The organism is Winogradskyella aurantiaca (assembly GCF_003362725.1).
Taxonomy (GTDB): Bacteria; Bacteroidota; Bacteroidia; order Flavobacteriales; family Flavobacteriaceae; genus Winogradskyella_A; species Winogradskyella_A aurantiaca.
Genome location: NZ_QKTV01000006.1, coordinates 1 through 57,671 on the forward strand (window position 1 = coordinate 1; position 57,671 = coordinate 57,671).

At 38.4% G+C, this 57,671-nt stretch carries 45 protein-coding genes and 1 tRNA gene (1 of these 46 running past the window's edge); 5 read left to right on the plus strand and 41 right to left on the minus strand.

The features are described 5' to 3' along the window. A partial coding sequence (locus DN064_RS10570; RefSeq protein WP_115462628.1) for a choice-of-anchor L domain-containing protein occupies positions 1–2,238 on the minus strand: 2,238 nt, incomplete at its 3' end. A 93-nt stretch (positions 2,239–2,331) separates the two neighbouring features. Between DN064_RS10570 and DN064_RS10575 the strand changes: the two genes are divergently transcribed. Then, on the plus strand, positions 2,332–3,234 hold the full coding sequence (locus DN064_RS10575) for a NifU family protein (protein WP_115462810.1): 903 nt from the start codon (positions 2,332–2,334) through the stop codon (positions 3,232–3,234). Between the two features lie 16 nt (positions 3,235–3,250). Beyond that, positions 3,251–4,063, plus strand: a complete 813-nt coding sequence (locus tag DN064_RS10580; RefSeq protein WP_115462629.1) for a mechanosensitive ion channel family protein — start codon at positions 3,251–3,253, stop codon at positions 4,061–4,063. Here DN064_RS10580 and tsaB read toward each other — a convergent pair. The 34 genes from tsaB to DN064_RS10750 all read right to left on the minus strand — a co-directional run bounded on the left by tsaB (position 4,060) and on the right by DN064_RS10750 (position 47,143). Beyond that, positions 4,060–4,743, minus strand: coding sequence for a tRNA (adenosine(37)-N6)-threonylcarbamoyltransferase complex dimerization subunit type 1 TsaB (gene tsaB / locus DN064_RS10585; protein ID WP_115462630.1), 684 nt, complete (start codon positions 4,741–4,743; stop codon positions 4,060–4,062). The two genes, DN064_RS10580 and tsaB, sit on opposite strands and share 4 nt — an antisense overlap. A gap of 8 nt (positions 4,744–4,751) precedes the next feature. After that, complete coding sequence (locus DN064_RS10590; protein WP_115462631.1) at positions 4,752–6,056, minus strand: efflux RND transporter periplasmic adaptor subunit; 1,305 nt, start codon at positions 6,054–6,056, stop codon at positions 4,752–4,754. Between the two features lie 2 nt (positions 6,057–6,058). Continuing rightward, a complete protein-coding gene (locus DN064_RS10595; RefSeq protein ID WP_115462632.1) occupies positions 6,059–7,498 on the minus strand; it encodes a TolC family protein in 1,440 nt (479 codons plus the stop codon). Positions 7,499–7,549: 51 nt separating this feature from the next. After that, entirely contained in the window at positions 7,550–8,710 is a 1,161-nt protein-coding gene (locus DN064_RS10600; RefSeq protein ID WP_115462633.1) for an efflux RND transporter periplasmic adaptor subunit, read from the minus strand. Positions 8,711–8,727: 17 nt separating this feature from the next. Beyond that, the gene (locus DN064_RS10605) at positions 8,728–9,987 is read right to left on the minus strand and encodes an ABC transporter permease (protein WP_115462634.1); all 1,260 of its coding nucleotides are present in this window, start codon (positions 9,985–9,987) and stop codon (positions 8,728–8,730) included. Between the two features lie 2 nt (positions 9,988–9,989). Beyond that, on the minus strand, positions 9,990–11,234 hold the full coding sequence (locus DN064_RS10610) for an ABC transporter permease (RefSeq protein WP_115462635.1): 1,245 nt from the start codon (positions 11,232–11,234) through the stop codon (positions 9,990–9,992). Beyond that, positions 11,227–11,928 (minus strand): ABC transporter ATP-binding protein, encoded by a 702-nt coding sequence (locus tag DN064_RS10615; RefSeq protein WP_115462636.1) that lies wholly within the window; start codon positions 11,926–11,928, stop codon positions 11,227–11,229. The genes DN064_RS10610 and DN064_RS10615 overlap by 8 nt, the downstream gene beginning before the upstream one ends. A 146-nt stretch (positions 11,929–12,074) precedes the next feature. Beyond that, positions 12,075–12,290 (minus strand): hypothetical protein, encoded by a 216-nt coding sequence (locus DN064_RS10620; RefSeq protein WP_115462637.1) that lies wholly within the window; start codon positions 12,288–12,290, stop codon positions 12,075–12,077. A gap of 4 nt (positions 12,291–12,294) precedes the next feature. After that, positions 12,295–12,810 carry a DUF420 domain-containing protein gene (locus DN064_RS10625; RefSeq protein WP_115462638.1) on the minus strand — a complete coding sequence of 172 codons (516 nt, stop codon included), beginning with the start codon at positions 12,808–12,810 and terminating at the stop codon, positions 12,295–12,297. A 1-nt stretch (position 12,811) separates the two neighbouring features. After that, positions 12,812–13,567, minus strand: coding sequence for an SCO family protein (locus DN064_RS10630; protein ID WP_115462639.1), 756 nt, complete (start codon positions 13,565–13,567; stop codon positions 12,812–12,814). After that, the gene (locus tag DN064_RS10635) at positions 13,560–14,276 is read right to left on the minus strand and encodes a hypothetical protein (protein ID WP_115462640.1); all 717 of its coding nucleotides are present in this window, start codon (positions 14,274–14,276) and stop codon (positions 13,560–13,562) included. The genes DN064_RS10630 and DN064_RS10635 overlap by 8 nt, the downstream gene beginning before the upstream one ends. Positions 14,277–14,343: 67 nt before the next feature. Then, positions 14,344–14,724, minus strand: a complete 381-nt coding sequence (locus DN064_RS10640; protein ID WP_115462641.1) for a cytochrome C oxidase subunit IV family protein — start codon at positions 14,722–14,724, stop codon at positions 14,344–14,346. A 21-nt stretch (positions 14,725–14,745) separates the two neighbouring features. Continuing rightward, on the minus strand, positions 14,746–15,744 hold the full coding sequence (locus DN064_RS10645; protein WP_115462642.1) for a cytochrome c oxidase subunit 3: 999 nt from the start codon (positions 15,742–15,744) through the stop codon (positions 14,746–14,748). A 41-nt stretch (positions 15,745–15,785) separates the two neighbouring features. Next, on the minus strand, positions 15,786–16,376 hold the full coding sequence (locus DN064_RS10650) for a cytochrome c oxidase subunit 3 (protein ID WP_115462643.1): 591 nt from the start codon (positions 16,374–16,376) through the stop codon (positions 15,786–15,788). Further along, positions 16,377–17,270 carry a heme o synthase gene (gene cyoE, locus DN064_RS10655; RefSeq protein ID WP_115462644.1) on the minus strand — a complete coding sequence of 298 codons (894 nt, stop codon included), beginning with the start codon at positions 17,268–17,270 and terminating at the stop codon, positions 16,377–16,379. Between the two features lie 79 nt (positions 17,271–17,349). Beyond that, entirely contained in the window at positions 17,350–19,464 is a 2,115-nt protein-coding gene (locus DN064_RS10660; protein ID WP_115462645.1) for an energy transducer TonB, read from the minus strand. An 85-nt stretch (positions 19,465–19,549) separates the two neighbouring features. Continuing rightward, positions 19,550–20,329, minus strand: coding sequence for an energy transducer TonB (locus DN064_RS10665; protein WP_115462646.1), 780 nt, complete (start codon positions 20,327–20,329; stop codon positions 19,550–19,552). A gap of 113 nt (positions 20,330–20,442) precedes the next feature. Then, a complete protein-coding gene (locus DN064_RS10670; RefSeq protein ID WP_115462647.1) occupies positions 20,443–21,168 on the minus strand; it encodes an energy transducer TonB in 726 nt (241 codons plus the stop codon). A 59-nt stretch (positions 21,169–21,227) separates the two neighbouring features. Further along, complete coding sequence (locus tag DN064_RS10675; RefSeq protein WP_157962294.1) at positions 21,228–21,581, minus strand: VanZ family protein; 354 nt, start codon at positions 21,579–21,581, stop codon at positions 21,228–21,230. Between the two features lie 7 nt (positions 21,582–21,588). Next, on the minus strand, positions 21,589–21,969 hold the full coding sequence (gcvH, locus tag DN064_RS10680) for a glycine cleavage system protein GcvH (RefSeq protein WP_115462649.1): 381 nt from the start codon (positions 21,967–21,969) through the stop codon (positions 21,589–21,591). A gap of 60 nt (positions 21,970–22,029) precedes the next feature. Further along, positions 22,030–29,238, minus strand: coding sequence for a T9SS outer membrane translocon Sov/SprA (gene sov, locus DN064_RS10685; RefSeq protein ID WP_115462650.1), 7,209 nt, complete (start codon positions 29,236–29,238; stop codon positions 22,030–22,032). A gap of 4 nt (positions 29,239–29,242) precedes the next feature. Continuing rightward, the gene (ruvA, locus tag DN064_RS10690; protein ID WP_115462651.1) at positions 29,243–29,824 is read right to left on the minus strand and encodes a Holliday junction branch migration protein RuvA; all 582 of its coding nucleotides are present in this window, start codon (positions 29,822–29,824) and stop codon (positions 29,243–29,245) included. 81 nt (positions 29,825–29,905) lie between these two features. Further along, positions 29,906–32,185, minus strand: a complete 2,280-nt coding sequence (locus DN064_RS10695; protein ID WP_115462652.1) for an NADP-dependent malic enzyme — start codon at positions 32,183–32,185, stop codon at positions 29,906–29,908. 39 nt (positions 32,186–32,224) lie between these two features. Beyond that, positions 32,225–33,154: a tRNA epoxyqueuosine(34) reductase QueG gene (gene queG / locus DN064_RS10700; protein ID WP_115462653.1), complete on the minus strand. Its 930-nt coding sequence runs from the start codon at positions 33,152–33,154 to the stop codon at positions 32,225–32,227. Between the two features lie 50 nt (positions 33,155–33,204). After that, entirely contained in the window at positions 33,205–34,548 is a 1,344-nt protein-coding gene (locus DN064_RS10705; protein ID WP_115462654.1) for a cytochrome-c peroxidase, read from the minus strand. A 110-nt stretch (positions 34,549–34,658) separates the two neighbouring features. Further along, positions 34,659–35,681 (minus strand): Holliday junction branch migration DNA helicase RuvB, encoded by a 1,023-nt coding sequence (ruvB, locus tag DN064_RS10710; protein ID WP_115462655.1) that lies wholly within the window; start codon positions 35,679–35,681, stop codon positions 34,659–34,661. A gap of 91 nt (positions 35,682–35,772) precedes the next feature. Continuing rightward, on the minus strand, positions 35,773–37,569 hold the full coding sequence (locus tag DN064_RS10715; RefSeq protein WP_115462656.1) for a cytochrome c oxidase subunit I: 1,797 nt from the start codon (positions 37,567–37,569) through the stop codon (positions 35,773–35,775). 30 nt (positions 37,570–37,599) lie between these two features. Next, positions 37,600–38,667, minus strand: coding sequence for a cytochrome c oxidase subunit II (locus DN064_RS10720; RefSeq protein ID WP_115462657.1), 1,068 nt, complete (start codon positions 38,665–38,667; stop codon positions 37,600–37,602). A gap of 23 nt (positions 38,668–38,690) precedes the next feature. After that, positions 38,691–40,037 carry a quinol:cytochrome C oxidoreductase gene (locus DN064_RS10725; protein ID WP_232827473.1) on the minus strand — a complete coding sequence of 449 codons (1,347 nt, stop codon included), beginning with the start codon at positions 40,035–40,037 and terminating at the stop codon, positions 38,691–38,693. Between the two features lie 52 nt (positions 40,038–40,089). Then, positions 40,090–40,647, minus strand: coding sequence for a c-type cytochrome (locus DN064_RS10730; RefSeq protein ID WP_198659440.1), 558 nt, complete (start codon positions 40,645–40,647; stop codon positions 40,090–40,092). A gap of 1 nt (position 40,648) precedes the next feature. After that, complete coding sequence (locus DN064_RS10735) at positions 40,649–41,185, minus strand: DUF3341 domain-containing protein (protein WP_115462659.1); 537 nt, start codon at positions 41,183–41,185, stop codon at positions 40,649–40,651. Between the two features lie 3 nt (positions 41,186–41,188). Next, the gene (gene nrfD / locus DN064_RS10740) at positions 41,189–42,658 is read right to left on the minus strand and encodes an NrfD/PsrC family molybdoenzyme membrane anchor subunit (protein WP_115462660.1); all 1,470 of its coding nucleotides are present in this window, start codon (positions 42,656–42,658) and stop codon (positions 41,189–41,191) included. Positions 42,659–42,685: 27 nt separating this feature from the next. Next, on the minus strand, positions 42,686–45,790 hold the full coding sequence (locus DN064_RS10745; protein ID WP_115462661.1) for a TAT-variant-translocated molybdopterin oxidoreductase: 3,105 nt from the start codon (positions 45,788–45,790) through the stop codon (positions 42,686–42,688). Between the two features lie 42 nt (positions 45,791–45,832). Beyond that, positions 45,833–47,143: a c-type cytochrome gene (locus DN064_RS10750; RefSeq protein ID WP_115462662.1), complete on the minus strand. Its 1,311-nt coding sequence runs from the start codon at positions 47,141–47,143 to the stop codon at positions 45,833–45,835. Between the two features lie 301 nt (positions 47,144–47,444). Here DN064_RS10750 and DN064_RS10755 point away from each other — a divergent pair, with 301 nt between their 5' ends. After that, a complete protein-coding gene (locus tag DN064_RS10755; protein ID WP_115462663.1) occupies positions 47,445–47,837 on the plus strand; it encodes an SPOR domain-containing protein in 393 nt (130 codons plus the stop codon). 32 nt (positions 47,838–47,869) lie between these two features. Here the strand turns inward: DN064_RS10755 and infB are convergent, their stop codons facing one another. The 4 genes from infB to DN064_RS10775 all read right to left on the minus strand — a co-directional run bounded on the left by infB (position 47,870) and on the right by DN064_RS10775 (position 52,736). After that, complete coding sequence (infB, locus tag DN064_RS10760; protein ID WP_115462664.1) at positions 47,870–50,602, minus strand: translation initiation factor IF-2; 2,733 nt, start codon at positions 50,600–50,602, stop codon at positions 47,870–47,872. A gap of 29 nt (positions 50,603–50,631) precedes the next feature. Continuing rightward, complete coding sequence (gene nusA / locus DN064_RS10765; RefSeq protein ID WP_115462665.1) at positions 50,632–51,864, minus strand: transcription termination factor NusA; 1,233 nt, start codon at positions 51,862–51,864, stop codon at positions 50,632–50,634. 12 nt (positions 51,865–51,876) lie between these two features. Next, the gene (gene rimP / locus DN064_RS10770; RefSeq protein WP_115462666.1) at positions 51,877–52,341 is read right to left on the minus strand and encodes a ribosome assembly cofactor RimP; all 465 of its coding nucleotides are present in this window, start codon (positions 52,339–52,341) and stop codon (positions 51,877–51,879) included. Between the two features lie 322 nt (positions 52,342–52,663). Beyond that, positions 52,664–52,736, minus strand: a tRNA-Gln gene (locus tag DN064_RS10775). A 152-nt stretch (positions 52,737–52,888) separates the two neighbouring features. Here DN064_RS10775 and DN064_RS10780 point away from each other — a divergent pair. Further along, entirely contained in the window at positions 52,889–56,206 is a 3,318-nt protein-coding gene (locus DN064_RS10780; RefSeq protein WP_115462667.1) for a glycosyltransferase family 117 protein, read from the plus strand. A gap of 8 nt (positions 56,207–56,214) precedes the next feature. Further along, on the plus strand, positions 56,215–56,853 hold the full coding sequence (locus tag DN064_RS10785; protein WP_115462668.1) for a polysaccharide deacetylase family protein: 639 nt from the start codon (positions 56,215–56,217) through the stop codon (positions 56,851–56,853). Between the two features lie 62 nt (positions 56,854–56,915). Here DN064_RS10785 and DN064_RS10790 read toward each other — a convergent pair whose 3' ends face one another. Next, entirely contained in the window at positions 56,916–57,212 is a 297-nt protein-coding gene (locus DN064_RS10790; protein ID WP_115462669.1) for a thioredoxin family protein, read from the minus strand. A gap of 100 nt (positions 57,213–57,312) precedes the next feature. Next, positions 57,313–57,671, minus strand: the final stretch of a protein-coding gene (locus tag DN064_RS10795; protein ID WP_115462670.1) for a metallophosphoesterase. Its footprint extends 871 nt past the window's final position; 359 of the gene's 1,230 nt are visible here — the last part of the coding sequence; its start codon lies off the right edge, out of view — the gene reads right to left on this strand; its stop codon occupies positions 57,313–57,315.

The window sequence follows — 57,671 nt, forward strand, 5'->3', positions numbered from 1 at the left end:
ATAATCCGTAGGGTCAAGACCCCCTAATACCACTGGGTCCATTACCGTTAAATCAAACTCTACAAAACCATTAGTGTCATCCCCATCCAAACTATTGTCGCACTGGGCAAATACACCAGGGGTGGCGGTGACCTCTGTAAATACCTCAAGAGTGAAATCCTCTAATACAAAGCAAATTCCAGAATCAGTATCAACAATTCTTACATGAATCACCTCGCCATTGGCTCCATCATAACTACTTGAATTGGTTATGGGATTGAGCCCATCACGGGCCTCATTTAAGGAGTTGTGATAAGTCACTAAAAAATCAGCAGGATCCTGCCCTCCTAACACTAGTGATGTATTGGATTCGAGATTAAAAACTGCTGTTACACCGGTACTACAATTACTTAAATCCTGAGGTTCACCCTCAACAACAGGACTTTCTCTAAACTCTACAACTATAGAATCAGTCGTAGTACAACCTCCACCAAAATCAACATCAACACTGTAGGTCCCGGCTTCTACAACGGTTAGGGTCGACCCAGTTTCCCCTGGAATTTCAACCCCATCTTTAAACCACACATGTGTGGCGCCAGGGGCTCTAGTATCAAGTTCCACATCGTTACCGCCACAACGGGCATTACCATTGGCAATGGTGATGTCATCTCCAAGATCACCCCCTAAATTAAAACTACCCGCTTCAATAAACACGGCAGAATCAAAGGCCTGATCAGACAAACCATCCAATCCCAAATCACTCACAACCAATTTGATTTCATAGGTTACTCCTGGAGTCACTGGTGAGCTTGCTGTCAGCACTTTGGTTCTCCCATTAAAATTAGTATCTGTTACTGTTCCTGGGGCACCCCCAATGGAAATATTGGAATTATAACCTTCGAAAAACTCTGGGTTATTAGCACAAGTCGGATTGTTGTTAATATTAGGTATCGTGATTTCGTCTCCATTGGGTAAGACCGCTAGATTCGTGTACGATGTACTCCCTAATCGACGAAGTAGGAAAGCAAACCCATCAGAATAATCACATTCAAAATTTGTTCCTGTCCCTGAATACTCCTCAGAAGCCATGATAAATCGGAAGCTTATGGACTCTGCTGTTGGGGTGAAATTAAATTTTATGAAGGTCCCATCTCTACTGTTTACAACACCTAAAGCGTCCTCCAAATCAATATCTCCAGGAATACCCAAAGGACGTGACATAGTTAAATTGGGTGATGACGCGTTACCAGCTTCGGAAACCCAGCCAGTACTTAAAACAATTCCTTCTTCAAATGGAAAGTCAGACGCCCCTCCTCTGGTAAAATATCCATAGCTCTTTTCAACTAAGTTATCCGAAGTGCCATTAAATGCATACTCAAAATTATCGACCTCAGCGCAACCACCAGTAACTAGAACTTGACTTATCAATTCTTCTGGAGTAAAAGACGATTCTGGAAATGCCGGGCTATTAGCAGTGATTATTGAATCTTCAACTATAACGGTAATAGAAACACTTTCACTACAGCCTATTGGATTACTATCTGTAACTGTAAGTATCACATTATAAGAGCCCCCATTATTAAACTGATGCCCAGTAATTTGACCAAATCCCGTATTACCGTCCCCCCAGTCCCAGGTATAAATAGCCCCAGCAGAGGACTCCGAGAAATTCGCTGTGGCATTAAAATCTACGAAGGTACCTGCAGAAACTACAATAATACCTTCGGCATTAGCAGAAGGATTGGTACTGTCAATAATAGGCTCTATATCCTGACAGTTGGGTGTACATTCCAATTGAGCCTCCCAACCAATAGTCTCAGCAGATGGTGAGGATGAAAAATGCAAGGTCAAGCAGCCCGTAGCATTATTCCCAATGACTAGAACTGGACTACTGTTTCCACTGTATTCACCAACTAAAGGAGCCGATGTACTGTCGCCATCATATATTTTTAATACATCCTGTCCCTCTTGAGTACTAAATTCTGTAAAATCAAGTACTATTAATTCATCCGCCACGTCAGGGCAAATAGTCATCGTAAAATCCTCACCTGGAGCATAATCATTGGCCGCTCCGCCCGAATCTGTGAATGTTCTGGGACCACAAGTGTTAAACATACCATTTTGCATTGGCAATTCTTGTGCTAAAAGACTTAGGCCCGCAACAAAGGCAAGTAATATTAAGGCTAAATTCTTGTTCATCATTGTACCCAGAAGCTCATAAACTGATACTTTTCTGGGGTCGGCGCGAAAATTACACAATTTATGTGATTTGACCTCTTAAAGTTCCTACAATTCTTATGCATTGGAACGGCATTAAAGTGGACATATTTTGTAATTTTGCAAAAAAAAGAAATGGCTATTTCCCTAGAAATAAAAGAAACTTCCAGTCCTACTATATTAAAATTTGAAGCTGACAGCTTTCTTACCAAGCATAGTAGTTTCGAATTCAATAATATTGATGAAGCTGAAAAATCACCTCTTGCACAGCAACTTTTCCATTTACCCTTTGTTAAGAAAGTGTACATAGCTTCGAATTTTGTGGCTATAGAACGTTTTAATATCGTGGAATGGGCAGATGTTCAAGAAGAGGTTAGAACCGTTTTAGAAACTTATATCAATGGAGACCAACCCATTTTCATTGTCGAGGAAGAAACAGAGTCTAGATCTCCAATTACTATTTACGCCGAGAGCACACCTAACCCAGCAGTTTTAAAATTTGTATGCAATAAAGCTTTAACGGCAAAAGTCCTTGAATTTAATTCTATAGACGAAGCTAAGCCATCACCTTTGGCGATTGCGTTGTTCCAATTTCCGTTCATAAAAAGTGTTTTCATTGACCGAAATTATGTGTCGCTTACCAAATACGATATTGCCGAATGGGATGATATCACCTTGGAACTGCGCACTTTTTTAAAAACCTATTTGGAAGAGGACAAACCAGTTCTAGACGAAAGCATCAGTATGCAAAAAGTAAAGGTAGAATCTGAAAAGGAAACGAACTTTGAGAAACTTGATGATATCTCAAAGCAAATAGTCAATATCCTAGAAGAGTATGTGAGACCTGCCGTAGCAAGCGACGGTGGAAACATAGAGTTTAAGTCGTTTGATGAGTCTTCCAAAAAAGTTGAAGTAATTCTTCAAGGTGCATGCAGCGGATGCCCGTCCTCCACATTTACCCTTAAAAATGGCATTGAAAACATGCTCAAACAAATGCTTAACGACGAGCAGATTTACGTAGAAGCTATTAATCAATAATCAAAATAATCTAATTATGAACTTACAAGAATGGTTAACCAAAGGCTACGACCTGGTGTTGGACTACACGCCAAAATTAATTGCTGCGATTCTAATCTGGATCGTTGGATCCTGGCTAATTAAAATGATCCTGAAAGGGATTAAAAAGGCTATGAAAAAACGAGATTATGATGAGAGTTTGCAGAAATTCTTAGCAGATCTTATTGGTTGGGGCTTAAAAATACTTTTAATAGTTATTGTTTTAAGTACAGTTGGTATTGAAACAACTTCTTTTGCCGCTATATTGGCAGCAGCAGGTTTGGCAGTTGGTTTGGCTCTTCAAGGATCGCTTTCTAATTTTGCTGGTGGGGTTTTAATAATGATTTTTAAGCCCTTTAAAATTGGTGATCTGATAGAAGCTCAGGGAGAAATTGGGGCCGTTGCAGAAATTTCAATTTTTACTACAAAACTAACTGGACTATCCAACAAAGAAATTATCATTCCAAACGGAATTTTATCAAACGGCAACATTGTCAATTACACGTCCCTAGGTACCAGAAGAGTAGATTTGGTTATTGGTGTGAGTTATGATTCTGACATTAAACAAACCAAGTCTGTATTGATGGATATCCTTGAAAAGCATGATTTGATTTTAAGTGATCCGGAACCAAGCGTTACGGTCTTAGAACTAGCTGATAGCTCTGTTAATTTTGCAGTTCGCCCATGGTGTAAGTCAGAAGACTACTGGACTGTCTATTTTGATGTCATGGAGGAAACTAAGGAACAACTAGATGCAGCTGGAATTGAAATTCCATATCCACATCAGGTAGAAATACGGAAGAATGCCTAAAACAAGGGTTTTGGCTTAATGGCTATAAAATCCTTAAGGTAATAAGGTTCAAAATAAGCGACGTCCTCAACGTCGCTTTTTTTGTATTTCATCTCGGAAATCTGTGCCATCTCTTTGGCAGATGGTAAAGCTTCCACATACCTTACCCCTGTCTTATGGTCAACCAATACGGCTTTAGTTTTTTGAACAGAGTTACCTATAAACACTATTTCTGAACCACCTTCAATATAAGCATCATAAATGTTTGGCTCTAAAATCTCAGCCTTGACATCTCTCTCGAGTTCATAGTTAGCCCCAAAAACTGCAGCATATACTTCCATTCTTCTGGCATCGAGCATAGAAATAATCTTACCATCTTTAATGGCTATCTGTCTTGCTAGAGCTTCTAAAGTTTCGGTGGCTATTAGCGGTTTATCCAAGGCATAACATAGCCCCTTCGCTGCTGAAACACCTATTCTTAATCCGGTATACGAACCAGGACCTTTACTAACTGCTATAGCATCGAGAGAATTGGGTTCAACATTGGTTTCATTAAAAACGTCTTTAATAAATCCGTGAAGTTTTTCACCGTGAGAATATCCTTCTTCAGCGGTTTCTTTAAGAAACAAAACTTCCCCACCTTTTGCCAGGGATACTGAACAATTGGTAGTGGAAGTTTCTATATTAAGAATCAAGGCCATTATTGGCTTTATTCGGTAGATTCTGAAGTCTCTTCAGTTGTTTTTTTGTCCGCACCTTCAACTTCAACAGCATCACCAGATTTCAGTGTTTTAGATACAACGTTATAAGGACCTGTAATGATTTCATCACCTTCTTCAAGTCCTTCTGTCACCTCTATGTTAGTGTCATCCTGAATTCCAGTTTTAACCACTTTTAATTTGGCCTTACCGTTATCATTTACAAAAACACATTCAAACTTTTCTTCAGAAAATGAGGAACTTGCTGCACCCTTGGTTTTATTTGTTTTCTTAACTGTAGAGGTATCGGTCTTAATTACAATAGCACTAATTGGAGCAGACACTGCATTTGGTCTTCGTTCAGTTATAATATCAACTGTTGCCGTCATTCCAGGTCTAAATGGTGAATACGAATCTGGCTTCCCTTCTGTTAAATCACTGTAAGACTCATCAAGAATACGCACTTTTACCTTAAAGTTGGTCACCTGATCTGCCGCTAGATTTGATGCCGCAGAATTAGCTATCTCGGTAACAATACCACTAAATTCCTTTTTTAAATATGCATCAACTTCAACAATAGCAGTATCACCAATCTCCACCTTTACAATATCATTCTCATTAACATCAACCTCAACCTCCATATTACTTAGATTAGCAACTCTCAAGATCTCAGTTCCCGCCATTTGGGCTGTTCCAACAACACGCTCTCCAAGTTCTGCTTGAAGAAGTGAAATAGTACCATCCATAGGTGCATAAATGGTTGTACGCATGAGATTATCACGTGACTCGTTAACAGTGGCTGCCGCACTCTTTACGCTATAATAGGCGGAGTTTCGTGAAGCAACTGCAGTTTCATAATTAGCAATAGACTGATCCCAATCTGCACGAGAAATTACTCCTTTTTCAAAAAGGTTCTCATTTCGCTCGTAATTAGCCTTCGCTTGCTTTAAATTGGCTTCTGCCTGTTCTAGCCCAGCTTGTGCATTTTGATAGGCTGCTTCAGCTCGGTTAAGACCAGATTCAATTAAGTCTGGGTTGATCTTTACTAAAAGATCTCCTTTTTTAACTTGATTCCCTTCTCTGATAGGCAATTCGATGATCTCTCCTGAAACTTCAGATGAAATACTCACCTCTACTTCAGGATAAATCTTTCCAGTCGCTGAAACAGTTTCGATAATTTCTTTTAGTTGAACTTTTTCGGTAGCTACGGTCTTAAAGTTTCCTTTTTTACCAAACCATCCCATCTTACTTCCTGCAATAAGAAGTATGACTACTACTGCAACTAGTGCTAGAATTATCTTTAAATTTTTACTCATGATTAGAACTTTAGTTCAACAGCTGGTATTCCAAAATACAACTCCAACACTTTTAATTTAAAAATGTAGTCGTACTTTGCTCGGTTGGCTGTTATTATTGCTGCGTCTAAATTAAACTTAGACTGACTATATTCAAAAGAATTTATGATACCTACATTGTAGCGCTCCTCTGCATAATTAAAGGCTAATTGTTGTGATTCTAAAGCAGATAAAGCCGCATCATAGGATTTAAGTGCCCCCTCAGCATCAACAAAAGCTTGGTATACAGTAGATTCCAAATCCAACTCCGTCTGATCCAATTGGTTTTGGGTTCTCTCTAAATTAATTTTATTCCTTATCACATTAGACCTTGAAGATAGTCCATTTAGAATAGGGATACTTAGACTTAGTCCATATGAAATACCATCGTTTCTCCATAACTGCTCAAAGTAAGGTAGGGCTGGTTCCTCTACAAAAAACGTATTAGGCACATCAGCGACAACAGCTTCCCCTGTACTTTCTACACGACCAATCTGTTCTGTAACAATTGGATTATCTGGGTCTACTCTTAAATCAAAACTAGTTGTGCTTGTAAATCTAGTGTTGTAACCAAAGAATGCTGTAAGCCTTGGATAGTATGACGATCTCGCTATTTGAAGATCTTTCATCGCTAATTCCACATTCTGTTGGGCTATTTTAACTTCACTTCTAACCTCTTTTGCGGCGTCAATAATTTCATCAACAGATTTACCTGCTATGTCTTCATTAACCAAATTGTATCCTTCTTCTTGTATGTCGAAGTTTTCATAATCTTTGATTAATAATAACTGAGCTAAACTTATTAATGAGATCCTAATACTATTCTCAGCAGTTACAATTGTTTGCTGTTCATTAGCATCAGTAGCTTTAATTTCAAGTAAGTCACCTTCGGGTAATACCCCAGCATTCACTAATTCCTGGGTTCGTTCTATTTGCTCCTTAGTAACCTCGTTTTGACGCATAAGGGATTTTAAATTTTCTTTATCGAGTATAGCCCTTAAATAACTATTAGCTACCAAAAGCGAAATATCGTCCTTCATTTTAGCGAGGCGGTACTGGGCTGCCAACTCTGATATTTCAGCACGTTGTGAAGCTCTAATGTTTCGCAAACCGTCAAACAAAGTATATCCGGCATTTATCCCTGGAGTTGAAGATAGAAATGTTGTAGTCTCCGCTCTATTGGTCGTTGGATTAAAGTTAAGACCCGAACTCTCAACAACATTTGTAGAAGCATTTAATGAAGGCAACCAGTTTCCAATAGATTCTAATTTTTCTGCATCAACTGCCTGTAAATCTAACTCACTTTGCTTAATATCTATATTGTTCTCTAAAGCGTATTCAACGCATTCTTTAAGAGTCCATTTTCTTTGTGCTTGCGTAATTCCTACAGTCAAAAGAATTACTATTAAGATTGATTTTTTCATAATGTTGCTTATATGTCTATTGACATGTAAAAGTGTTACAGAAATATTTAATTATCCTCTGGAGAATTGAGGAGGTCCTTGAACTTGATTCCAAACTTTGATTTTGTCGTCCTTAGTAATACCACTTTTAACCTCAACATAAATGCCGTTACTAACTCCTAATTCAACATCGCGTTTTTCATATTTCTGATCTGAAATCTCAATTTCAACAAAAGGCTTTTTAGTTTCAGGGTCATATTGAACCAAGGCCTCCTTGATTGCTAAAACTTCTTCAGCCTTTTCTAAAATAATTGAAGCATTTGCACTTAGTCCTGCTCTTATAAAGGTGGAATCTATTTGTTTAAGTGTTCCTTTGATCTCGAATTGAATAGCACCATTTTCCTCAACTCCCTTTGGTGCGATATAATCTAATACCGCCTCAAACTTTTGGTTTTCTATAGCACCTACTGTTATTTCCAATGGTAGACCTTCCTTGATCTTACCTACTTCACTTTCATCAACTTTACCTTCGAAGATCATCTTCTTAATATCTGCTAGAGAAGCAATAGAGGTTCCTTCATTAAAGTTATTCGCCTCGATCACCTGATTACCTGCCTTAACTGGTACATCTAGAACCATTCCTGAAACAGTTGCTCTTACCTGAGTCTGCGCAATATTACCAAGCCCCTGAGTTGTACCAGTTTTGATAATATCATAGTTCTGCTTAGACTGTGTTAAATTGATTCGCGCCTGCTCCACACTTTGTTTGGCCTGTAAATAAGTATTGTTAATACCATCAAAATCATTTGCTGAAATAACACCCTTATCAAACAGTGATTTCTGTCGGTCATAAATAGCCTTCTGCGTCTTGTAATTAATTTCAGCTGTTTGAAGGGCTGTCTCGTTTAAAGCAATGGAATTTTGGGCACTTGCTAAAGAGGATACGTTTGGAATAACGCGAATTTTAGCAATTAAGTCCCCAGCTTGCACATACTCGCCAGCCTCAATATATACCTCTTCAATAACTCCCGAAATATTGGGTTTAATTAAAACCTCTTCCTCAGGGACAATACTTCCTGTTGCGACAGTATTAACTACAATAGTTTCATTACTAGGTCCATCAGTTGTATACTTAATTGGATCTTCTTGATTCTTTTGCCATAAGTAACCAAGGGCTACTACAAATACAACAACAATTGTTATAAGTATGATGACAGTTTTTGTTCTTTTCATTTTATGATGATGATTAATTATTCTATTCTTAAAGCGTCAACAGGTTTCATTTTTGTAGCACTATTTGCCGGTATCATCCCTGCTAATAATCCGGATACGACTAGTATAAATAGCGCTGTGAAAACAACTTGCATTCCAACACTTGGGTTCGCAAAATTCTCAACAGGCCCAACATTATCTAATACAGCATTCATAATCCAAATCATAAATGCTGCAAACGATATTCCAACCATCCCAGAAAGAATTGTTAGAATTAAACTTTCTTGTAAAATCTGACCTTTTATAGTCCAAGGTGACGCTCCTAAAGCTCGTCTTACCCCTATTTCCTTTGTACGTTCTTTAACCACAATTAGCATAATATTGGATATTCCTATAATGCCTGACATTAACACAAGAGCACCGACGAAGTAACCCACAATGGTAAGGATGGCAAAAAGACCACTCACTCGTTCAAATTGCTCAGACAAGTCAAAATGCCCAATGGCTCTATCATCTTCTGGGTGAATTTTATGTCTGGATTTCATTAAGTCAAATACTTGCTGCTTAATGCTGGTAATAGGAATACCGTCAACCGCTGTTATAGCCATCCAACCAACACGGTCACCGCGATTAAATGCCTGACCAAATGTTGTAAATGGAATGTAAATTGTACTAGCATCTTGTTCCCCATCTCCTTGACTATTACTCATCTTGAAGGTTCCCACCACTTTAAAGTTGACGCCGTTAATCTTAATGTAAGTTCCTATAATTTCCTCTCCAACGTCATATAACCCTTTGACGACTCCAGTGCCAATTACACATATTTTCCGTTTGGCTTCAATATCTGAGTAACTCAAAAAGCGTCCTGAGAGAATATCCATGGGTTGCTGTTTGATGTATTCAGGGTAATCTCCGTAAATCTCAAAAGCACCAGTCTTTGTCCCTCTAATAACATTATTTGCCCCTCGGAATCCACCTAATTGGTTTCGGGGGGACACATATTTTATATTTGGGATTTCAGCTTTAATGGCTGCTACGTCATCTATCTTATAATTGAAATATCTATTCTTAGGAAGTCCCTTGTATGGCTTGGATGTACCTTGTGTCCACATGAACATTGAATTGGTGGCAAAGTCTCCAAAATCTGCAGTTACACCATTCTTAAGCCCATTAGTAAGGGCCAATAGCAATACCAAAATTGTTATACCCCAAAAGACACCAAAAGCAGTTAAGAAGGTTCTTATCTTATTAGCATTCAGCGCTTCTAGTATTTCTGACCATCGATCTTTGTTAAACATAACTATTCGTCTCTTAAGGCTACTATAGGTTTAATTTTAGCTGCTCTGTATGCTGGTATAAATCCGGCTAAAGCACCTGCAAATACAAGAATGAACACTGTAGTTAGTGCAATGTTAAAGTTTACCTGTGGGTATTTTAAAAAGTCACTTTCAATTTGTGGCCCAACTAATTCAAGTAGTCCTAAACCAAATACTAAACCAAAAAGACCAGCAAACATTGTAACAAAAATGGCCTCCTGTAAAATCATACCAATAATTGAGTTGGGTTGCGCTCCTAAGGCCTTTCTAATGCCAATCTCCTTCGTGCGTTCTTTTACAATAATGATCATAATATTACCCACACCGACCACTCCTGCAACTATAGTTCCAATTCCGATGAACCAAAAGACTGCCTGAATGGTGGCAATTAAGGAATATATTTTTCTTGCCTCATCCAGCCTATTAAATACACGTACTGCACTCTGATCATCAGGCGCTACAGTATGAATAGTTTTAAGTTCATTCTCAATAGCCAAAGCCATTTGATTACTTAATTGGGTAGCTTCTTCAAAATTATCGGACATCTTAATTGTAAAGAGCATGTTTCTAATGTCCTGGCCAGCACCAAAGACTTTTTGGGAAGTAGACACAGGAATATAGGCTTGTTGTTCTTCACGTTCTCCTCCTGGGTCTGTAAAAACTCCAACCACCTTAAAATTGACACCAAAAATGGAAATAATTTTATCTAAGGGGTCTTCATTCTTAAATAAATCAAGTTTCAATCGCTGTCCTATAACAGCAACCTTACGACTTTCCTCTAAATCAGGTTCGTTTAAGAATCTACCTGAAACTAATGATGCGTTCTCAATAAATTGCTGACCTGGCATCACACCTCTCACTCTGTAATTAACAGATTCATTATTGTAGGTGATTTGAGCACCCCAAATTGAATAAATTGAAGACTTATGATCAATGTTGTCCTTATATTTTTCAGAAATCAAATCGAAATTGTCATTCTTCATTTGGACATATCGCCCTGGGTTCAATCCCTTATAACCTTTAGTAGTTACCCCTGTCCAAACCGTGATAAGATTAGTAGCATCACCTTCAAACTCGGAACGAACACCATTTTCTAGACCTTTACTGAATCCTAGTAGGATTACTAGAATAAAAATACCGGATGCCACAGAAAGACCAGTTAAAAAGGTTCTTAACTTATTCTTACGAAGAGTTTCAAATATTTCTTGCCAACGCTCAACGTTAAACATACTGCGTAGCTCTTACCTGTTCTACTTTACTATCATCAATAATGACACCATCCTTAAGATTGACAATTCTCTTTGTCATCTGGGCGATATCATGCTCATGCGTTACCACCAAAATGGTTTTACCCTCATCATTAATCCCTTGAATAAGCTCCATAACCTCATAAGATGTTTTTGTGTCTAGGGCTCCTGTTGGTTCATCGGCCAATAACACCTTCGGGTCACTCGCCAAAGCTCGTGCTATAGCTACCCTCTGTTTCTGACCACCCGATAATTCACTCGGAAGATGGTGCGACCATTCTGCCAGGCCCACTTTCTCAAGATAATGCTCGGCCTTGGACAAACGTTCTTTTCTAGAAATACCCTGATAATACAATGGTAAAGCAACGTTATCGAGAGCAGATTTATAGTTAATGAGGTTAAAAGACTGGAAGATGAATCCTAAGAATTCATTGCGGTAACGTGCTGCAATCTTTTCATTTAAGTTCTTTATCTGAACACCATCTAACACATAACTTCCGGTGTCAGCTTCATCCAGCATTCCCAAAATATTTAAAAGTGTAGATTTACCAGATCCTGATGATCCCATGATGGAGACTAATTCCCCCTCATTAACATTGAAATTTATCCCTTTTAACACATGAAGTGAGTTCGTGCCCATGTGATAGGATTTGTGTAGATCCTTGATTGTAATCATTTGATTGATGGTTTTCGGGTGCAATGTTAAGAATTCGAACAGGTATTGATTGCCAACAAACTGTTAAGAGTTCTTACCCAACACATCATTAAGACTTCATAATGAGGAAATTGTTACAATAAAAAAGATTAAAAAAATCTTAATATTTAAGACCTCTTAAATTTTCTGTAAATAATGTACCCTAATCCCCCGACAAGTATGTATGGGATGGCCATTAGGTAAACGATGCCATTATTAATTCCTTCAGCCGTAGATTGATCTGCTTCACTTTCCAAAACAGCCCTACACATGGCACATTGGGACTCAACTGTTAGAGTGGAAACTACGAAGAGAATTAGTATGATTAGAATTCGTTTCAGCATCTTATTAGTAATAAGGTGAAATCATAACATAAACAAGGACACCAGTCACTGCCACATACAACCAGAGCGGAAAAGTGATTTTTGCAATTTTCTTATGCCTTTCAATATTATTGGTGATGGCTCTAACATAGGTTATCAAAACAAATGGAATAACACCTATTGATAATAAAATATGACTAACGAGAATTGGATAATATACATAACCATAATCTCCTTCATAAGAGGTTGAATCGCTGGTCATATGATACAGTACATACATGACTAAAAATAATACTGAAAGTATTATTGCAACTTTCATCAGACGCTCATGCACTTTTACTTTTCCCTGTTTGATCATTACAACTGCAGCAATCAAAACTACTGCTGTTAATGCATTAGTAGTCGCATAAATTGGCGGTAAAAAAACGGGTACAGTTATATCCAGTTTCACCCCAAACAAAACTGCTACAACCAAAGGGATGGCAATGGACAGTACCACTATCCATTTATTATACTTTTTTTCAGCTGAAATCTTCGTCATTTTATTCGTTTAAAAGTTTAGTAATATCTTCTTTTAGAATGGTAATCTCCTGAGGAATTCCCTCATCATCCTGACCCTCCAACTCAGATACAATCCCATTGTAATATATCATTGGACTTCCATACTGATTCAATCGACTCCTGATATATCCCTCTTTATCTATGAGTGCAAAATTACCAGAGTGCTCAAAACCACCTTCAACCTCAGCGTCTTCCGCAGTATATAGATTAAACCCCTTGTTGGCAAGGTCATAGATAGTCTCCTTATTGCCCGTCATTAAATTCCAATTAGGATTTGTAATCCCATATTTCTCGGCATACGCTTTTAAAACTTCAGGAGTATCGATACGAGGCGTAATAGTAAATGATGCTACCCCAAAATTATCACTTGTTGAAAAATGATTTTGAACTTGAACCAAGTTATAGTTCATTTTCGGGCAAATAGTTGGGCATGTTGTAAAGAAAAATTCAACTACATAGACTTTACCTAAATAATCTTTATTTGACACCAACTCACCATTTTGATTGATGAATTCGAATTCTGGTACTTTTTTACGTTCCCCGTTAATGACTAGATATTCAATATCTGAGGAATCAGATGTTTCTCCATCTGAAACGGTTACAGAATTGGATCGACTCTCTTCCCTTGTTATGTCATTATTAGATATGCGATCTACAATCCTAGGCACAAAAATAATCCCGAAGACTAAAATTATAAATGCGATTCCTATGTAAGAGTAGTTTGTTTGTTTAGCCATTGTCTTTTTTTAAGTCTGAAGCACGTCTTGTAGTGGAGTCAAATTGACCTTTACGCTTCTGTCTGTATTCGGTAAATAGAATTCGAAGATCTTCACTCATTTTGTTTTTTATCACCGACACTTTAATGCAGTCATAATCCATCAACCTATATGCAGGCTTATTGGCCTCCAATTCTTTCTTATCTCTCGCGTCTATTCGCCCCCTTTGATTAAGGTCCTTATCAACAATAAACACATTATGAGTAGAAAAATCCGAATCTAGAAATACAGAGGCGTCGAGGCTTTTATAAAGTTGCTCGATCTGCTCAGGACTACCGTATACGTAGTGCCAAAATTTTAAATCTTCGTAGGTATTAATCTCCTTTTTTAACGACTCAATAGCAGCTTCAGTTCCTATCGGTTGCACAATAACAATCTGAAACTTCTTAAACCCTTTAAACTTATCATAAATTAGTTCTTTAAGATTAGAGGCGCCAATGGCATTGGATAAAGGATCAGAGCCTAAAAACCCAACAATAGTTATATGGTCTTTTAGCATAATTTTATCATCGGTGTCACTAGAAAAACCATTTAAATCTATAACACCTTCATTAACCACATCCAGAGGAACATAATTGTGTTTAGCTGGGTATAGCATCAATAAAAACAATACTGGTAAGAAGAAGAGAATACCTAGAACCAGATAGCGTTTCCGACTGTTATTTTTCATTTTGCAAAAATAAAAAAGGCGGTTAACAATAACCACCTTTTAATATCAATTAACGAAAGAAATCAATTTAAAAATCTCTCTTAATAAACGTGGTTTCATAAACATCAAAAACGTATCCACCTTCTTGTAATAAGATAAATATCAAATAACAAATTAAGAAAACAGCAGTCCAGACCACCATACGTCTTAAACTTGCTTTTTCATCACGCATGTGCATGAAATCCCAGGTAATGTAATACGCTTTTACAATAGTGAGGATGATGAATATCCAATTAAGAATTTTCATTCCTAATACTGGTTGCATCAATGAGGCAGGCTTATAAATACCTAATACAACCTCAACCGCAGTTATAATAGAGAGCAGTATAAGAACTCCCCAAATTTTTTGAGTATTGGACTTAAACTTTATTAGCCCTCTTAATATTTCTAATTTATGTGCGTGTGCCATTATAATCTAACCTTAACTGTCTTAAACCAAATAAAAGAATGTAAATACAAAAACCCAGACCAAATCTACAAAGTGCCAGTATAATCCAACCTTCTCAACCATTTCATAACTACCACGTCTTTCATAAGTCCCTAATATAACATTGAAGAATATGATAATATTAATTACCACACCAGAGAATACGTGGAATCCGTGGAAACCAGTAATAAAGAAAAAGAAATCAGCAAATAGAGGGCTTCCATATTCGTTAACACGAAGATTTGCACCTTCTACAACACCAACCCCATTGGCCTTAAGTTGCTTTACCGATTCAGATCTTGACAAAACCGTCTTTTCGCCTTCTTCATTGATAATTTGTGTTCTTATCTGTAAGTCTGGATTTGCCTCAAACCCTGCAATCACCTCATTAACAGTATATGTAGGCAAGCTGCCTTCGCTTTGGAACCATAGTCCATTTTTACGTTCATGACGAACACGATCACCCTCCTGGGCTATTGCAAAATCTGCTAATGCAACACGCTTAAACTTCTCTTGACCATCAACCTCGACGTACTGTCCAAACTGAAGAATATTTCCACCTTTGGTTTCAATAGCTCCATAATCTCCTTTGATGAAGGTTGCCCATTCCCAAGCCTGAGAACCTACAAAAATCGCCCCGCCAATAATAGTCAAGAACATGTAGAGAATAACCTTTTTCTGATTCATATTATGACCAGCATCTACAGCTAAAACCATAGTTACAGAGGACATGATAAGAATAAAGGTCATAAATGCCACATAGATCATCGGTAACTCCTGACCATGCAAGAAAGGAACGTGTGTAAAGACCTCATCGGCAATTGGCCATGCGTCAATAAATTTAAATCTTGAAAAACCATAAGCTGCCAAGAAACCAGAAAAGGTCAAGGCATCAGAAACAATGAAAAACCACATCATTAGTTTTCCGTAACTAGCTCCTAATGGCTGGTTACCCCCACCCCATGTTTTTCCTTCGGTTCCAGTTGTTACTGTAGTATCCATATACTGCGTGTCAATTAGATTTTAAGATTGGACAAAAATAATCAAATTATGTATCTAAAAAAATATAAAAACAAAAACAGGTAGAGCCACAACAAATCAACGAAATGCCAGAAGTTTGCTGCTAATTCGAAGCCTAGCATGTCCTGAGAATTGTACTTTTTCCTAAGGTTTTTTATCAGTATCACACCCAATGCAATTAATGCAACAACAACGTGAGCAATATGTACTGTAGCTATTAGAAAAACATACGACATAGTAATGTTACTAGTAGGGCCTGTGAAGTTATAGCCCTCACCAATAATTTGACTAAATCCAATAAACTGGTTGTTAATAAAAATAATGCCAAGTACTAACGTGATTAGCACCCAAAAGCTAGCAGCATTCAATTTATCTCTTCGTAAGTTATACTTAGCAACCATGATGGCAACACTACTTATAAGAATAACAACCAAACTAACGAAGAAAGCATCTGGTAATTGAAAATTGTCCAACCAATCATCCCTCTTACTACTAACAATAAAGGCGCTAGTTAGTGCCGCAAATGACATGATTAATGAGAGAATCCCAAACCATAACATCATTTTTTTTGATCTCGCCTTCTTTTCTTTTGGTGTTCCCTGAGTTAAATCCATTTATCTCAAAAATTTATCAATTACGTAAATAATCTGTAATAATGTAATATAAGTAACACTGCTCAACATCAATCGCTTTGCAGCCTTAACAGTCTTCTCCTTAAATAAGATGAGGGCATAGTACAGCATTACCAAGCCTAGCAGGAATACAATGATGGCCCCAACAATTGATAATTTAAGTTCACCTGTAAAACCAAATACCGGAATAATGGAAGCTATGATGGTCCATACGGTATACATAATAATCTGAACCGCAGTTCCTTTATCAGGTTTACCAGTTGGTAACATTTTAAATCCACCACGCTGGTAATCGTCATGTAGAAACCATCCAATGGACCAGAAATGAGGAAATTGCCAGAAAAATTGAATCGCAAAAAGGGTTCCGGGTTCAATTCCAAAACTGTTTCTAGCCGCCACCCATCCAAGCATAAAGGGAATTGCACCAGGTAGTGCTCCCACAAACACCGCTAATGGGGTTTTGGTTTTTAAAGGAGTATAGACACTCGTATATAAGAAAATTGAAATAGCACCCCACATCGCTGTTTTTGGGTTGATCACATATAAGGTTACAATCCCTAGAATAGTAAACAATACTGCAACGGAGAAGGCCACATTAACAGACATTCTTCCTGAAGGAATGGGTCTATTTTGTGTCCTCAGCATTAAGGCGTCTAGGTCTCTCTCAATAATTTGATTGTAAGCATTGGAAGCACCTACCATAAAATAGCCACCAAAGGCCAATAATAATAATGTTGTAAATTCAATTTGTTCCGCGCCAAGAAAGTATCCAGCAATAGAGGAAAAAACCACACTTAAGGATAAACCCATCTTGGTGATTTCTTTGAAATCGAGAACTACCGAACTTACTGAAATGGAACTTTTTATACTACCCAAACCTCTGACTTTCTATCTTTTTCTAAGCGAGGGCAAAGATACTTTGAAAAAAAGTTTTGGCCAATGGAATAAGTAAATATTAAAAATCGAAATACCAGTTAAAGAGATCTGTTCTCAATCCCATTGTAAACCAAACGGTGCTGCTCTTCATAGCTGTCGCCGTTTCGGCTGTTGGATCAAAATTTCTGTAACTAAGGTTGGCAAATAGTCTTAAATTACTAACAGGGTTTATAACATATCCCCCTTGTAGTTCCCCGTGAAAAACACTGGTACTATTTCCTTGGCCTATTTTTACACCTGAATCAAAAGGACGGTCATTTTCGTTGCGGTAAATATTACCCCCATAATTAAAGCTATCGTCTTCCGAATTAAAGTCCAAACCACGCGTTCCAAAGACTAGTTTAGCATCACCAAACCAACGCTTGTAATTATAGCGTCCAATGAGAATGAACTCTCTAAAATTACCTCCCCATAAATGCGCCATGGCTTGGTTAGCATGTGCATAATTTAAAACAATTGTATTGTGTGAATAGGTATAGGGCCTAACCTGATTGTATTCAGCTTGAAGTAATAAATTTTCAACCCCAAAGGCATCATAGTATTTGGCACCTAATTGGAAGCCAAACTTGTTTTTCCAACTGCCATTCCCCCCAAATACGTCACTAGTAGAAAATTCATCAATGAGCAATTGAGTGTATAAATTGAGGCGATCGTTCCATTTGTATTTTCCTGATAGTCCCAAAAGTGCATTCCCAGCCCCCTGACCGGTATTAAACTCAATAGCTCTAAAAAATATGAAAGGATGCATGTAATTAAAATCAAAACCACGACCGTTGGAATTATCCCAAATAACCGATTCGAATAAACCAATATTCAATTTCTTGGATACATTCCAACTCAGGTAGTGATTTGCCATATATTTTGGCAAATAGGCCTTGTCCTCAATCACCTCGTCCCTAACGTCTCTTAAGCCCATCCAGGTACTTGTAAATTTAATCTTCCAAAACTTAAAATTAGTTTTGAAAAAGGGATAGGGACTGGCAAAATCACTTTGGAATAAAGATCGATAACCATCCCCAATAAAGTTTTTTCCATAGCCTAGTTGTAGATTGACCCACTTGGCTGGAGTAAAGGAAATATTTGCTTCTGCCACAGGGTAATCGTATGAATCTGTTTTAAAGCGTTTGGCAATTCCTCGGCCTGGGATAATGGCTGGATCAGGACCCGAAGCACGAATGCTTTCGGCGTACTGATTGTAATAATTTGCAAATCTACCCTGGCTCTCAAAAACAGTCGCTGAGATACTAAATTTACGACCTAGACCAGCTTGAATTAAAATCCCTCGCGTGTTATTATAGGTATAGTCAAATTGGGCTTCGGTGTCATGACCAATTTGAAGGTCAAATACAGGGTCCAGTACAAAATAATAATCTTTACCCTGAACCTCTACTAAATGTTCGTTCCAAAGTTTGCGACCCCACCAACTTGTTTTGTCTTTGGCCAGGGCTTCCTTTTCAGCCTTAAAATCGTAATAAGGGTTAACTTCTTCATAAACAAAAGGTTTGGCAGCAGTATGACTGTTAGATCCCGGAATATTCATAGCCCTGTCAAAACGAGCATAATAATTATGAGTAAAAGGAATATTTAAGGGGCTGTTATATTCTAACTTCTGATATTTTCTTGTCTGTGCGTTGATACTATCAATTTCATTTGAAAAGCGCTCCATGTCCTTTTTTTCTTCAGCTTTTTTATTTGCTTCAAGTTGAAGTTGCTGATCTGGACTTATTAATGGGATTCTTATCTTGATGGTATATTGAGCAAAGGTTGGATTTCCATTGTAGGTTGCAGGCTCAATAGCAGGCGCCTCTTCAAACACCCTAACTGTCTCCTGTTTGAGTTCGTCGTAGATAGCATCTACAAATACAGTTTTAAATCGGCCTTCTCTATCGACCTCAAAGAGCACTTCTACCGTTCCATTATACGACTCGTTGGAAACTACTTCTGGAACTTTAAAATTCTTAAATAGATAGTCATTAAGTTCATACCTAAAGCAATGAATTAAACTGTCAATTGGTGTGTCTTTACAATTTGGAAAAACAGGCGGCTTCTCATAGGTTTTACTTGTGCGCTCTTGAGCGGTAGATAAAATCCCGAGCAATCCGAATAAACATAGGAGAACTATTCGTAACAACATTTGGGCATTTGGTCTGCGAAAGATACTATTTTTTCTGCCCCAAAAAAGAAAAAACCACCATTGCTGGTGGTTTAACTTAGTATATTTAATCTCTTACCTGAAAGATAATTGGCAAGGTATAAATAACCCGTACAGGGGTGTTACCTTGATATCCAGGTTCCATTTTCGGGATCTTATTAATAACACGTTGCGCTTCCGTTTCAAGCTCTGGATGCGGAGCTCTTGCTTTAATACCGTCAATTTCACCATTAGTTCCAATTGTAAATTCCACCCAAATACGTTGCTTTCCAATTAGGCCATTCTCTCCAGCGATATTTGTATTAAACTTCCGTCTTACAATTTTCCCAATTTTATTGGACATACATTTAGTCAGGTCTTCTCGTTTACTGAATTTCTCACACCCTGGAAAAACTGGTACCTTTTGAACTGAGTTGATATTGACAGGCTCGTCTTCTACTTCAACAACCTTAATATCCTCGATGGATAATGCTGGTTCTTCAACACTTGGTTCATCCGATACTACCGATTCCAGAATTGGGTCATCAGCTTCTATAAATTGAATGGTATCAAAGGTATGAGTAGGGATTGGTTTCCCTACTTCAGGTCGGTTCTTCTTAATGATCTGTGGTTTAACTTCAGTCAACGCTACTTCTATTAAACCATCCTGAGGATTGAGAACTGGTGGTGAAATCACCTTGTTAGAAAACTGCATTTCTAGCAGTGCATAGGTACCTAGCAAACATAGGATGAGGCCTATTTGAAAGTAGATGCTTGCGTTTTTTTGTAAATTTACATCTTGCTTTTTGGTAGTCTCAGACACCTTTATACTCTGACCAGTACGCCGGTGTTGTTTTGATTTTTTCATAATACTAAAATTAAAGAGTTAGTATTGCGAAGTCACAAGAAACGTACCAAAAAGAAAAACCCCGTTCAATTAAATTTGAACGGGGTTTGTTATATTTTTAAGTAATAAAAATACTAATCCTGAACTTGAAACAAAATTGGTAAACTGTAGGGTACTGTTACAGCCTTACCTCTTTGTCTACCGGGCTCCATTTTTGGTAATAAGCCAATAACGCGTTTTGCTTCTTTTTCTAATCCTGGGTGGGGAGCTCTAGCACCAACACTAGTGATATTTCCATTTTTATCAATTTTAAAGAATACACTGATTCTTTGACGACCACTAAGCCCTAGATCACCTGCTAAATCAGTATTAAACTTTCTATTCACAAACTTGGATATCTTCTCAGACATACATTTTTTCTTGGCATCATTAGTCTTTTTCTTTTCGCAGCCAGGAAAAACTGGAACATTCTCAATTACCGCAAAAGGAACCTCAACATCTTCTTCAACTTCTTCTACCTCTACATCTTCAACTTCAACAATTTCAGTATCCATTTCAGTTTCTGTAGATTCGATAACTGTTTCTTCAACCTCTTCCTCATCCTCAACAACTTCAATAACTTCAGGTGCTGGTGGAGGTGGTGGAGGTGGTGGTGGAGGTGTTACCAACTGTTCTGTGATTGGAATTTCCTCATCCAACTCATCGTCTAAATTCAATTGACCAATATCAATATCGCTCTTGTCATAGGACTTGTAGTTAATAGACTGATAGGTTACAAATAACATCAGTGCTAAACCTACAGCAAAATAGATGGAACTATTTCTACTTACGTCCGATTTTGGATTTTTCTTAGGTTCCATAAAACTGTGTGATTAGAAAGTCGCTAATTTAATTAAATATTAATGAAAAAAGCAACCTATTAATTTAATTTAACTTTCTTCTTAGACAAGAAACGCACAATAACTATACCAAATAAAACTCCGCAACAATTTGCTGCTAAATCTAGTGCATCAAACGTACGTGATGAATTGATTAAATGCTGTATAGCTTCTAAAAATACCCCATATAATAAGCAAACTATAAACACCGACTTCAAGGCAATGATTGGATATTTAAGTCGGGACCAAGCCCCCCACAGAAAAGAGAAAACCATGTAGGCGCCTACATGGTAAATCTTATCTTCAAAGCCCAAACCCACTTGGGGAATCGACTCTAAGTTTATAAAATTAATAACTGTAATAAATACAGAATAGCCAATTGCGGCAATCAGCAATAGCGTTCTAAGCACCGACTAAGGCCTTGTAATCATCAGCACTCATTAAACCATCAACTTCTGAAGCATCAGATAATTTAATTTTTATCATCCAACCAGCACCGTAAGGATCAGAATTTACCACTTCTGGTTCATCTTCCAAAGACTCGTTAAATTCCACAATTTCACCACTTAATGGTAAAAATAAATCCGACACTGTTTTTACAGCTTCCACGGTACCAAATACTTCTTCAGCATCAAGAGTTTCATCTAAGGTTTCAACTTCAACATAGACTATATCTCCTAATTCTCCTTGTGCAAAGTCTGTAATCCCTACTGTGGCTACATCGCCCTCAATTCTTACCCATTCATGGTCTTTAGTGTACTTAAGTTCGGCTGGTATATTCATTATAATCTGGTAAATAAAATTAGATTACAAAAATAATAGAAATCGTGATTTGGAATTCAATTAATTCCCAAAAATATAGCGCATGGTAACCCCAGCTCTTAAATTTGCCTGAGGGAACGATGTAGAAATGGCGAAGTCTGAAAATGTATAATCGAAGTAAAAGATTCCTGTCAGATTCTTACTAAAGGCATAATCTGCTGTGTAATTAACAGACCAGATCGTCTGACCCGCCGTTATTTGACTATTAAGCACATCCAGGTACCTAATAATTGTTGCATTCTCTCGAACTGCTATATCCATCCTCATATTTAAATCACTACGTATGACCTGTCTGGAACCAGCCAGTGAGGATCGTATTCTTACATCTTTAACACGGTATCCCAACCCAACAATATACTCTCTCCCTTGAGTTTCGGTCACCAAATTGTTATCAAGACTAAGCGATAATAATCGATCGCGTTGCATTTCTAATAAGACCTTTAAAGAGTTTTTCATTTCAAATTCCACGCGAATTAATGGGCTAAACTGCTCCTCCAGATTAATATTGGTATATAGTGTGGGATTCCTGAAATTACCTTGTTGATCTACCTCATCAGGTTGTTCGGGACTATACTCCAAGTTTGTTCTAAATTGGTTAATAGTATAACTTGAACGGTATCCATGCTGAAGCGAGAATCTTCTAAAGTTACTTCTAAACCATGGAATTCGCATAAGGCCAGTGTATTTAACTATCCAATTAGGAATTGCAAAACTCTTAATTGCCGAGGTCCCAACATTCTCTGGATTGGCGCCAGTGTAAGCTGAATAAAAGGCCGGGATGAGAACACTCTGGTTGGTCTTTCCAAATCCTACAGGGAATCCTTCTTCATCTCTTGGAAAGTTGTCGTTGCCATAAAAATCGCGTGCCAGACGATCTGCAATGACCAACCTATTATCACTGAAATTATCAAACGCTGTAGATTCTGTTGCATTACTTTTACTAAATGAGGTGGCAATTATTGCAGATGAAATGGCAAAGTTTCCAACAGTATTTGGATTAAGCGAATTGTATATTCTACTTCCGTCTATGTTTTGATCTACTCTAAAATTCTCGGAGTTACTCTCTGAATAAATACGATTTCCAACCACATCGATCTTAAAATCCTGAAATGGTTCAAGATTGGCCGAATAATCAAAGGTTTTATTCCTAACAGTAGTATACTGCTGATTGAATTGATCGTATTCTGTTAACCAACCATTTCCTGCAGCCTTTTGTCTTATATCGTCCTGTAATCCGAATGTAAATCCTAAACTAGGTTTGGTGGTTCCTAACCATCCTGGTGTCCGCACAAAACCGGGTAGAAAAGTTCCATTATTCTCTCTGTAGGTAAACTGTCCTCTTTTGACCATGGTCACTAAATCAATCAGAGTATTACCGGCCTTTCTTCCTATGCTGGAACCTCCGCTGCTTTGTGATTGGTTCTGTCCTGGTTGACTACGGTTTCCGGCACTCCTATTGTTGGTCTTTTTAACCAGACCTATACTTCGGTATAGCTGATCGAAATTAAAGGTGGTGTTTAAAGCATGTAGATTGGAGTTTTGAATTGTGTTCCCTAAGTTAAATTCTCTTATGTTTCCATTTAAATCTTCACCAATAAAACTGAGATTGATGTCCGAGCCTTTGGTCCATTGAAACGTTCCTGTATATGCATAATTAGCATTAATAAACTCCAAATATGGTATCTTATTTATGGGTAGTGTCCAATTCAATTGAAATTGTTGATTTTGAATATTCGGGTCACCAGGATTAAAGAAGCCATCCCATACGTCCAAACTGGGATCTTGACGTCCGTTTATTATGTTTCCGTCAATAAAATAGTTTCGAACAATATTGTTGTTAGTGGCGGTAAAATTAAAATTGAGGTTATCACTTAAATTATAATTAATCACATACTGAAAATCAAAAGTGTAATTTCTCCTAAATAATTCTTCCACCTGAATATTATCTGCTCCTAATTCAACCTCCCTAAACTTTTGCCTAGTAAACTGCCTTCTAATTTCAGAGTTTACAGAAAAACTTGTTGGCAAAGGATTGAAATTTATATCCTTCAGAATTTTCCAGTACCTACTCTTAAAAAGGGAATCATTTTTCTGGAAAGGTTCTAATCTTATTGGTTCGAAACCAAAATTATAATTGGCTCCCGCCCTGATATTTTCATTCAATGAACTTTCCAGTTCAAAATTGCGCTGCTCGATAGTATTGTGAGAATAGTTGAGTGTGAAATTTTCGACATCATAGAACTGAGCCTGTTTTGCGCTGGTCCTATTCTTTCTAACCCCTATAAAATTGATACTTTTTCGTTTCGTATAATCTTCATTCACCCGAAGTATGGAATCCCTGTTGGCGTTTGGATTATCTAATTGGGTTTGAAGCTCAATATCGCGATAATAGCGATCAAATTTAGGTGTAATTCGTTCTTCGCCAACGCCAAAATTAAAAGGAACCTGAACCCCCCATTCCTTTGGTAATAACTGACCAAGATTCCAATTAGTGACTAGATCGTATTGCTCTATATCTTCACGACTCCGTTCGTTTGGAGTTTGTTCAATACCACCAAATCCTGCAGTACTCTTACTTCCTGTGGCCGAAATGTTAGCAAAGTCAGCCAAGTTAGTGTCAAGGCTCATAACTGCGGCATAACCACCTTCGTTATCCAATCCGGACATTCGCAATTCGTTGTACCAAATTTCGCCGCAAGCATTTCCTGCCGGTGAACGTGTATTTTTAATACCCAGCATCAATACTCTTATATCACCGAAATTTGGATTTCCTTTTACAGCGACCCGTTGTTGTCCAATCGTATAAGGTGAATACTCAGGTACAGCGTCTGGGACCAGTTCTCCATCAATAACATCATAAAAGGTGGGGTCATCATTGGTCAAAGACTGATCAAATATGCCTATTGATTTGATTTGCTGTAAGACTTCTAGCGGCAGGTTGATTTCATTTTGAAATGGCCATACCTGTTCTTCAATAGGTAAACTCGGGTCTATCAAATCGGATTGATAGGTTACTAATGGGACCTCAATTTGATAGAAGTTATCGGTAAAGTCATTACCCATTCTAATAAACCCAATTAACTGTCCGTCCTCTAGGTTTTCACCATCCTGTGGTCGTGCGTGCATAAACATTCGCATACGTTTGTATTGTCGCATGTCTAAGTTTATGTTTTTAAATACCCCTCTGGAGTCTGTTGGAATTAAATCGCAGACCTTCACCACTAATGCTTGCTCGTTTTGACGAATGATGGTGTTATTATTATTGAGCTGTTCACGAACTACGCCTGGAGGACTAACATAGCTGCCATCATTTTGTTGAACTCCAACAATTCCAACACTAAATTCAGCATTTGGACTATTGTTGCCGTCGTCATTATCTAAATCTAACGTATAGCGCCGCCAATCACTCCTAACTAAATCAAACGTAGCAAATCGAAGGACCGTATTTTCCTGAAAACCGGTCATAAACATCCGAATAAAACGGATGGATCGTCTGTCTTGAATACCTCCAATAGCTCGTGTTGCTTCAGCAATAGGCAGCCTAAATTGATACCAGGTAAATTCTTCCGTTTCACCATTTGGAAGGGTCACACTGTTGGTTTTTATATCGTTAATCTGAGGGTTATTAATATTCAAATCTGAAGGATTGATATCAATCTCATACTCAAAATAACTGTCGATGGTATTCATTGTGTTATCCCTGTTGATGTCTTCCACATCAGGTTGCGTAGTAGAACCTCTGTTAGTGTCAGTAAAAGAATCAGGGGTATTTCCATCAAGTCCGTTATACTGCTTATAGCGCTCCAGAATACCTCCCGTAGCATTCAAGAAGTAATTGTAGTTGTCATTTGAAGGGTCTATTAAGTTTGCAAAATTTGGAAAAGCACTTGCTTCTTCTGCATCGTCATAGCCGTCATATCCAACATCTTGATTGGTACGCTCCTGTCCCGTAGTTCCAAAGGTATAAACCAGTGATTGATTTTGAGGTACTACAGTTCCATAGTCAGTAGGGTTAAACAAGGACACATCCCCGTCTTCGGGTAATCCGTTCTCATAGATCTTTTTACCATCTTTTAAAACATCTTCTGAAATGTTTCCAAGATTAATAAATAACTTCCCCCCCTGAGAGCCAGGATTGTTAATAAAAGGATCCTGTACCCAAAACTCAATGAATTCCACATTAGCTTGTTCAAAGTCAGTTGACGTAATCTGTCTTGTTATTCCCGCATAACTATTAGACGGATTTAACGGATTCTCATTGGCTGCATTTGGATCAAAATTATAAGGTCCACGCTCTGTAGGATAATAAGCCATGTCCAAAGTAAAGATGACAGAAGTATTACCCTGAGCAATATCGACCTGTGGAAAAATCTCATTAATAAACACACGTCTTGTTTCGGGTAATGAAATATCATCGTCTGATAATCCTGAAGGTCGCTGAGCACTATAAAAAACAGGATCTATGGTATACCAGTTTAAAAGGGCTCTACCATAACCACTTTGCACACCATTTTGGTAGTTACCTGTAATATTGGTAATACCACTTTCTTCAAAATTTGGTCTACTGGAATGGAACCATGGCAGTGGTGACAAAAGGTCAAAGGTTCCTTGTGTTCCCTCAAAATCATCTATGTAGGCCGTTGCCTCATTATTAAATGAAGTCCCTTTTGGGGCTCCTGGGGATAAAGAGGCAATTTCACCACGCACCGATAAATTTGATGGCACGTCAGTATCTACATTTGGTAACTTATTAACTAATCTGGTAAAGAAAGGTACCTCAGTTGCGTAATTTCCATAAAGACCAAAAATGGAATTATTAATAGGCTCACTGTCAAAATTAGCCTTTTGGGTAATGGGACGTTCATTAAGGTTAAGAAACGTACCTCCAAGAAGAAAATCTTGATTAAACTGGTGTTCGACATTGATCCCAGTAAATCGCCGCGTTTGCTGACCAAAAATGGCATTATTTTCTACTGATACTTCGATGGGGGTATTGGACGCTTTAAGTGCTTCATCCAGAATCTGTACACGCCCCAACTGATAGTTAACTGTATAGTCAATACCCTCAACAAGAACACGACCTCCTGCCGTTACTCTAACAGATCCTCTAGGCACATTAAATGCCCCAATAGGAATTCCATCTCCACCACCGCTACTCTTAAATCGTCCTTTTATTTGAAATTTATTTTTTTGAGCTTCCTCTAGGGCAGCAATTTTTGTTGATTTATAGAGGATGTCATAAACATACTTCTGCTGATTTGGATTATATGTTGTTACATCATCATAATCACCCGGATTGTCTGGATCCTGTAACGTATTAAACAGATATTCCCCAAAAGGTTCAGCCTTAGTGAAAATGATCTTCCCATTTTCTACAATAATGGTAGTTCTGGGTACAAAATCAAAGAATCCATCACCACCCGATTGTGGATCACCATTAAAATTCAGCTTATCTAAATGGAAAAGGCGTATTAAAGGTGTCTCATTGATTTCGGTATCGTCAGTTGGGTCAAATGGTGTATTATTATCAAAAATCGGGAACATAGAACCATCAACTGGTGTTATATAGTTGACGGGTGAAGCCTCTGTGTAAAAAATATTTAGTCTAAAGTCTTCCTGATCCAAATTAAATGCTCCTGTGTCGTAGATGTTTTTCATCATTAGATCCCACACTGGTTGGTCAACCACGGTAACGGCACTTTTCAGCATCTTGAGCACTAAACTATTATTAGCTACCTCTGGGTTTTGTGTTCCATCGCCTTCATCAATTCCTGAAGCATCAATTCCATCGTTAGCAAATTCACCAACTTGAAAGACTTCCCCATTTCTTGTATACTGAAATGCCACGGCAAGTACTTCATCATTCAATAAGCGCTGGTTTAACGAAATATATCCTAACTCAGAATTAAGGATGTAATCAGAACCCTGGTTTAACTTTCGAGCTGTCTCTATTTTACCATAATCAAACCCCTCATTAACTGGAACTAATATCCCGGCTTCCACGTTGGTAATGTCTCTAACATCTTTAGTCAACAAGTTCCCCGGTTCACCAATGGCCTGTGGATTAAATTTATTATTTCCATTGTCGGGATAACTGCCTTGGGGTACATTAACAAAATCTGGAGGAGGATTGGGTAGTCCAATTACATCAGATTCTCCAATATCCTGGAGGGCCACAATATTACGTACATTCTGAGTTTGATTATTACGGTTGGTTACCCAAACCTCAACTCTGGTTATTTGAATTCCATCATTTTGTGGGTACGGATAGGTCAATAAGGCCTTATCATAATTTTCGCGAAAAAACTGAGCTAAGAAAAAGTGTCGGTTCTCATCATAATCTCGCCCAAAAAATTCAAATTCTTCAAGAGTACCACCACCTTGGGCTACCACTTGCCTGGATTGCGATTGTTGCTCTGAGAATACGGCAGTGACAGTAGTTTTACCAAATTGTAACTTTGTTTTTACCCCAAATAATGCCTGTGCCCCCGTAATAAGTGTACTATTTAATGGCATATTTACATTACCAACCTCAATCTTTTGTACAATGTCGTCTTCAGTTGGTGTGTATTCTAACTTAATAAGATTCTGAAAATCGAAGGTGGACTGGGTATCATAATTCGCAGTAATTTGTAGTCGCGTCCCGATTTTACCTAAAAGACTAACGCTAATTCTTTGATCAAAGTCAAATGTGAAATTTCTCCGGTTACGAGGTGAAAAGTTGGGATTGTCTTGTCTAGAATATAATACACCTAGATCCACTTCCACAGAACCTTGCGGTACAATACTTATCACATCACTACCAAAAATGGTTTCAAAGAAGCCTGAATTAACATAAAAATCAGGTAGTAAATTTTTCTGAGCTTCTTCAGACCCCTCCTTTTGTCCAGCCTGAGCATCAATCTTCTGTTGATAATAATCACGCATGCTTTCTTGAAGTACTAGCCTTTCAAATTCAGCAGGTGTAAGTATGAGCGGATAATTGATATTGAAATTACCTATCTGTTCCGTATAAATGTAGCGATCCAAAATAGGATCATAAGTGTATTTCTTAACTATACTGTTAGGGTTTGCAAACTTAACTGGACCCAACGAAAACCCAGTTTTAGTAGTATCTTGAGCTGCATTATTTTCTTGCTGCGCATTACCGGCTAATGCCAACAAGAACAACGCAATAAATAAAAACCGTACCTTAAAGTTATAAGAATTTGTAGTGTTGGTTGTGCTCAATACGTTACAAATTTTTTAGCGCTTCCTTTATGATTTGTTCAACAGGTGCATTGGGTTCCTGAGAAACAATTCGTTGAACAACCTTTTCAGCTTGCTTTTTATTGAACCCAAGAACTTCTAGTGCAGATAACGCTTCATCCTGATTAGTATTGCCTTTTTGCGCAGAAACCTCTTCTATTCCGTAAACCTTTATTACTTTATCTTTCAGATCTAAAATTATCCTTTGCGCGGTTTTAGCCCCGATACCCTTAACGCTTTGTATTTGAGCTACATCCGCATTGGCAATGGCTTCCTTTATTTGATCAGGACTTAATGAAGAGAGCATGGTTCTCGCAGTGCTTGCGCCCACCCCACTAACTGACAGCAATAGCTTAAATAACTCACGCTCCACTTTTGATGAAAACCCGAACAAATTTTGGGCATCTTCCTTTACTTGGAGATAAGTATATAAGCTAATGCTTTCCTGGTCTGGAATTTGAGAATAGGTATGAAGAGAAATATGGACTAAATAGCCAATCCCATTACAATCTATCACAACATCTGTAGGGTTCTTTTCTACAAGCCTTCCCTTAAGGTGTGTTATCATTTAAGTCTGTAGGTTTGGACTCAAATGTAATAAAATAATTGGCATCTTAACGAAAAGTTAAATGAACTATTCACAAGGATATCAAGAGTGTTTTCTCAACTTCTCCTGTGCATCAATTACGGCAATTGCCGTCATATTTACAATCTCTTCAACGCTAGCTCCTAATTGCAGTATGTGCACTGGCTTTTTCATACCCATCATAATAGGTCCAATAGACTCTGCATTATTTAATTCCTTCAATAACTTATAAGTGATGTTTGCTGAATCTAAGTTAGGGAATATCAAGGTATTAACTTTTCGACCAGCTAATTTCGAAAAGGGAAATATCTCCTTAAGCATTTCAGAATTTAAGGCAAAATCAGTCTGAATTTCACCATCAATTATCATATGCGGGAAGTTATCGTGCAAGTAGGCAACTGCTTCATTTACTTTTGATGCACTGGCATGCTCGGACGATCCAAAATTGGAGTAAGATATCATAGCAGTGACTGGTTGCATCCCGAAAAGGTTGACTGTTTTAGCCGTCATTCGGGCAATTGTTACCAAATCCTCAGTATTGGGGTCTATATTAATTGCTGTATCACTTAAAAATAGGGGGCCTCTTTGAGTCAAAAGAATGTTGGTTGTTGCAATTCTAGTAGCACCTTTTGCCATTCCTATAAGATCAAGCATTGGTTTTACAACGGTAGGGTAACTTCTGGAGTAACCTGAAATTAAAGCATCTGCATCACCCTCATTAACCATCATGGCGGCAAAATAATTACGCTCACGCATTATTTTTTGTGCCGAATATTTGGTAACCCCTTCTCTTTCATTCTGTTTCCAATAAATCTCAGCATATCGGTTCTTTCTATCGGTCTCTGAGTCAGCCTTTGGGTCAATAATTGGGACCTCTGCCTCAAAGCCAATTTCATCTTTTAGGCGTTCTATTGCCTCGCGTCGACCTAATAAAATTGGATGTGCAATTCCCTCTTCATAGGCAATTTGAGCTGCCTTAAGTACATCTAATTGATCCGCTTCAGCAAAAACTACGCGTTTAGGATTGGTCTTAGCTCTATTTAAAAGTAACCGGACTAATTTATTATCTGATCCTAATCGTTCAAGAAGACTCTCCTTATATTTATCCCAATCTTTAATGCTTGATTGCGCCACACCGCTTTCAATAGCCGCCTTAGCCACAGCAGGAGGCACTTCAGCAATCAAACGTGGATCAAAAGGTTTTGGAATAATATACTCTCTTCCAAATGTAAGTCTCGTTTCTCCGTAAGCTACATTCACTTGCTCCGGCGCAGGAGTCTTAGCCAATTGTGCTAAAGCCTCAACGGCTGCCATTTTCATTTCTTCATTAATCTTAGTAGCACGGACATCCAAAGCTCCTCTAAATATGAAAGGAAACCCTAAAACATTGTTTACCTGGTTAGGATGATCACTTCTACCAGTAGCCATAATAATATCGTCTCGGGTTTTTACAGCTAGTTCATAACTGATTTCCGGATCTGGATTCGCCATAGCAAATACTATAGGATCTTTTGCCATGGACTCCAGCATCTCAGCAGAAACAATATTTGCCATTGATAATCCGATAAATACATCGGCATCAATCATAGCCTCATCAAGAGTATCAATCTTTCGATGGGTAGCAAATTCAGCCTTTTGAGAGGTTAGATTATCTCGATCATCACGAATCACCCCTTTACTATCCAACATTACGATGTGCTCTCTCTTTGCACCAAAAGCCTGATATAAGCGCGTACAAGAAATAGCTGCTGCCCCTGCACCACTAACCACTATTCTTACATTTTCAATGTTTTTATTAGCAAGTTCCAGAGCATTGAGCAAGGCGGCAGCGGATATTATTGCCGTCCCATGCTGATCGTCATGCATAACTGGTATATCCAATTCCTCTTTAAGTCGCCTTTCAATTTCAAAGGCTTCTGGAGCTTTGATATCCTCTAGATTTATCCCACCAAAAGTAGGTGCTATATTTTTTACCGTTTCAATGAAAGCATCTACATCTTCGGTATCAACCTCAATATCAAAAACATCGATATCTGCAAAAATCTTAAACAAGAGGCCCTTACCTTCCATAACAGGTTTTGAAGCCTCAGGCCCAATATTACCTAACCCTAAAACGGCAGTACCGTTTGATATGACCGCTACAAGATTCCCCTTAGTGGTATACTTGTAAACATTATTGACATCCTTATCGATTTCCAAGCAAGGTTCAGCAACACCTGGAGAGTATGCCAGAGACAAATCTCTTTGGGTAGCATATCGCTTGGTTGGAATAACCTTTATTTTTCCTGGTGAAGGCTTCGCATGGTATACCAAAGCCTCTTTTCGCCTACTTTCTTCGCTCATATTATGAATTAAAGTAAGCAACAAAGATAATTATTGAAACTATTCTATCTTTTTAATGAAGTTAATATTTCTTACTAACCCCTCATATTTGGTTCGTTTAACTGCGGATTTTTTAAAGACTTTATTAAAAGTCTCTTTGGTCAATTCTTCCCAATCACCCTTGTCCATTGTTAATAATTCAGGCTTCGGATTAAATAACGGTTCATTATGAGGTTTTGAAAATCGATTCCAGGGACACACATCCTGACATACGTCACACCCAAACATCCAATCATCAAACTGACCTTTAAAATCATTAGGAATATTATCTTTTAGTTCTATGGTAAAATACGATATACACTTACTCCCATCTACCACATATGGTTCCGTAATGGCTTCTGTTGGACAGGCATCAATGCAGGCTGTACAACTTCCACAGTGATCGGTAACAGGAGTATCATAGTCCAGTTCTAAATCTATTATCAACTCAGCTATAAAGTAAAAGGACCCAACCTTCTGAGTGAGTAAATTGCTATGCTTACCAATCCATCCTAACCCACTTTTAGCGGCCCAGGCCTTATCTAAAACAGGTGCTGAATCCACGAAACAACGTCCAGAAACCTCACCAATCTCATCTCTTATACGTTCTAACAGCTCACGCAACTTGTGACGAATGACATGGTGGTAGTCAGATCCATAGGCGTATTTAGAAATTTTATAGGATTCTGGATTCTGAAATTCAGAAGGATAGTAATTAAACAACAGGGACACCACACTTTTAGCTCCATCCACCAGTAATCTTGGGTCTAAGCGCTTGTCGAAGTGGTTTTCCATATAGGTCATTTCTCCATGCATCTGACTCTTTAACCAAGACTCGAGACGCGGAGCTTCTTCTTCCAAAAAATCGGCCTTGCTGACACCACATGATAAAAAACCAAGGCGTTCAGCCTCGGTTTTTATAAGATTGGTATACCTGGTTTTGATGCTCAATACTTTTAGTTCAAAATCAGATTAAAGATACTGATATTTTCAGGAGCTATTTAATCACAACCAACATCAATTTTAGATTGCGGATCCGCATTTGGAAAGCAATTACCTGTTGGTAATTCTTCAGGTACGAAACGCTGAAGGTTATTATCATAAAGCGCCTCTTCAATAAACTCAACTAATAGCTCTATTTCCTGCTCTGTTAGACCCAGTGGCTTAAAATGCTCCGAAATCTGAGTTAAAGGGACGATTGAGTTCTCTGGAACTCCGTCGTTTTTATATTCAATAATGGACTTCAAAGACTCAAATGAACCACCATGACCAAAGAATTGTACATCCTTTAGATTGTATAATTGAGGTGTTTTAAACTTATAATCATCCTCTGAATTACCCGTAAATCCGCCACGTCCTTTCCTTGTGGCCTCATCAACTGTTGTTGAAATTTCAGGACCTTGAAGATCATGCATTCCTAATGCATAGAAATTCATATCATTTAATGCCGGACCAGAGTGGCACTGATAACAATGTGCTTTCCCATAAAACAATTGTGCACCTAATTTCTGATCTTCGGTCATGGCACTTGAACTTCCTTTTAACCAATTTTGAAACGGCGCTTCATTGGCAAGAAGGGTTCTTTCATATGCTGCAATAGCTAATGCTGCATTAATTTTCGTATACCGATTGGACTCCTCAATATTGGGGTACGCATTGTCAAAAAATGATTTATACGGGGAATTAATAATCTCATCTCCATTTACTTCAAGTCTATGAACATCTAATCCTGCTATAGCCTGAATTTCAACCCCTTCAAAACCTAAACTATTATTTTCTTTAGGGGTTCCTGAAGTCCATTGAGACTCTGTTCCTACGTTTGGACCTGAAGCTCCAAACTGTCCATTCCAAAGCATAACTGATTGAAATGCGACATTTAACGCTGTTGGAGTACGAATAGGTTGTACATCCAACTGAGTTGTAGCATACATTGGGTTGGAATGTCTACCCTCTCCAATAAAACCAAATCCTAATCCCCCATCACCAATTCCCTGACGCAAGCCACTCTGAAATCCTGCATCTACATGGTGGCAACTAGCACAGGAATAAGTGTACATACTTTCTTCGTACATAGCCTGAGAAGCTAAGCCTGTTTCATGATATAAAAAACTACCAAGTAGTACCTTGGCTTCAGATATAGGGTTATTTGGATCATAAGGAATATTGCTTAAATCCGATGCATGGGGAAGAAGTAATGCGTTCTTACTTCCATAAAGTTCGATTATTTGACTCTCTAATTGAGAATCTGCAACTGATACATTTTGATAATCATTGTCTGATTGACATGACACAATAACACTGATAAATGCAAGAAATACGAGTTTCCTGAGGTTTACAGTTTTCATGATGATCGATTTAGTTACTCTAAAGTAAAAACGATCTTCTTAGAGTATGTAAAAACTAGACTAAGGGAACAAATCTGAAGATTAATGACTAACTAATGTTGGTTTCATCGCTAAAAAAGCCCCCCTTGAACAGATCCCTTTGTTCGACCCAAGTGTTTATAAGCCAATTCGGTTACCTCCCGTCCTCTTGGAGTCCGCATTATAAATCCTTGTTGAATGAGAAAGGGCTCATAGACTTCTTCGATGGTTTCGGAACTCTCACTAACTGCAGTTGCTAAGGTAGTAATACCTACAGGGCCCCCTTTGAATTTATCTATGATTGTAGACAGAATTTTATTATCCATTTCATCCAACCCATGTGCATCCACATTCAAAGCCTCAAGCGCGTATTTAGCAATTGATATATCTATATTACCATCTCCTTTAATTTGAGCAAAATCTCGAACCCTTCGCAATAATGCGTTAGCAATCCTAGGTGTTCCGCGACTTCTTCCAGCTATTTCAATTGCTGCTTCCATAGTTATAGGAACGCTCAAGATAGAAGCACTTCGTTGCACAATGGTGGTTAGCAAGTCTGTTTTATAGTATTGGAGTCTGCTGCTAATACCAAATCTGGCACGCATTGGGGCTGTTAATAATCCCGATCTGGTTGTAGCTCCAACAAGCGTAAATGGGTTCAAATTAATTTGAACCGTTCTCGCATTCGGACCTGTCTCAATCATGATATCTATCTTGTAGTCCTCCATGGCTGAGTATAAATACTCCTCTACGATAGGACTTAATCGATGTATCTCATCAATAAACAACACATCGCGTTCTTCAAGGTTAGTCAATAATCCAGCCAGATCACCAGGCTTATCTAAAACAGGGCCAGACGTAACTTTAATACCAACGCTCAGTTCATTGGCTAGTATATGAGCTAATGTTGTTTTTCCAAGTCCCGGAGGGCCATGAAATAGTGTATGGTCTAATGCATCATCACGCAGATTTGCCGCTTGAACAAAAATCTGCAAATTTTCAAGCACCTGATCCTGTCCAGTAAAATCATCAAAAGAAAGGGGTCTTAATCGTTTTTCTAGATCAAGTTCCTCAGGACTAAAATTATCATTAGATGGATTTAAATTCTCATTCATAGGAAGAAGTGATGAACTCAAATATAACGAAAAAGCCCTTCCTAAAATGGAAAGGCTTTTCAATATTATTAACTAAGTCCTTCTTCTTATTCTAATGCTGAAGTTCTTCTTCTCCTTCTTTTAAAGGTACGTTTTGAGGAACAAAATCTTCATCGTGACCTGGCTTACTATAATCGTAAGACCATCTGTAAACCGTCGGCAATGCCCCTGGCCAGTTACCGTGTATATGCTCTACTGGTGCAGTCCATTCTAATGTATTGGACCTCCAAGGGTTTTGTTCCGCTTTCTTTCCGTAGAACACACTATGAATAAAGTTATACAAGAATACCAACTGAATAGTACCCCCTATGATAGCAAACATAGTGATGACCGCTTGCGTATTGGTAGTATCATCGAACAATGGGAAATTGGAGTTGGTATAATAACGTCTAGGTAACCCCGCCATTCCAATAAAATGCATTGGAAAGAATACCCCATAAGCACAGATTGCTGTAACCCAGAAGTGCAGGTATCCAAGGTTTTTATTCATCATACGTCCATACATTCTTGGGAACCAATGGTAAATACCAGCGAACACACCATAAAGTGCAGAAATTCCCATTACTAAATGGAAGTGTGCTACAACAAAGTACGTATCATGTACATTGATATCAAGTGCGCTATCTCCAAGAATAATTCCTGTTAATCCACCGGTAATAAAGGTTGATACCAACCCAATTGAAAATAACATGGCTGGATTCATCTGTAAGTTACCTTTCCAAAGCGTAGTTATGTAATTAAAGGCCTTAACCGCCGATGGAATTGCAATTAGAAGCGTTGTAAATGTAAATACAGATCCGAGAAATGGATTCATTCCAGAAATAAACATATGGTGACCCCATACAATTGTCGATAAAAAGGCAATTGCCAAAATAGAGGCTACCATGGCTCTATAACCAAAAATTGGTTTTCTAGAGTTCGTTGCTATAATTTCAGAAGTGATACCAAGGGCAGGTAATAATACAATGTATACCTCAGGATGTCCCAAGAACCAGAATAAGTGCTCAAACAAAACTGGCGATCCACCTTGATAATGCAATACCTCTCCTTGAATAAAAATATCTGATAAGAAGAATGACGTTCCAAAGCTTCTATCCATAATCAGCAATAAAGCAGCTGATAATAATACTGGGAATGAAATCACACCGATAACTGCCGTTACAAAGAACGCCCAAATGGTTAATGGAAGTCTAGTCATTGACATTCCTTTGGTTCTCAAATTAATTACAGTTACAATATAGTTTAGAGATCCTAGAAGCGATGATGCAATAAAGATGGCCATAGAAACTAGCCATAAGGTCATACCTAAACCAGATCCAGGCTGTGCCATCTCCAGAGCAGATAATGGAGGATAAATAGTCCATCCTGCTGCAGCTGGTCCCATCTCCACAAAGAATGAGGCGATCATTACAACACATGATATGAAAAACAACCAATATGAGATCATGTTCAGGAAACCAGAAGCCATATCTCTTGCACCAATCTGCAATGGAATTAATAGGTTACTAAAGGTCCCACTTAACCCAGCCGTTAAAACGAAGAATACCATTAGAGTTCCGTGGATGGTTACCAATGCCAAATAGATATCCGCATCCATAACTCCTCCAGGTGCCCATTTCCCTAAAAAGGTTTCAAAAAGTACATTCGGTTGTTCAGGCCAAGCTATTTGCATACGAATCATTAAAGACATAAAAATCCCAATGATTCCCATAACCAATACCCCGGTAATCAAATACTGTTTAGCGATCATTTTATGATCCTGGCTAAAGATGTATTTGGTCACAAAGGTTTCCTTGTGATGGTGAACCTCGTGATCGTCGTGTAAGTGTGCTTCAGCTGTTGCTCCCATTTTTTTCTTTTCTTTCTTAAAACAATTTTTCTAATTCAATGATGCTGCAAACTTGGTTTGCTCTGCCATCCAGGCATCAAATTCTTCCTGCTCCTCAACAATAATCTTCATCTGCATATTGTAATGAGACTTTCCACAGATTTTGTTACATAAAAGTAAGTAATCAAACTCGTAAACCAAATCTTGTCCACGTGCTTCAATATCCTCTTTATTCTCTAAACGAATCTCATTAATGTTTTTCACTTTATCCTGCATATCAGGATTTTGTCTCATCTCCGCAGTAGTTACCATTGGCGTGAAAGCGAATTGAGTTACCATTCCTGGTACACAGTTCATTTGAGCTCTAAAGTGTGGCATATAAGCAGAATGCAGAACATCCTGAGATCTCATTTTAAACAAGATCGGCCTTCCTTTTGGTAAGTGTAACTCTGTAACTATAACATCGTCTTGTGCATACGGATCCGCTTCATCAAGACCTAAGATATTAGCGCGGTCTAAATCGATTAATCTCACATTGGCCTGACCTAATACATTATCTTCACCTGAATATCTGGCCTTCCAATTAAATTGCTGTGCATATAACTCGATAACCATTGGATCCTCATCATCAGTAGCTGCAGTAACATTCATTATATCGTTCCAAGTGAACAAACCATAAATGATCAAACCTGCTAAAACAATAACTGGAATTATAGTCCAAATTGCCTCAAGAGTATTATTGTCTGCATAAAACAATGCCTTCCTTCCCTTCTCACCTTTGTATTTAAAAGCAAAATAATGTAGAAGGAATTGTGTAACAATTTGTACAATAAAGATAACTACCATGGAAATTACCATTAAGTTATCAATCCCCGGACCGTGCTCGGAGGCAGAATTACCAATCAAAGGAAGATCCCCTAGATAGTAAAAACTTAAAATTGTAATGGCGTAGATGAATATTAGGAATCCTATCATCAAATACCCATTGATTCTATTGTCCTTGTCATCGGCAACTTGAGAACTTGGCCCACCTACTTGTGCCAAATCAAAAATCTTCACCATCTGCCATAAAGCAATAGCCACAAAAAGAACTATTACAAAAATTAATAAAGTTGTCATTCGTTTTTATCTAAACAATTTAATTAATAATGAAAGTGCTCACTTTCTTTAATCATCGGATTTCCCTTGGCTAATAAAGGCGCTTTTCCAAGTGCTCTAAATACAATGAAAAGAAATAATCCACCAAACAAACATACGGCACCTAACTCTGGCGCACCAATAAACCAACGATCCACTACAGTTGCTGGCATAATCATGTTAAAGACATCTAAATAGTGCCCGCAAAGAATAATTATACCGGCCATAACTACAAACCAAGGAATTCGTTTATAATCACTGTTCATTAAAACTAATAATGGGAATATGAAATTCATTGCTAACATTCCAAAAAATGGAAGTTTGTAATATTCTATTCTGGTCATGAAGTAAGTCACCTCTTCAGGTATGTTAGAATACCAGATTAACATGAACTGTGAGAACCACAAATAAGTCCAGAAAATACTAATACCAAACATGAATTTTGCTAAATCATGGATATGACTATCATTTACAAACTCTAACAATCCTTTAGATTTCAAATAGATGGTTATTAATGCAATAACAGTTATCCCACTCACAAACATAGAGGCAAACACATACCAACCAAATAAGGTACTAAACCAGTGAGGATCTACGCTCATAATCCAATCCCAAGACATCATAGATTCAGTATAAATATAGAATACTAAGAAACCTGCAGAGATTCTGAAGTTCTTCTTAAAGTTCTTATTGTCATCAGCATTGTCCTGTGCAATCGAGAATTTTCTTGAGAAGTGACGGTACAATGCCCATCCAGAAATAAAAATTACACCTCTTATTACAAAAGATGTCATATTCAACCATCCTGATTTTCCTTGAATTAACTTATCATGCTCTACAACCTCTGGATCCATCCATGTAAAGATGTTATAATGACCAATAGTACCTGAAGCAACTGCTATTAACAAGACGATAACCGCTCCAGGGAACATGTAAGCCGTGATAGCTTCCATGACTCTAAAAAGCACTGGAGACCACCCAGCTTGCGAGGCATACTGAATCGCATAAAATGCTAGCACCCCTAAGGCAATCATAAAAAAGAAAAACGCACCAACGTATAATGCTGCCCATGGACGGTTGTGGATTTGGTGCAGTACATGCTCTTCATGACTCATATGATGACCTTCTTCAGCATGTTCATCGGACTCACCATGTGCATCAGCTTCATGATGACCAGCTGTAGCATGTGTGCCACCATGATCTGCACCATGGGCTTCGCCATGACCATCACCGTGATGTGCTTCTTCAGCCAACAAGACTTTTACATCATCTACTGTTTTGTAATGATGAGAATCCCAAAAACCATAGCTTACCCCGATTAGCCCCAAAATAATGAGGACTATTGAAGCCATTTTTAGTCGGTTTGAAATTGTATATTCCATTTATATAATCTTTGTCTAAATCTTACTTTTCTAAATCTGCTTTTAGTTTTTCAACATAAGCAACTACTTGCCAGCGCTCTTCTTCATTAAGCTGATTGGCATAGGATCCCATGGTATTTTTTCCGTAGTAGATCACATGGTAGATACTACCTTGAGTAATTGCTCTCCCGGCATCATCATAACTAGGAACCCCTAATATTTTCTCACGCTTAACCAAAGTCCCTTGACCCTTACCCTTATTCCCATGGCAAATGCCACAGTATATTTCGTAAAGTTCTTTTCCGCGCTCCATATCTATGGCAGTCGAGTCTATTGGGCTTACTAAATTGGCTTTCGCGTACTCGTAACCATCATTAGTATTTTCAATATCATAAAATGAATACCCTCTTGGTAGTGTCCCTTCCACAGGTAATTGTGCTTCAACGTCACCCTTAAAAACCTCTGCTTCCTGGTAAGCTTCGTAACCAACAGACTCATACATGTTTGGCATGTATTGGTAGTTTGGTCTGGAATTGTTTTGGCATGAAACCATTACTAAAACAGTCAATATTACAACTGCATATGTATATAAGTTCTTCATACTAGTGTGTATCTTCTTTATCGATAAACTTTAGTTCAACGGCTCCTGTCTCTTTTAGTAAAGAGCTTAGCTCTTTTTCATTACCATGAACAGCAACCTCCATTAAGAAATGGTCATCTGTGGTTCTTGGATCAGGATTCTCGGCTTTCTTAAAAGGCCACATACGGCTTCTCAGATAGAATGTAATTACCATTAAGTGCGCAGCAAAGAAAACAGTCAACTCAAACATGATTGGTACAAAGGCCGGCATATTTTCCAAATAGCTGAAGCTTGGTTTACCACCAATGTCTTGCGGCCAATCTTTAATCATAATGAAATTCATCATCAAGATAGCTACAGTTAATCCAACACATCCATATAAAAAGGAAGTGATGGCAATTCTTGTTGGAGCTAATCCCATTGCCTTATCCAATCCGTGAACTGGAAAAGGTGTATATATTTCCTCGATGTGATGTTTTTCTGCCTTGACCTTTTTAACTGCGGCCATCAACACATCATCATCGTTATAAATAGCGTGTACTACTTTTGAAGCTTCCATAGGCTATTCGTTGTTTTTGTCTTTTTTATTAGTTGATTTAGCTTTAGTCGAGCTTGTTCTTTCATCTGTTGCTGCTCCTGCCAAACTCTCACCATTTTCTCTTAATCGCTTGTAGCGCTCGCCAGATGATTTTAAAATCGTCTTAACCTCAGCTTGTGCAATTACTGGGAATGTTCTTGAGTACAATAGGAAGAGTACAAAGAAGAATCCAATGGTGCCAATGAATATTCCTATATCCACAAAGGTTGGTGAGAACATTGTCCATGACGATGGCAAGTAATCTCTGTGAAGCGAGGTTACAATAATTACAAAACGCTCAAACCACATTCCAATATTTACTACAATTGAAATAAAGAACGAGAACATGATACTTGTTCTTAATTTCTTGAACCACATGAACTGTGGAGAGAATACATTACAACTCATCATGGCCCAGTAAGCCCACCAGTAAGGTCCAGTTGCTCTATTTAAGAAGGCGTATTGTTCGTATTCTACACCAGAATACCAGGCAATGAACAACTCAGTAATATAGGCCACACCAACAATAGAACCAGTAATCATAATTACTATGTTCATCAACTCAATATGCTGAACTGTGATATAATCTTCAAGGTTACAAACCTTTCTCATAATAATAAGTAAGGTGTTTACCATGGCAAACCCCGAGAAGATCGCCCCAGCAACAAAATAAGGCGGGAAGATCGTAGTGTGCCATCCAGGAATAACCGAGGTAGCAAAGTCAAAAGATACAATGGTATGAACAGAAAGTACCAGAGGTGTTGCTAAACCAGCAAGTACCAGAGATACTTCTTCAAAACGCTGCCAATCCTTAGCTCTTCCTGACCACCCAAAACTTATTAATGAATAAATTTTCTTTTGGAATGGCTTTACTGCACGGTCTCTAATCATGGCAAAGTCAGGTAATAACCCTGTCCACCAGAAAACCAGAGAAACCGATAAATAGGTTGAGATCGCAAATACGTCCCAAAGTAGTGGAGAGTTAAAGTTCACCCAAAGGGATCCAAATTGATTTGGAATAGGTAACACCCAATAAGCCAACCATGGACGACCCATGTGAATAATTGGGAATAAACCTGCTTGGATTACAGAAAAAATGGTCATCGCTTCAGCTGATCTATTGATCGCCATTCTCCATTTCTGACGGAAGAGTAACAGTACTGCAGAAATCAATGTTCCTGCGTGACCAATACCTACCCACCATACAAAGTTGGTGATATCCCAGGCCCAGTTTACAGTCTTGTTAAGACCCCAGACCCCAATACCTGTGGAAATGGTGTAGATGATACATCCTAATCCCCAAAGAAAGGCCACTAATGCAATGCTAAAGACAATCCACCAGGCTTTGTTGGCCTGACCCTCTACAGGTCTTGCCACGTCCACTGTTACATCGTGATACGATTTCTCGCCGGTGACTAGTGGTCTTCTAATTGGTGCTTCGTAATGAGACGCCATAATATATTATTGATCTTTAATTTTAGTTTATGCTTTTGTTGTATTTCTAACTTTCGTATGATAGAACACATTTGGTTTTGTACCAACATGCTCCAATAAATGATACATGCGATCATCCTTAGAAAGTTTCGCTACCTCACTTGATTCATCATTAACATCACCAAATACCATGGCTCCGCTACCACAAGCGGCAGAACATGCCGTTTGGAACTCCCCATCTTTAATCTCACGTCCGTCACGCTTAGCATCAAGTATTGTTTTCTGAGTCTTCTGGATACAGAACGAACACTTCTCCATCACCCCTCTTGAACGAACTGTAACATCTGGATTGATAACCATACGACCAAGATCGTTGTTCATAAAGAAATCAAACTCATCGTTATTGTTGTATAAGAACCAATTGAAACGTCTTACTTTATATGGACAGTTGTTAGCACAGTATCTAGTACCTACACAACGGTTATAGGCCATGTGGTTTTGTCCCTGACGACCATGAGCAGTTGCCGCAACTGGACAAACTGTTTCACACGGAGCGTGATTACAATGCTGACACATTACTGGTTGGAAGGCTACCTGAGGATTATCAGCAGGGCTTTCCATTTCTCCAAACTCACTCAGTGAACTGCCTAAACCAGAAATGTTGTCCTTCTTAGCGTTATCACCCTCAAAGGAATCCTGAGAAGAATAATATCTATCAATACGTAACCAGTGCATATCTCGACTGCGACGCATCTCTGTCTTACCAACTACCGGTACATTATTCTCAGCATGACATGCAATAACACATGCTCCACAACCTGTACAGGCATTTAAGTCAATTGATAAATTAAAATGATGTCCAATAGAACGGTCAAAAGAATCCCACAGATCCACATCTGGAGATGTTACTGGGGTTTCAATATGATCTTTGGAAACCTTTGGTATTGGATTCCAGTAATTTTTATTCTTAGTGTTAAATACCTCAAGCGTGGTTTCTCTAATGATATCACCACGACCCATTAAGGTATTGTGTAACTGTACACAAGCAAATTCGTGTGTTCCTGAAGTTTTCTCAATACTTACTTCTTGAACCGCACTAAAGTTTTGATACAACGGATAGGCATTTACTCCAGTCTGCAATTCGGATTGAACACCATCGGTACGTCCATATCCTAAGGCTAAACCTACGGTCCCTTTAGCTTGACCTGGCTGTATAATCACAGGCACATTCACTGTTACACCATTTACCGTAACGTTAGCATAACTACCGTTAAGTCCACCGTTAGCAACATTTTCGTTTACCAAACCAGCAGCTTCAGCATCTGCCTTAGATACGGTTAAGTAGTTATCCCATGAAGTTCTGGTAATTGGATCAGGAAATTCCTGTAACCAAGGATTGTTAGCCTGTTGGCCATCACCCATACCTGTTTTGGTATAAAGCACCAACTCCATTGTTGCACCCTTAGCAGATTGCGATAGTGCTCTTGCAGCATCACCTGCTGGAGTTTCAACAGCATCCTCTTCTAAAGTATCCTCAATATCATCTAAAACATCAACAGCGTCATAAGCCACCTTATAAACACCATCGTGTAGAGCCTGACTGAAAGATCCACCGTTTAATATATCCTGATTCCAGATCATTTTAATGTACTCATCGTAAGACTGCGGATTAGCAGTCCAAGTCATTAATAATTCCTGGAATTGTTTCGTATCAAATAAAGGTCTAATTGTTGGCTGAGTTAAGCTGTAGTGACCTTTCTTCATTTCAACATCACCCCATGATTCTAAATAATGTGGTGCCGCAGCAATATATGTGCAAAGTTTTGCGGTCTCGTCTACTTTCATTGTAGAAGCAATTGACATTTCTACCTTTTCTAAGCCAGCCTTAAAATCCTCAGCATTAGGTAAGGAATAGATTGGATTCACACCCGCCATAATTACAGCTGCTATCTTACCAGCTTTCATATCCGCAACCAAAGTAGCAACCTCAGTATCATTTCCACGTCTGGTCTTAATAGTCATCTTAGTGTCAAACGCTTTACTTCCTAAGTATTCGTTCAATTCTAATACAACGGTCTGTGCATTGACGTCCTGAATTCCAGTAACAACAACACCTTTGTTTCCAGCTCGCTTTAATTCTGAAGCAGCTGAACGTACCGCCTGGTCAATAGCCTCAGGTAAGGTCCCTGATACATTTGACCCGGTTACATAGCTAAACAGTTTGGCAAGGGCCAAACGTTGCTCGCTTGCTTTCATTGGCACACGAACATCTGCATTAGCACCGGTTAGAGACATATTGGACTCAAACTGGATGTGCTTAGACATTTTACCATGATCAGGCACACGCTTCTTAGCATATCCTGAATCAAAACCTCCACCTTGCCAATCGCCTAAGAAATCAGCACCAACAGAAACGATGGTCATAGCTTTTTCAAAGTCATAGTTAGCAAGAGCACGTTCTCCGTACTTAGCTTGGAAGGCATCTAGAGCAGCAGATTCAGATACAGCATCATAACGTACGTGGCGTACATTGGTATATTGCTCTCTAAAGTCAGCAATTAGGTTTCGAGTAGATGGGCTTGCGTAGGATTGTGTTAAAATAGCAATCTCTTTCCCCTCTGCTTTTAACTCGTCGAATTTCTTTGTGGTTTCTGAAACAAACTGAGACCATCCTATTGGCTGATCGCCTTTCATAGGAGCCTTCACACGTTTGTTATCATATAAATCTAAAACCGAAGCATGAACACGGGCATTGGCCATCCCGTTTGTTTCAGCCAGGTTATTGTTTTCAATTTTAATAGGTCTACCTTCTCTGGTTTTGACCAAAACACTTGCAAAGTCATGACCATTAGCAATAGTGGTGGCGTAATAATTGGCCACACCAGGAATAATCTCGGTTGGTTGCACCACGTAAGGAATGGACTTTACAACCGGTCCTTCACAAGCTGCTAAAGAAGCTGCCGCTGTACTAAAACCAACATACTTTAAGAAATCGCGTCGTGTAGTGGACGAAGATTCAAGTGTTTCTTTATCACCTAAGAATGTGTCAGTTGGTATTTCTTCAACAAATTCGTTTTGCTGAAGTGTCTCAACAATAGAACTGTTGTCGTTCAGTTCTTCAACACTTTTCCAGTATTTCTTGTTTGATGACATATGATTAAAATTACTTGCTTTATTAATTTTGATTACCTCTTTCTAGTAGTGGCACTTACCACATTCCAGACCACCCATCATGGCAACCGTTAATTTTTCTACGTTATATTTTTTGGAAAGTTCTTCGTGAATTTTGGTATAATACCCATTATCCTTCACCTTAACTTCCGTTTCTCTGTGACAGTTGATACACCATCCCATCGTTAATGGAGAATGCTGACTCATGATTTCCATTTCTTCTACAGGACCATGACAAGTCTGACACTCGATGCCTCCAACCTCAACGTGTTGTGAGTGATTGAAATAAGCAAAGTCAGGAAGATTGTGAATTCTCACCCATTTCACCGGCTGTGTTTCGCCTGTGTAAGCCTGCTCATTCTGATCCCATCCTACAGCGGCATACAATTTCTGAATCTCCGCATTGTAATCCTGACCATATTCTAAGCCTTCAGCTTGCGTTTCTGGCGCTACTTCAGCAATAGATTTGTGACAGTTCATACATATATTTAATGATGGTATTCCAGAGTGCTTACTAACTCTGGCAGATGAGTGACAATATTTACAATCGATTTCATTGTCCCCAGCGTGAATTCTGTGTGAGTAATGGATTGGTTGAACTGGTGCATAACCTTGATCTAAACCAACCTGCATTAAGTAGCCATACACAAAATAACCACTAGCTAATAACAATACTATAGAAGTCACTAATACCAGGAACTGATTTTGAATAAAGGCTTTCCAAATTGGAATACGCTTCTCAGATTCTTCAACCTCAATACCTTTTGCTTCAGCAAAATGGTTTAAAGTACGCTTCACTAGAACTAAGGCCATAGCTAAAAGTGCGAATAACAAGGCTAGTGCACCAAGTATAATTTCATTACTAATCCCTGGCTCTGACCCCGCAGTAGTAGCAGTGGTAGCAGCAGTCTCAACCGGCGCTGGTGGTGGAGCAGCCGTGTAAGCTAAAATATCGGTAATATCCTGATCACTTAACGTAGGGAATGCCGTCATGGCGGTTTGGTTGTACTCATTCCAAATCTTGTTGGCATAAGCATCACCAGATTTAATCAATGCAGCACTGTTTCTAATCCAGGCATTTAACCATTCTCTGTCCAAGCCTTCCTCATCATACAAACGCGCCTCAACATTACGTAAAGCAGGTCCCGTCATTTTCTGATCAAGCCTGTGACAAGCAGCACAATTGGTGTTGTAAAGCTGTTTCCCTTTAGCAGGATCACCAGCCTGGCCTTCCGCGGCTTCCTGAGCTTGAATTGATACCGAAAACATTAAAATGAAAACAAAACCGATACGAAGTAAAGACTCGGTTAAATTGCGGCTGAAAACCTTTTTCATCTGTGAATTTTTATTGATTTGTTTGTCCGTTTATACAGACTATTTTTTTCTTTTGTTCCAACTTAAATCAATGTTTCTCAGAAACCTTGATTTTTATTTTCTGTTTTTGTTCAATTTTGGCATGATTTTTATGTTAAAATTTACCAAAAAAGTGTCTATAAAAACTCAGGCAAAAGTAAGGTATAAAGATGATTTTAGAAATGCTGGTATAGTCTTAACATATAATTTATAACTATTCTAAATAACAAATTTTAGGTCACTTCGTTCTAGTCCTATACCTTTGTCTTAAATACCAAAAATCATGAGTAAAGTAAGAACTGTAATTATTCTTTTAGGATTGTTTTTGATAACAGAATCTAAGGCTTTTGCTCAAAATGGAACGGTTACTGTAAACCAAAGCCATACGATTGATGAACTTCTAGAATTTAAGAAGGACATTAGAACCAATACTATTTATAAAATCCAAATTTTTCAAAGTACGCAACCCGCAAAAGCCGAGGAAGCGCTTGAAGAGTTTAAGATCAAATACCGCGATTGGCCAACAAGCATCGAATTCAATACACCTAACTATAAGGTTTGGGTAGGGGTGTTTAAAGACAAGTTAGAGGCTGATAGAGCTTTGGCAACACTTAAGAATGATTATATGTATGCCTTTATATTTGAACCCAAGACAGACTTTAAAAAACGTCAATAAAAAAAAAGCCGACTTTTCAGTCGGCTTTTTTTTTATTTGGATAGTTTCTTTTTGACTTCCACTTCCTGGAAGGCTTCCAAAACATCACCTTCTTTAATATCGTTGTAATTCTTGATCTGAAGACCACAATCGTAACCTTTAGATACTTCTTTAACATCGTCTTTAAATCGCCTAAGTGAGGCTAACTCGCCAGTGTAAACCACGACACCATCTCTAATGATTCGGATACTTGAATTTCTGTAGATCTTACCGTCTGTAACCATACATCCTGCAATGGTACCAATCTTAGAAACTTTAAAGAGTTCTCTAATTTCTACAGTACCGGTAACCTCCTCTTTCAATTCTGGAGATAAAAGACCTTCCATAGCATCTTTGATGTCATTAATAGCATCATAAATAATGGAGTATGTTCTGATATCAATTTCTTCCTTATCGGCAATCTGTCTGGCATTGCCCATTGGACGTACATTAAATCCAATGATGATGGCATCTGAAGCAGTAGCTAATAGCACATCACTTTCTGTGATAGCACCTACTCCTTTATGGATAATATTCACCTGAATTTCTTCAGTTGATAATTTCTGGAATGAATCTGTTAAGGCCTCAACAGAACCATCCACATCCCCTTTAAGGATAATATTAAGTTCTTTAAAGTCACCAAGAGCAATACGTCTTCCAATTTCATCAAGTGTAATGTGACGTTGTGTTCTTACCGATTGCTCACGTTGTAATTGTGTACGTTTAGTAGCGATTTGCTTCGCTTCACGCTCATCTTCAAAGACATTAAACTTATCACCAGCCTGTGGCGCTCCGTCCAAACCAAGTATAGATACTGGAGTCGACGGACCTGCAAATGGCACATCTTTGCCGCGTTCATCCTGCATGGCTTTAACTTTTCCACTATGTCTTCCTGCCAATACGTAGTCCCCTATTTTTAGGGTACCAGCTTGAACCAAAATGGTGGATACATAACCTCTTCCTTTGTCTAAAAATGCCTCAACAACAGTACCGTTGGCCGGTTTGTTAGGGTTAGCTTTTAATTCTAATAATTCAGCCTCCAACAGGACTTTCTCCAGTAATTCAAGAACTCCCTGACCTGTTTTAGCCGAAATATCATGTGATTGAATTTTTCCTCCCCAATCCTCTACAAGAAGATTCATACTAGCTAATCCTTCTTTAATTTTATCTGGATTGGCTGTTGGCTTGTCTACCTTATTAATGGCAAATACAATAGGAACCCCTGCTGCCTGTGCGTGGGAAATCGCTTCTTTGGTTTGTGGCATGATATCATCATCAGCCGCAACTACAATAATTGCAATATCCGTTACTTGAGCACCACGTGCACGCATGGCCGTAAAGGCTTCGTGACCTGGTGTATCTAAGAAGGCAATTCGTTGACCATTCTCAAGTTCCACACCATAAGCGCCAATGTGCTGGGTGATTCCACCAGACTCACCGGCAATCACATTTTCTTTTCTTATATAATCCAGAAGGGACGTCTTACCGTGGTCAACGTGACCCATTACTGTTACAATTGGCGCACGTTCTTTAAGATCTTCTGGTTTATCTTCAACTTCTTCAATAGATTCTTCTATGTCAGCAGTTACAAATTCTACCTGATAACCAAATTCCTCGGCTACAATAGATAAAGTTTCAGCATCAAGACGTTGGTTCATGGTCACCATCATCCCTAAAGACATACAGGCAGATATAATTTGTGTTACCTGAACATCCATCATAGTAGCCACCTCACTTACCGTAACAAACTCCGTCACCTTAAGCACTTTGCTTTCAGCTGCCGCCAATTCCTGATCCATCTCCGTCTGTTGACGGTGCTGATCTCTTTTCTCTCTACGATATTTGGCTCCTTTACCTTTGCTACCCTTTCCTTGAAGTTTTTCTAGGGTCTCACGAATTTGTTTTTGTACATCCTCTTCGCTAGGTTCTTCCCGAACCACCTTTGGACGATTCTGATTTCCTCTTCCTTTATAGCCACCCTGACGGTTTCCTTGGAAACCACCTCTATTGTCATTCCCAGCTTTACTAATGCGACGTCTTTTGCGCTTATTGGCTGGTTGATCATCTTTTTTCTTATCAGCTGGCTTATCTTCTTTTTTCTTTTTGGGCTTGTTAAATTGAGATAAATCAATCTTTTTACCTGTTGCCTTGGGCCCTGAGAGTTTTTGATATTGCGTTTTTATCTTCTCATCTTCAACCTTTTCCTCCTTCACTTCAACTTTTGGCTCTTCTTTCTTAGGTGCTGGCGCTGGTTGTTTCTCTTCTTTTATGGGCTCCTCTTTGGCTTTAGGTTCCTCTTTCTTCTCTTGAATTTTCTTCTCAACTTTTTCTTCAACAGGCTTTGCTACTTCCTTTTCAGATGAAACCGGTTCTGCTTTTGGTTTCTCAGGATTAAGATCAATTTTGCCAATAGTCTTTGGACCACTAAGTTCTGCTTTGGCCTTTAAAACAGATTCTTCAGCTGCAACAGCAGCCTCTTGCTGCATCTTTTCCTCAAGTTCGGCTTCTTTCTTAAGACGTAACGCTTCTTTCTCCTTCATTTTAGCTTCACTAACCTTCTGCGCTTTCTCGCGCTTTGAAGCATCAGTTTCAAACTCTGCAGAAAGCATGTCGTAAACTTCTTCAGAAATTTTTGTATTCGGACTTTTTTCAATACTCACCCCCTTGGACCCTAAATAGTCCACAGCGCGATCAATTGAAATATTAAGTTCGCGTAATACCTTATTTAATCTAATTGTTTGAGCCATATATGCCTGTAAAATAACTTAAATAAATCTTATTCTTCAAATTCCTCGCGCAGAATTCTAACCACATCTTCAATGGTCTCTTCTTCTAAATCCGTACGCTTAACAAGATCCTGTAAATCCTGCTCTAAAACACTTTTGGCAGTATCTAATCCTGCCTTAATGAATTCTGCGATGATCCACTCTTCTATTTCATCTGAGAATTCTTTTAATTCCACATCTTCTTCCGCACCTTCTCTAAACACATCTATCTCATAACCAGTAAGTTTACCTGCTAATCTTATATTATGTCCACCACGACCTATAGCCTTGGAAACCTCTTCTGGTTTTAAGATAACCTCAGCACGTTTAGTGTCTTCATCAATCTTAATCGAAGTAACTCTGGCAGGACTTAATGATCTGGTGATATATAATTGTAGATTGTTTGTAAAGTTGATGACATCAATGTTCTCATTGCCAAGTTCTCTAACAATTCCATGAATTCTAGATCCTTTCATACCTACACAAGCACCAACAGGATCAATTCTATCGTCATAAGAATCTACAGCAACTTTTGCTTTTTCACCAGGAATTCTCACTACATTTTTAACAGTGATTAATCCATCAAATACTTCCGGAATTTCCTGCTCAAATAATTTTTCCAAGAACAATGGAGACGTTCTTGACATAATGATTGCAGGCTTATTTCCCTTAAGCTCCACACTCTCGATAACTCCTCTCACATTTTCACCTTTTCTAAAGAAATCTGAAGGGATTTGTCTGTCCTTTGGCAAGATTATCTCATTCCCCTCATCATCCAATAAGATAATAGCTCTATGTCTGATGTGGTGTACTTCAGCAGTATAGATTTCTCCTTCTAACTCTTTAAATTGCTTGTATATATTAGTATTGTCATGTTCGTGAATCTTAGAAATCAAATTTTGACGCAATGCCAAAATAGACCGTCTTCCCAATTCAACTAACTTCACTTCTTCAGCTACATCTTCGCCAACTTCAAAGTCAGGCTCAATGCGTTGTGCTTCGGAAAGTTCGATTTCCTGGTTCGGATCTTCAACCTCCCCATCCGCAACAACAATTCGGTTTCTCCAAATTTCCAAGTCGCCTTTATCAGGGTTAATGATGATATCGAAATTGTCATCATCTCCATATTTTTTCTTTAGGGCATTTCTTAAAACGTCTTCAAGAATTGCCATGAGCGTCACTCTGTCTATTAGTTTATCATCTTTAAACTCTGAAAATGATTCAATTAACGCTACATTTTCCATAACTGATATGAATTAGAATTTTATTTTAACTTTTGCTTCTTTAATCGTGTCAAATGCTATCGTGGCGGTTTTCACAACCGTATGTTTGCCCTTACCTACCGGCTTCGGTTCTCTGGTTTTCCATTTTAACTCCACCATTTCTCCATCGATAGATACCAATTCGCCCTCCACTTTCTCATCATCCATAGTCTTCACCTCTAGAGTTCGCCCGAGATGCTTGTGGTATTGACGAGCATATATTAAAGGTGCTGTTGCGCCAGCTGATAGAACTTCCAATGAAAAATCGGTTTCGTCACGGTCCAGATTATGTTCAATAGCTCTGCTAATAAAAATACAATCGTCAACTGTGACGCCCTTATCTCCATCAATCACAATCTTAACCTGATTATCTGGAGTGATACTTTTCTCGATCAAAAACAAATCTGACCGCTCCTCAAAAGCCTCTTCTAATAGTGATCTAACCTGTTGTTCAAACATATTTCGGTATGAAAAGAGGGGACTTTTGGTCCCCTCGTTAATTTCCTTTCCGTAAATAACAGCGCAAAGATACGCTTTTTATCCGTTTTCACAACCCACCTAATCAACAATCTATTATCAAGAAAAGCTTGAGAAAATAACAACCTCAATTCTAACTCAAATTATGATGATTTTATCGGCCAATGCGTACTTACCTCTATTGAGGTTGACTTGAGCCAATTATAAAGACTCATCTTAGCCTGCCTTATCTGCACATAGGGCTCCTTGCCCTAGATGTGTTGGCACAAAAAAACCCTTGAAGATTTTTCAAGGGTTTTGACCGTTGGCCTACTAGGGCTCGAACCTAGACTCTTCTGGACCAAAACCAGACGTGTTGCCAGTTACACCATAGGCCATTCACTCTAACGAGGGTGCAAATTTAAAACAAACTTTTACTTAGACAAAAAATTAATCTTAAAATCACACCTTTTGCTTAAGGTTTCTTTAAAAGACTCTAGGGGTGTGGTAATTATTGCTAAATTCGCCTCGTTCTAAATCAATAATTTATATGGCCAATTTTAGCTTCGTAAAATGGAATAGAATTTTAAGTTGGGGATGTTTTGCTATTGCCCTTATCACCTATGCACTAACCATTGAACCAACCGTTAGTTATTGGGATGCGGGTGAGTATATATTAACTTCCTCGAAGTTACAAGTAGGCCACCCTCCAGGGGCGCCACTATTTCAAATGCTTGGGGCGTTTTTCTCAATTTTTGCTACTGAAGCATCCCAAATTGGGGCCTTGTTGAACATGATGAGTGCCGTATCCAGTGCATTCACCATACTATTTATGTTCTGGACTATTAGTATGCTGCTTCGCAAACTCACCAACTATGAAGAAGGTGATGCTAATAAAGGCATGGCTATAATAGGTAGTGCTGTTGTTGGTAGTTTAGCCTTCACCTTTACAGATTCATTCTGGTTTAGTGCAGTTGAAACGGAAGTTTATGCCATGGCCGCCCTTATTATGTCTGCCATGTTTTACCTGGCCTTGTGCTGGGAACGTGATATGCACACCCCGCGAGGTAACCGCTGGCTCATATTAATTGCTTTTATTATTGGTTTATCCTTTGGAGTGCACTTCATGGGATTACTTACCATTCCAGCTATTGGATTGATTTATTTCTTTAAAAACTATGAGAAGGTAACAGTTAAGAACTTCCTTGTCGCCAATATAGCGTCAGCTGCTATTCTGCTTTTTATATTCAAATTACTCTTACCAAGTACGCTTAAGTTCTTTGGGTGGATGGAAGTCTTTATAGTCAACAGTATTGGATTACCTTTCCATTCTGGAACCATCATTGCAGGACTTCTGGTTATAATAGCTTTTTATTTGGCTTTAAACTATACTAGAAAGAAGGGGCTTGTTCATCTAAATACTTTGACGCTTTGCCTAATGTTTATTTTCATTGGTTTTTCTTCATGGATGATGTTGCCTATTAGAGCCAATGCCAACGTTATAATTAATGAGAACGATCCATCAGACGCACGAGAATTATTGGCGTATTACAATCTAGAGCAATACCCAAAGACTTACTTATTTTATGGACCACAGTTTACCGAAATTTATTCAGGTGCGGATGAAAAACAGCCCTTTGTAGACGCTAAAAAGAACTATGAGAAGGACTATAAGACAGGAAAATATGTGGTTATTAATGATTGGAAAAATGCGGAGCAAAATTACAATCATGAACATGCGTCTCTTTTGCCAAGAATGTGGAGTTCAGAACATGCTCAAAACTACATGATGTTTACTGGTCTTATTCAGTTTAAAATCAAACCAGAATACGCTGGAGACCAACAGATTGTTGCTATCGTTAATGATTTTAGAATGCGGGTAGCGCAAGGCCAAGTTGATTATGAAGGATATGATGAATTCTTAAGAACCTATGGGCAACAATTACTTGATATTGAAAAACCGTCCTTTATTGATAACATGATCTACATGATCCAATATCAGTTTGGTTACATGTACTGGCGTTACTTTATGTGGAATTTTGTTGGACGCCAAAACGATATACAAGGACGATATGATGATTTTAATGGTAACTGGATTTCAGGAATTAAATGGATTGATACCATTCATTTAGGCATGTCTCAAGATAATCTTCCTGGAGATGTTCTAAATAATAAGGCTCGTAATACCTATTACTTTTTACCTCTGATTCTTGGATTACTCGGATTCTTTTTCCTTTTTCACACAGATAAAAAACGCTTCTGGGTCTTATTGGTATTCTTTGCCATGACCGGAATTGCTATTCAGTTTTATACGAATATCAGGCCTTTTGAACCGCGTGAACGCGATTATTCTGTAGTAGGATCTTTTTATGTATTTGCTATATTTATTGGTTTTGGGGTGTATTCCTTATACCAAGCCCTTTCTGAACGTTTTAAGACTAAATTGTTGGCGCCGGTTGTAGCACTAGTCTGCTTACTAGCTGTGCCTGGTATCTTAGCAGCCAACAACTGGGACGATCACGATAGATCCGGTAAATACACGGCCAATGCCATGGCTAGAAAATATTTAGAATCCTGCGCACCAAATGCCATATTATTCACTATTGGTGATAACGACTCATTCCCACTTTGGTATCTGCAGGAAATTGAAGGTGTAAGAACAGATGTACGTGTGGTAAATACGAGTCTGTTCCAAACCGATTGGTACATCGATCAAATGAAACGTAAAGCTTATGAAAGTGACCCAATTCCATCACAATTGACACATGAGCAATACCGTTTTGGTACGCGTGACTTTATAATCAAACGAGAAATTACTAAAGATACCATTCCTATCAATGATTTTATGGATTTTATATCCAGTGATAAACCAAGTACCAAATTGCGTTTTGTTGCGGAACGTCAAGGTGAAGACGTTAGACAATATCCAAATACCTTATTAAATACAAACTACTTCCCGACATCGCATGTGCGCATCCCTGTCAACAAAGACGCTGTGCTTGAAAATGGCGTAGTCAAACCGGAAGATGCTGATAAAATAGAACCCTATCTAGACATAAAAATCTCAAGTTCTTATATCTATAAAAATCGTCTTCTCATGTTGGATATTATAGCCAATAATAATTGGGAACGCCCCATCTATTTCTCAGGTGGAGCTTTTGGGGATGAAGACTACATTTGGATGAAAGACTATCTGCAACTGGATGGACTTTGTTACAAACTTGTTCCAATTAAGACACCTGTTAATAGGGCAAATCCATTTGACATGGGTAGAGTTGATCCTGATCTTATGTATAATATGGTTAAATCCTGGGATTGGGGCGGTAGCGGAGAAGACATCTATCACGATGTTGAAACCAGGAAAAATGGTATCACCTATCGTGGAAACTTAGCGCGCCTTATTGAAGCACTTATTCAAAAGGATGAACTGGACAAGGCTGAAGAAATTGCCGATTTAGCTATGATGAAAATGCCAGTAGACGACTTTGGTTATTACACCTTGTTAGAACCTTACATAAACGCCTACTATGAAGTTGGCAGTGCAGAAAAGGCTAGACAACTCTTCTTAGATGTTGCTGTAAAATATCAAGAAAGCCTTACCTATTTCGGTGCTATGGATTTTGAAGATCAGGAACGTTTAATTGAAGAGATCGTCACTAATATTGAACGGTACAGATCCCTAGTAGACCAACTTATTATTATGGATGATAAAGATTTTGCTTTAGAACAAACCAAGGTCTTCAATTCTTACCTCAAATTGTTTGATAATTTTATGGGACCAGAGGAACCAGAGCCTGAGGCTGTTGATATAGATATGCTACTTAATGATCTAAAAGATTCAACAAAGATTATTAACCCTGAGGAATAATAAGGGGTATGCAGGTCTTTCCAACTAAAACACCTGATTTTGTTAAGTCCTTATTTCCGCAGTTTTTGTGGCATCTTCCAGACAATGAGAAGGTGCTTTACCTTACATTTGATGATGGCCCAACACCAGAAATCACAGACTGGGTACTCAATTGTTTGGAGAACTATAATGCTAAGGCGACCTTCTTCTGTATTGGGAAGAATATTGATTTACATCCTCTGATTTTTGATCAGGTTCTAGCAAAAGGTCATGTTATTGGCAACCACACATACCATCATCTAAAGGGATGGAAAAGTAGAACAAAGACCTATATGACTGACGTATCTAAAACTCAAGACCTAATTCAAGAGAAAACCGATTCCAAGCTTTTTAGACCTCCTTATGGGAAATTCAAATCGTCTCAGGCTAGAAAACTACTAAGAGATGATTACACTATTGTTTTATGGGATGTATTGTCTTACGATTGGGACCAAAGTGTAAGCCCTGAAAAGTGTTTCAACAATGTCATTTCTAAAGCCAGAAATGGCAGCATTATAGTTATGCACGACAGTGTAAAGGCTTCTAATAACTTAAAGTACGCGCTTCCTAGGATCTTAGATCACTTTACTCAAGAGGAGTACCACTTTAAGTCTCTTCCCTTATTTTAAGTGAAAGCTTTTTTAATATGGGCATCTTTAAGCATTGCCCTAGCTTAACGAATTAAAATCAACTAAACGTATTCTTGAATTATTCCAATTAGAGTATTGGCATCTTGCTCCCCACTATGGCGCCATTTCATTTCGCCATTTTTATAGATTATAAGTGTAGGTAGCCCTTTAACTCTAAGGGCCTCAGCAAGTTCTTTATTTTTATCAACATCAATTTTAATAACCTTCGCCTTATCTCCTAGGGCTGCGGCTACATCTCGAAGTACTGGATGCATGGCAATAGAGGGATCGCTCCATTCTGTATAAAAGTCCAACAGAACAGGTACATCAACATCAATAATTTCGCCAAATTTTGACATAGCTTTATGTTTTTAGCATCATTACAAACCTAATCAAATTATCTAACTTCAATTTATTTGGTTTATAATGAGTCATATAAAGATAAATATTTCTTTATAATCATGCTGTTTTAGTCCCTGATTTGAGCTCTATCACTGTGATCTCGGGCCAAATACCAACACGTCCTGGATAGCCAATGTATCCAAACCCACGGTTAACGTTTAAATACTGCCCCATCTCTTCATAAATGCCAGCCCATTGTTTGTATCGCCATTTCACTGGACTCCATTTAACCCAGCCGGGGATTTCAATACCAAACTGCATTCCATGAGTGTGCCCACTTAGTGTTAAATGAAAATGATAATCGTTTGGAATCACCTCGGCTTCCCAATGGCTTGGATCATGACTCATTAAGATTTTAAAATCTTCAGACGCTACATTGCTCACTGCTTTTTTGAGGTCTCCAGCTTTTTTAAATC

Excerpts from the sequence above, each read along its gene's own strand:
- DN064_RS10790 (WP_115462669.1), bottom strand. The coding sequence starts at position 57,212 with ATGTCAAAATTTGGCGAAATTATTGATGTTGATGTACCTGTTCTGTTG.
- DN064_RS10620 (WP_115462637.1), bottom strand. The coding sequence starts at position 12,290 with ATGCTGAAACGAATTCTAATCATACTAATTCTCTTCGTAGTTTCCACT.
- DN064_RS10575 (WP_115462810.1), top strand. The coding sequence starts at position 2,332 with ATGGCTATTTCCCTAGAAATAAAAGAAACTTCCAGTCCTACTATATTA.
- nrfD (WP_115462660.1), bottom strand. The coding sequence starts at position 42,658 with ATGGCGTCTCATTACGAAGCACCAATTAGAAGACCACTAGTCACCGGC.
- DN064_RS10610 (WP_115462635.1), bottom strand. The coding sequence starts at position 11,234 with ATGTTTAACGTTGAGCGTTGGCAAGAAATATTTGAAACTCTTCGTAAG.
- DN064_RS10730 (WP_198659440.1), bottom strand. The coding sequence starts at position 40,647 with ATGAAGAACTTATATACATATGCAGTTGTAATATTGACTGTTTTAGTA.
- DN064_RS10615 (WP_115462636.1), bottom strand. The coding sequence starts at position 11,928 with ATGATTACAATCAAGGATCTACACAAATCCTATCACATGGGCACGAAC.
- DN064_RS10720 (WP_115462657.1), bottom strand. The coding sequence starts at position 38,667 with ATGACAACTTTATTAATTTTTGTAATAGTTCTTTTTGTGGCTATTGCT.
- DN064_RS10635 (WP_115462640.1), bottom strand. The coding sequence starts at position 14,276 with ATGAAAAATAACAGTCGGAAACGCTATCTGGTTCTAGGTATTCTCTTC.
- ruvA (WP_115462651.1), bottom strand. The coding sequence starts at position 29,824 with ATGATAACACACCTTAAGGGAAGGCTTGTAGAAAAGAACCCTACAGAT.
- DN064_RS10605 (WP_115462634.1), bottom strand. The coding sequence starts at position 9,987 with ATGTTTAACAAAGATCGATGGTCAGAAATACTAGAAGCGCTGAATGCT.
- tsaB (WP_115462630.1), bottom strand. The coding sequence starts at position 4,743 with ATGGCCTTGATTCTTAATATAGAAACTTCCACTACCAATTGTTCAGTA.
- DN064_RS10735 (WP_115462659.1), bottom strand. The coding sequence starts at position 41,185 with ATGGAAGCTTCAAAAGTAGTACACGCTATTTATAACGATGATGATGTG.
- DN064_RS10590 (WP_115462631.1), bottom strand. The coding sequence starts at position 6,056 with ATGAGTAAAAATTTAAAGATAATTCTAGCACTAGTTGCAGTAGTAGTC.
- DN064_RS10670 (WP_115462647.1), bottom strand. The coding sequence starts at position 21,168 with ATGGAACCTAAGAAAAATCCAAAATCGGACGTAAGTAGAAATAGTTCC.
- DN064_RS10625 (WP_115462638.1), bottom strand. The coding sequence starts at position 12,810 with ATGACGAAGATTTCAGCTGAAAAAAAGTATAATAAATGGATAGTGGTA.
- DN064_RS10630 (WP_115462639.1), bottom strand. The coding sequence starts at position 13,567 with ATGGCTAAACAAACAAACTACTCTTACATAGGAATCGCATTTATAATT.
- DN064_RS10755 (WP_115462663.1), top strand. The coding sequence starts at position 47,445 with ATGAGTAAAGTAAGAACTGTAATTATTCTTTTAGGATTGTTTTTGATA.
- DN064_RS10665 (WP_115462646.1), bottom strand. The coding sequence starts at position 20,329 with ATGAAAAAATCAAAACAACACCGGCGTACTGGTCAGAGTATAAAGGTG.
- DN064_RS10645 (WP_115462642.1), bottom strand. The coding sequence starts at position 15,744 with ATGGATACTACAGTAACAACTGGAACCGAAGGAAAAACATGGGGTGGG.
- DN064_RS10600 (WP_115462633.1), bottom strand. The coding sequence starts at position 8,710 with ATGAAAAGAACAAAAACTGTCATCATACTTATAACAATTGTTGTTGTA.
- DN064_RS10580 (WP_115462629.1), top strand. The coding sequence starts at position 3,251 with ATGAACTTACAAGAATGGTTAACCAAAGGCTACGACCTGGTGTTGGAC.
- DN064_RS10705 (WP_115462654.1), bottom strand. The coding sequence starts at position 34,548 with ATGAAAACTGTAAACCTCAGGAAACTCGTATTTCTTGCATTTATCAGT.
- ruvB (WP_115462655.1), bottom strand. The coding sequence starts at position 35,681 with ATGAATGAGAATTTAAATCCATCTAATGATAATTTTAGTCCTGAGGAA.
- DN064_RS10650 (WP_115462643.1), bottom strand. The coding sequence starts at position 16,376 with ATGGATTTAACTCAGGGAACACCAAAAGAAAAGAAGGCGAGATCAAAA.
- infB (WP_115462664.1), bottom strand. The coding sequence starts at position 50,602 with ATGGCTCAAACAATTAGATTAAATAAGGTATTACGCGAACTTAATATT.
- DN064_RS10595 (WP_115462632.1), bottom strand. The coding sequence starts at position 7,498 with ATGAAAAAATCAATCTTAATAGTAATTCTTTTGACTGTAGGAATTACG.
- DN064_RS10660 (WP_115462645.1), bottom strand. The coding sequence starts at position 19,464 with ATGTTGTTACGAATAGTTCTCCTATGTTTATTCGGATTGCTCGGGATT.
- gcvH (WP_115462649.1), bottom strand. The coding sequence starts at position 21,969 with ATGAATATACCAGCCGAACTTAAGTACACTAAAGACCATGAATGGGTA.
- DN064_RS10745 (WP_115462661.1), bottom strand. The coding sequence starts at position 45,790 with ATGTCATCAAACAAGAAATACTGGAAAAGTGTTGAAGAACTGAACGAC.
- DN064_RS10780 (WP_115462667.1), top strand. The coding sequence starts at position 52,889 with ATGGCCAATTTTAGCTTCGTAAAATGGAATAGAATTTTAAGTTGGGGA.
- DN064_RS10715 (WP_115462656.1), bottom strand. The coding sequence starts at position 37,569 with ATGGGAGCAACAGCTGAAGCACACTTACACGACGATCACGAGGTTCAC.
- DN064_RS10785 (WP_115462668.1), top strand. The coding sequence starts at position 56,215 with ATGCAGGTCTTTCCAACTAAAACACCTGATTTTGTTAAGTCCTTATTT.
- DN064_RS10640 (WP_115462641.1), bottom strand. The coding sequence starts at position 14,724 with ATGGCACACGCACATAAATTAGAAATATTAAGAGGGCTAATAAAGTTT.
- DN064_RS10695 (WP_115462652.1), bottom strand. The coding sequence starts at position 32,185 with ATGAGCGAAGAAAGTAGGCGAAAAGAGGCTTTGGTATACCATGCGAAG.
- rimP (WP_115462666.1), bottom strand. The coding sequence starts at position 52,341 with ATGTTTGAACAACAGGTTAGATCACTATTAGAAGAGGCTTTTGAGGAG.
- DN064_RS10750 (WP_115462662.1), bottom strand. The coding sequence starts at position 47,143 with ATGAAAAAGGTTTTCAGCCGCAATTTAACCGAGTCTTTACTTCGTATC.
- DN064_RS10725 (WP_232827473.1), bottom strand. The coding sequence starts at position 40,037 with ATGGCTTCAATAGTCCTCATTATTTTGGGGCTAATCGGGGTAAGCTAT.
- nusA (WP_115462665.1), bottom strand. The coding sequence starts at position 51,864 with ATGGAAAATGTAGCGTTAATTGAATCATTTTCAGAGTTTAAAGATGAT.